Origin of the sequence: Microcoleus sp. SVA1B4, assembly GCF_036700545.1 — a bacterium.
Classification (GTDB): Bacteria; Cyanobacteriota; Cyanobacteriia; order Cyanobacteriales; family Microcoleaceae; genus Microcoleus.
In genome coordinates this window covers 1-57,671 of record NZ_JAUBPB010000025.1, presented here as the reverse complement: position 1 = coordinate 57,671, position 57,671 = coordinate 1, and the positions used below count along the sequence as shown (strand labels likewise).

50 protein-coding genes, 2 tRNA genes and 2 pseudogenes (1 of these 54 running past the window's edge) are annotated in these 57,671 nt (G+C 46.0%); 24 read left to right on the top strand and 30 right to left on the bottom strand.

What is annotated here, in order from left to right:
• From QT987_RS14010 to QT987_RS13995, 4 genes are all read left to right on the top strand, one after another.
• A protein-coding gene (locus QT987_RS14010) for an AAA family ATPase (RefSeq protein WP_333240896.1) crosses the window boundary here: on the top strand, positions 1–760 show its 3' portion. The gene continues 749 nt to the left of window position 1, outside the view; the window shows 760 of its 1,509 coding nt (coding positions 750–1,509); its start codon lies off the left edge, out of view; the stop codon is at positions 758–760.
• Between the two features lie 201 nt (positions 761–961).
• Positions 962–1,423 carry an SH3 domain-containing protein gene (locus QT987_RS14005; RefSeq protein ID WP_333057961.1) on the top strand — a complete coding sequence of 154 codons (462 nt, stop codon included), beginning with the start codon at positions 962–964 and terminating at the stop codon, positions 1,421–1,423.
• A gap of 447 nt (positions 1,424–1,870) precedes the next feature.
• Positions 1,871–2,047 carry a hypothetical protein gene (locus QT987_RS14000; protein ID WP_006632312.1) on the top strand — a complete coding sequence of 59 codons (177 nt, stop codon included), beginning with the start codon at positions 1,871–1,873 and terminating at the stop codon, positions 2,045–2,047.
• Positions 2,048–2,703: 656 nt separating this feature from the next.
• Positions 2,704–4,284, top strand: a complete 1,581-nt coding sequence (locus tag QT987_RS13995) for a peptidoglycan-binding protein (RefSeq protein ID WP_333240892.1) — start codon at positions 2,704–2,706, stop codon at positions 4,282–4,284.
• 174 nt (positions 4,285–4,458) lie between these two features.
• On the opposite strand, the gene QT987_RS13990 is transcribed toward QT987_RS13995, so the two are convergent.
• From QT987_RS13990 to lipA, 3 genes and pseudogenes are all read right to left on the bottom strand, one after another.
• Positions 4,459–4,986 (bottom strand): transcriptional repressor, encoded by a 528-nt coding sequence (locus tag QT987_RS13990; RefSeq protein ID WP_006632310.1) that lies wholly within the window; start codon positions 4,984–4,986, stop codon positions 4,459–4,461.
• A gap of 366 nt (positions 4,987–5,352) precedes the next feature.
• Entirely contained in the window at positions 5,353–6,618 is a 1,266-nt protein-coding gene (gene sigC / locus QT987_RS13985; RefSeq protein WP_333240889.1) for an RNA polymerase sigma factor SigC, read from the bottom strand.
• Between the two features lie 871 nt (positions 6,619–7,489).
• Positions 7,490–8,365, bottom strand: a pseudogene (gene lipA, locus QT987_RS13980) (lipoyl synthase); the annotation flags it as partial.
• Positions 8,366–8,456: 91 nt separating this feature from the next.
• On the opposite strand from lipA, the gene QT987_RS13975 reads away from it, so the two are divergent.
• A tRNA-Pro gene (locus QT987_RS13975) sits at positions 8,457–8,530 on the top strand.
• 496 nt (positions 8,531–9,026) lie between these two features.
• Positions 9,027–10,148 (top strand): EAL domain-containing protein, encoded by a 1,122-nt coding sequence (locus QT987_RS13970; RefSeq protein WP_333240886.1) that lies wholly within the window; start codon positions 9,027–9,029, stop codon positions 10,146–10,148.
• A 75-nt stretch (positions 10,149–10,223) separates the two neighbouring features.
• Here the strand turns inward: QT987_RS13970 and QT987_RS13965 are convergent, their stop codons facing one another.
• From QT987_RS13965 to QT987_RS13950, 4 genes are all read right to left on the bottom strand, one after another.
• Positions 10,224–11,099, bottom strand: a complete 876-nt coding sequence (locus QT987_RS13965; protein WP_333240883.1) for an SDR family oxidoreductase — start codon at positions 11,097–11,099, stop codon at positions 10,224–10,226.
• A 171-nt stretch (positions 11,100–11,270) separates the two neighbouring features.
• Complete coding sequence (xth, locus tag QT987_RS13960) at positions 11,271–12,056, bottom strand: exodeoxyribonuclease III (RefSeq protein WP_333240879.1); 786 nt, start codon at positions 12,054–12,056, stop codon at positions 11,271–11,273.
• A gap of 76 nt (positions 12,057–12,132) precedes the next feature.
• Positions 12,133–12,522, bottom strand: a complete 390-nt coding sequence (locus QT987_RS13955; protein ID WP_333240877.1) for a hypothetical protein — start codon at positions 12,520–12,522, stop codon at positions 12,133–12,135.
• Positions 12,523–12,686: 164 nt separating this feature from the next.
• Positions 12,687–14,165, bottom strand: coding sequence for an ATP-binding protein (locus QT987_RS13950; RefSeq protein WP_333240874.1), 1,479 nt, complete (start codon positions 14,163–14,165; stop codon positions 12,687–12,689).
• A gap of 215 nt (positions 14,166–14,380) precedes the next feature.
• On the opposite strand from QT987_RS13950, the gene QT987_RS13945 reads away from it, so the two are divergent.
• Together QT987_RS13945 and QT987_RS13940 are read left to right on the top strand one after the other, a co-directional pair.
• Positions 14,381–15,121, top strand: a complete 741-nt coding sequence (locus QT987_RS13945; RefSeq protein WP_333211172.1) for a calcium-binding protein — start codon at positions 14,381–14,383, stop codon at positions 15,119–15,121.
• Between the two features lie 479 nt (positions 15,122–15,600).
• A complete protein-coding gene (locus QT987_RS13940) occupies positions 15,601–15,813 on the top strand; it encodes a type II toxin-antitoxin system HicB family antitoxin (protein WP_333148509.1) in 213 nt (70 codons plus the stop codon).
• A gap of 84 nt (positions 15,814–15,897) precedes the next feature.
• Here the strand turns inward: QT987_RS13940 and QT987_RS13935 are convergent, their stop codons facing one another.
• From QT987_RS13935 to QT987_RS13910, 6 genes are all read right to left on the bottom strand, one after another.
• Entirely contained in the window at positions 15,898–16,161 is a 264-nt protein-coding gene (locus QT987_RS13935) for a hypothetical protein (protein WP_333240869.1), read from the bottom strand.
• A 17-nt stretch (positions 16,162–16,178) separates the two neighbouring features.
• On the bottom strand, positions 16,179–17,504 hold the full coding sequence (locus QT987_RS13930; RefSeq protein WP_333240863.1) for a DUF2254 domain-containing protein: 1,326 nt from the start codon (positions 17,502–17,504) through the stop codon (positions 16,179–16,181).
• Positions 17,501–18,505 (bottom strand): mechanosensitive ion channel family protein, encoded by a 1,005-nt coding sequence (locus tag QT987_RS13925; RefSeq protein WP_333240858.1) that lies wholly within the window; start codon positions 18,503–18,505, stop codon positions 17,501–17,503. Before QT987_RS13925 ends, QT987_RS13930 begins: the two co-directional genes overlap by 4 nt.
• Before the next feature lie 170 nt (positions 18,506–18,675).
• Positions 18,676–19,797 carry a hypothetical protein gene (locus QT987_RS13920; protein ID WP_333240856.1) on the bottom strand — a complete coding sequence of 374 codons (1,122 nt, stop codon included), beginning with the start codon at positions 19,795–19,797 and terminating at the stop codon, positions 18,676–18,678.
• Between the two features lie 14 nt (positions 19,798–19,811).
• The gene (locus QT987_RS13915) at positions 19,812–20,363 is read right to left on the bottom strand and encodes an SH3 domain-containing protein (protein ID WP_333240853.1); all 552 of its coding nucleotides are present in this window, start codon (positions 20,361–20,363) and stop codon (positions 19,812–19,814) included.
• A 155-nt stretch (positions 20,364–20,518) separates the two neighbouring features.
• Entirely contained in the window at positions 20,519–21,130 is a 612-nt protein-coding gene (locus QT987_RS13910) for a hypothetical protein (RefSeq protein WP_333240850.1), read from the bottom strand.
• A gap of 494 nt (positions 21,131–21,624) precedes the next feature.
• Here QT987_RS13910 and QT987_RS13905 point away from each other — a divergent pair, with 494 nt between their 5' ends.
• A complete protein-coding gene (locus QT987_RS13905) occupies positions 21,625–22,548 on the top strand; it encodes a DUF2382 domain-containing protein (RefSeq protein ID WP_333240847.1) in 924 nt (307 codons plus the stop codon).
• Positions 22,549–22,598: 50 nt separating this feature from the next.
• Positions 22,599–23,564 carry an S-layer homology domain-containing protein gene (locus QT987_RS13900; protein ID WP_333240843.1) on the top strand — a complete coding sequence of 322 codons (966 nt, stop codon included), beginning with the start codon at positions 22,599–22,601 and terminating at the stop codon, positions 23,562–23,564.
• Between the two features lie 24 nt (positions 23,565–23,588).
• Here QT987_RS13900 and QT987_RS13895 read toward each other — a convergent pair whose 3' ends face one another.
• From QT987_RS13895 to QT987_RS13870, 6 genes are all read right to left on the bottom strand, one after another.
• Positions 23,589–25,220 carry an alpha-amylase family protein gene (locus QT987_RS13895; RefSeq protein WP_333240840.1) on the bottom strand — a complete coding sequence of 544 codons (1,632 nt, stop codon included), beginning with the start codon at positions 25,218–25,220 and terminating at the stop codon, positions 23,589–23,591.
• A 423-nt stretch (positions 25,221–25,643) separates the two neighbouring features.
• Positions 25,644–26,210, bottom strand: coding sequence for a DUF3611 family protein (locus QT987_RS13890; protein WP_333053759.1), 567 nt, complete (start codon positions 26,208–26,210; stop codon positions 25,644–25,646).
• A 185-nt stretch (positions 26,211–26,395) separates the two neighbouring features.
• Positions 26,396–27,235 carry a hypothetical protein gene (locus tag QT987_RS13885; protein ID WP_333240837.1) on the bottom strand — a complete coding sequence of 280 codons (840 nt, stop codon included), beginning with the start codon at positions 27,233–27,235 and terminating at the stop codon, positions 26,396–26,398.
• A 342-nt stretch (positions 27,236–27,577) separates the two neighbouring features.
• Positions 27,578–28,618: a hypothetical protein gene (locus QT987_RS13880; RefSeq protein ID WP_333240834.1), complete on the bottom strand. Its 1,041-nt coding sequence runs from the start codon at positions 28,616–28,618 to the stop codon at positions 27,578–27,580.
• Between the two features lie 250 nt (positions 28,619–28,868).
• Positions 28,869–29,483, bottom strand: a complete 615-nt coding sequence (locus QT987_RS13875) for a hypothetical protein (RefSeq protein ID WP_333240831.1) — start codon at positions 29,481–29,483, stop codon at positions 28,869–28,871.
• 93 nt (positions 29,484–29,576) lie between these two features.
• Positions 29,577–30,437 carry a formate/nitrite transporter family protein gene (locus tag QT987_RS13870; protein ID WP_333240827.1) on the bottom strand — a complete coding sequence of 287 codons (861 nt, stop codon included), beginning with the start codon at positions 30,435–30,437 and terminating at the stop codon, positions 29,577–29,579.
• A 530-nt stretch (positions 30,438–30,967) separates the two neighbouring features.
• Between QT987_RS13870 and QT987_RS13865 the strand changes: the two genes are divergently transcribed.
• The 4 genes from QT987_RS13865 to QT987_RS13850 all read left to right on the top strand — a co-directional run bounded on the left by QT987_RS13865 (position 30,968) and on the right by QT987_RS13850 (position 34,546).
• Entirely contained in the window at positions 30,968–31,219 is a 252-nt protein-coding gene (locus tag QT987_RS13865) for a hypothetical protein (protein WP_333240823.1), read from the top strand.
• A gap of 13 nt (positions 31,220–31,232) precedes the next feature.
• Positions 31,233–32,282, top strand: coding sequence for an AI-2E family transporter (locus tag QT987_RS13860; protein WP_333240819.1), 1,050 nt, complete (start codon positions 31,233–31,235; stop codon positions 32,280–32,282).
• Positions 32,283–32,494: 212 nt separating this feature from the next.
• The gene (locus tag QT987_RS13855) at positions 32,495–33,346 is read left to right on the top strand and encodes a DUF1206 domain-containing protein (RefSeq protein WP_333240817.1); all 852 of its coding nucleotides are present in this window, start codon (positions 32,495–32,497) and stop codon (positions 33,344–33,346) included.
• Positions 33,347–33,577: 231 nt separating this feature from the next.
• Positions 33,578–34,546, top strand: a complete 969-nt coding sequence (locus QT987_RS13850) for a TIGR03885 family FMN-dependent LLM class oxidoreductase (protein ID WP_333240813.1) — start codon at positions 33,578–33,580, stop codon at positions 34,544–34,546.
• Between the two features lie 23 nt (positions 34,547–34,569).
• Here QT987_RS13850 and QT987_RS13845 read toward each other — a convergent pair whose 3' ends face one another.
• The 3 genes from QT987_RS13845 to QT987_RS13835 form a co-directional block, all read right to left on the bottom strand.
• On the bottom strand, positions 34,570–35,796 hold the full coding sequence (locus tag QT987_RS13845) for a mechanosensitive ion channel family protein (protein WP_333240809.1): 1,227 nt from the start codon (positions 35,794–35,796) through the stop codon (positions 34,570–34,572).
• A gap of 401 nt (positions 35,797–36,197) precedes the next feature.
• Positions 36,198–37,109 (bottom strand): DUF2382 domain-containing protein, encoded by a 912-nt coding sequence (locus QT987_RS13840; RefSeq protein WP_333240806.1) that lies wholly within the window; start codon positions 37,107–37,109, stop codon positions 36,198–36,200.
• 852 nt (positions 37,110–37,961) lie between these two features.
• The gene (locus QT987_RS13835; RefSeq protein WP_333240802.1) at positions 37,962–39,197 is read right to left on the bottom strand and encodes a HetZ-related protein; all 1,236 of its coding nucleotides are present in this window, start codon (positions 39,195–39,197) and stop codon (positions 37,962–37,964) included.
• Between the two features lie 43 nt (positions 39,198–39,240).
• On the opposite strand from QT987_RS13835, the gene QT987_RS13830 reads away from it, so the two are divergent.
• The gene (locus QT987_RS13830) at positions 39,241–39,492 is read left to right on the top strand and encodes a hypothetical protein (RefSeq protein ID WP_333240799.1); all 252 of its coding nucleotides are present in this window, start codon (positions 39,241–39,243) and stop codon (positions 39,490–39,492) included.
• A 225-nt stretch (positions 39,493–39,717) separates the two neighbouring features.
• On the opposite strand, the gene dtd is transcribed toward QT987_RS13830, so the two are convergent.
• The 3 genes from dtd to QT987_RS13815 all read right to left on the bottom strand — a co-directional run bounded on the left by dtd (position 39,718) and on the right by QT987_RS13815 (position 42,448).
• Entirely contained in the window at positions 39,718–40,173 is a 456-nt protein-coding gene (gene dtd, locus QT987_RS13825; protein WP_333240947.1) for a D-aminoacyl-tRNA deacylase, read from the bottom strand.
• A gap of 269 nt (positions 40,174–40,442) precedes the next feature.
• Positions 40,443–41,591 carry a GTP-binding protein gene (locus tag QT987_RS13820; protein WP_333240795.1) on the bottom strand — a complete coding sequence of 383 codons (1,149 nt, stop codon included), beginning with the start codon at positions 41,589–41,591 and terminating at the stop codon, positions 40,443–40,445.
• Between the two features lie 455 nt (positions 41,592–42,046).
• Positions 42,047–42,448, bottom strand: coding sequence for a fasciclin domain-containing protein (locus QT987_RS13815; RefSeq protein WP_333053794.1), 402 nt, complete (start codon positions 42,446–42,448; stop codon positions 42,047–42,049).
• A gap of 422 nt (positions 42,449–42,870) precedes the next feature.
• Between QT987_RS13815 and QT987_RS13810 the strand changes: the two genes are divergently transcribed.
• The 6 genes from QT987_RS13810 to QT987_RS13785 all read left to right on the top strand — a co-directional run bounded on the left by QT987_RS13810 (position 42,871) and on the right by QT987_RS13785 (position 51,362).
• Positions 42,871–43,908 (top strand): aldo/keto reductase, encoded by a 1,038-nt coding sequence (locus QT987_RS13810; RefSeq protein ID WP_333240791.1) that lies wholly within the window; start codon positions 42,871–42,873, stop codon positions 43,906–43,908.
• Positions 43,909–44,744: 836 nt separating this feature from the next.
• On the top strand, positions 44,745–46,046 hold the full coding sequence (locus QT987_RS13805; protein ID WP_333240788.1) for a glycosyltransferase family 1 protein: 1,302 nt from the start codon (positions 44,745–44,747) through the stop codon (positions 46,044–46,046).
• Between the two features lie 123 nt (positions 46,047–46,169).
• Positions 46,170–47,411 (top strand): UDP-galactopyranose mutase, encoded by a 1,242-nt coding sequence (gene glf, locus QT987_RS13800; RefSeq protein WP_333240784.1) that lies wholly within the window; start codon positions 46,170–46,172, stop codon positions 47,409–47,411.
• 108 nt (positions 47,412–47,519) lie between these two features.
• Entirely contained in the window at positions 47,520–47,876 is a 357-nt protein-coding gene (locus tag QT987_RS13795) for an STAS domain-containing protein (protein ID WP_333240781.1), read from the top strand.
• A 200-nt stretch (positions 47,877–48,076) separates the two neighbouring features.
• Complete coding sequence (locus QT987_RS13790; RefSeq protein WP_333240778.1) at positions 48,077–49,960, top strand: glycoside hydrolase family 2 TIM barrel-domain containing protein; 1,884 nt, start codon at positions 48,077–48,079, stop codon at positions 49,958–49,960.
• A 253-nt stretch (positions 49,961–50,213) separates the two neighbouring features.
• Positions 50,214–51,362, top strand: a complete 1,149-nt coding sequence (locus QT987_RS13785) for a beta-glucosidase (RefSeq protein WP_333240775.1) — start codon at positions 50,214–50,216, stop codon at positions 51,360–51,362.
• A 93-nt stretch (positions 51,363–51,455) separates the two neighbouring features.
• On the opposite strand, the gene QT987_RS13780 is transcribed toward QT987_RS13785, so the two are convergent.
• On the bottom strand, positions 51,456–52,901 hold the full coding sequence (locus QT987_RS13780) for a hypothetical protein (RefSeq protein ID WP_333240772.1): 1,446 nt from the start codon (positions 52,899–52,901) through the stop codon (positions 51,456–51,458).
• A 64-nt stretch (positions 52,902–52,965) separates the two neighbouring features.
• Entirely contained in the window at positions 52,966–53,817 is an 852-nt protein-coding gene (locus tag QT987_RS13775) for a hypothetical protein (protein WP_333240768.1), read from the bottom strand.
• Between the two features lie 222 nt (positions 53,818–54,039).
• On the opposite strand from QT987_RS13775, the gene QT987_RS13770 reads away from it, so the two are divergent.
• Positions 54,040–54,531: a helix-turn-helix domain-containing protein gene (locus QT987_RS13770; protein ID WP_333240766.1), complete on the top strand. Its 492-nt coding sequence runs from the start codon at positions 54,040–54,042 to the stop codon at positions 54,529–54,531.
• Here the strand turns inward: QT987_RS13770 and QT987_RS13765 are convergent.
• The 3 genes from QT987_RS13765 to QT987_RS13755 all read right to left on the bottom strand — a co-directional run bounded on the left by QT987_RS13765 (position 54,509) and on the right by QT987_RS13755 (position 55,981).
• Positions 54,509–54,637: a hypothetical protein gene (locus QT987_RS13765; RefSeq protein ID WP_333240763.1), complete on the bottom strand. Its 129-nt coding sequence runs from the start codon at positions 54,635–54,637 to the stop codon at positions 54,509–54,511. The genes QT987_RS13770 and QT987_RS13765 overlap by 23 nt on opposite strands.
• A 137-nt stretch (positions 54,638–54,774) precedes the next feature.
• Positions 54,775–54,847: transfer RNA gene (locus QT987_RS13760), tRNA-Glu, on the bottom strand.
• A gap of 87 nt (positions 54,848–54,934) precedes the next feature.
• The gene (locus tag QT987_RS13755) at positions 54,935–55,981 is read right to left on the bottom strand and encodes a M42 family peptidase (RefSeq protein ID WP_333240760.1); all 1,047 of its coding nucleotides are present in this window, start codon (positions 55,979–55,981) and stop codon (positions 54,935–54,937) included.
• A 179-nt stretch (positions 55,982–56,160) separates the two neighbouring features.
• Between QT987_RS13755 and QT987_RS13750 the strand changes: the two genes are divergently transcribed.
• Entirely contained in the window at positions 56,161–56,535 is a 375-nt protein-coding gene (locus QT987_RS13750; protein ID WP_333157049.1) for a hypothetical protein, read from the top strand.
• A gap of 221 nt (positions 56,536–56,756) precedes the next feature.
• Positions 56,757–57,323 (top strand): annotated as a pseudogene (gene iscB, locus QT987_RS13745) (RNA-guided endonuclease IscB); the annotation flags it as partial.
• Positions 57,324–57,671: the final 348 nt, after the last annotated feature.

Below are 57,671 nucleotides of genomic sequence, written 5' to 3'. Positions count from 1 at the left end.
TCGAGCCCGCCAATACGGTTTGCCGCATCCCAGAGGTTTGTTGTTAGTCGGAATTCAAGGAACCGGAAAATCCTTAACAGCAAAGGCGATCGCCCACCACTGGCATTTGCCTTTGCTGCGGTTGGATGTCGGGCGCTTGTTTGCCGGATTAGTCGGAGAATCGGAATCCCGCACCAGGCAAATGATTCAGCTAGCGGAAGCTTTGGCCCCCTGCGTGCTGTGGATTGACGAGATTGACAAAGCTTTTGCGGGATTGGACGGTAAAGGGGATTCCGGGACAACCAGCCGGGTGTTCGGGACATTTATTACTTGGTTGGCAGAAAAAACTTCGCCGGTGTTTGTAGTCGCAACAGCCAACAACATCCAGTCTTTGCCGCCAGAAATGCTGAGAAAAGGCAGGTTTGACGAAATATTTTTTGTGGGTTTGCCCAGCCAGGAGGAACGGCGGGCGATTTTTGAGGTACATTTGTTGCGGTTGCGATCGCACAGCATCAAAAATTACGATGTAGAGCGCTTGGCTTACGAAACTCCCGATTTTTCAGGGGCCGAAATCGAGCAAACTTTGATTGAAGCAATGCACATTGGGTTTAGCCAAAATCGAGACTTTACCACTGATGATATTTTAGAATCAGCTAGTCAGATGGTGCCCTTAGCCAGAACGGCTCAAGAACAAATCCAGTTTCTCCAAGATTGGGCTGCTGCTGGGAAAGCTCGCCTTGCTTCTAGATACGGCAGTCTGAGCCGCCGGATTCAGGGTTAACCTTTTGAAGTCAGTAGTCAGTTGTCAGTAGCCAGTTGTCAAATTTTACTCAACATTCAGCATTCAACACTCAACAGTCAACCTTCTTCCCTCTCCCCTCTGCCTTCTGCCTTCTGCCTTCTGCCTTCTGCCTCCTGCCTTCTGCCTGACATCCGTTACATCCGTTACATCCGTTGCCGAACTTCCTTCATTTGCGGTTTTATGAACACTGTATATAGCGTTTTCAAATTTTTAGTGGGTTTTCTGCTCGCGATCGTCCTGATGGCAGGTGCTAGCGTGGCTGCTGCACTTTACTTTGCCGCTAAGCTAACTACTATCCCCGAAAAACCTGTTTTTTCCAACGACAAAACACCAGCTCAGGTTGCGGGCGCGGCGCCGAAGTCAACAGCCCAGGCTAGCCCTGTTTCTACATCTAGCGATGCCCCGTCTCCCAAACCGCTGGAACCGGGAGCTTACCGCGCGATGGTGACTCAGCCGATCGGCTTAATTCTCCGCGATACTGGTAGCCGAGACTCGAACCGCATTGGCGGTGTTGCTTACAAGGAAAGAGTCGTAGTTTTGGAAGAGTCGCCCGACAAAGAGTGGCAGCGAATTCGCATTGAGGATGGCAATCGCGAAGGTTGGGTCAAAGGTGGCAATACTGAAAGAATTGAGGGCGAATAGGAATTAGATAACAAATATACTCATCTCATTGTGAGGGCAGCGAACCAATCGCAGTGTGAAAATTGTTCACCAACGCCGGGTTTTTTCCTGTGTATTGTTGCCAATAGCGAGATACACATTTATCACAAAAAGTCAAGTTAAATTTATTTTCGATATTTGAGATTGCAGTTTGATGCGCTGAGACTGCGGGTGCGATCGCCCCTGCAACATCCTGAATTTGACATAAAAGCCCAGCAGACAAAAGGTTTCAATAGCTAAAAGTCAACAGAAAAACTCAATAATACATAAACCTAACTTATGTAATTCAGGAGAGTATGTTAAGAAAATTAGCAAAATTTTAAGGTTAGTTGCAAAACCCAGGCTGTTGTCACCGCTGAACAGGTAAGAGTGGTAGCTTGGATTACAAGATGTAAGTTTTCAGCTATTCAGCTACCAACAATAAAAAATATGTACGACAAACGTCCCGATCGAGATTTGGCGACTGCTGCTGTTACTGCGGCTTTGGGAGCTGGGGTCGTTACCTCTTTTGCCGTGAGCAGAGGGCAAAACCCGCTGGTAGCCATCGCAATTACTGTTTTTGCAGCGGGAGTAGCTGTAATTTGCGATCGGTTCGGCTTAATTTAAGCGAGCGTCGATTTTTTAATACACAGTCAACTTACGAGATGTTACACCATTCTCAATAAGCTTTTTATGAACAGGCAAGAAGCCTATTCCACAAGAAAATTCACTCTTTGTGGAACAGGCATCTTGCCTGTTCTTAAGAATGATGCAAGATGTGAGCTTATCAAAAAATCCCCGCCCTATTTGCAACTAGCAAAAGTGGGGATTTTTAGTGGCTAGTTTTTGGGTTAATCAGCGGTACTTTCCTAGACGCACTCGCCACATCAAGAAGCCGCGTTTCTTAACAAAAAACCTGCGGTTTCAAACTCTTTACCCGACAACAAATTAAGGTGATGACAGCCTGCGCGCAACTCTTGTGGTAATTTCTGCAGCAGCCAGATAAAATATTAGCCACCACTACCCCAGAACTTATTGTCTTTCGGGCTTAAAGGCTAAGACTATGCCTGCAAACTTTTTTGTTGAGTCTCGCGTCTCTAGAAGCAGCGATGCTATCTTGGTTGTTACCTGTAATTATTTTTGACTGTAAATTTTTTATAAAAACGGGTGCTTCGCGCTTTCCCAGTAGAACTTAGCGTTGATAGAATCCAAGCCAAGCGTGCTAAAAATAATTTTTGGCAGTTTGCTCACACAATCCACCCACAATTTCACACTAAAAAATTATGGAATCTCTTGCTTACCTCGAACTTGCTCTTGTTTGCGAAGCACCCCCAGAGTCGAAAATTTTTGATCGGCCCAATTGGCAAAATCTATCGAGTCAGAGTTACGTCCGTTTGCTGTCTCTGGCTTTGATGCTGTCGGTTTTGAGTGCAGCAGGTGCGGCTTTTGCTCAAATAGATCCGGGATATCCCAATGTGCGAGCGATTCAAGACAGGTTGCGGGAACTCGGTTATTTTCCCAGATCATCGACAGGTCAACTCGGCCCGGTAACAAAACAGGCGCTGACTAACTTTCAGCGAGACTATCAACTGTCGCTGACTGGTAGGCCCGATCGAGCTACTGTGATCGCACTCAACAGTTTTGCCAGGGATGACGATCGACCTTTTAATACTATTTATACAAATTATCGGGAGCTGCGTTTTGGAGACGCGGGTGCAGGTGTTTCGGCACTCCAGCGCAGGTTGAAGCAGCTAGGCTACTTCAGCGCCCATCCCACAGGGAGTTTTCGCGAAGTTACTCAAAATGCGGTTAGATACTTCCAGCGAATTAATCGACTGCGGGTGACTGGAATTGCCGATAGGCAAACTTTAGCTTTGCTGTTTGGTTCCACCCGGCCGATTCCCCCCGTTACTCTTCCGGGGGATATTTCGGGAAATGGCGGTTGCAAGGGGCTGCGGTTCGGGGACAGAGGGGCGACGGTAGACTTGATCCAGCGGCAATTAAAAGCTTTGGGCTATTTTGAAGGCGGCGTTGACGGCAAGTTTCGGGAACGCACTCTCTACGCTGTGACTCGTTTTCAGCAAGATTACAATCTCGTTTCTGACGGCTGCGCTGACACTGCTACTTTGACTGCTATAGATGCCCAGATGAGGCAAGCTCAAATTACCTCATGGACTGAGGAAGATGATCAACAGAGTAATGCCGGAGATTTTCTGGAGTTGGGCGACAGAGGCCGAGAAGTAGAATTTGTCCAGCGGCGGCTGCAAGAATTGGGTTATTACAGGAGCCAGATTCACGGTTGGTTCGATCGACCAACTCAAGCAGCTTTGATCCGCTTTCAGAGAGATAGCGGGATGTTCGGGACTGGAAGAGTCGATCGCAGCACTCGATCGGCTTTGCGGCAAGGCAACAGGCAGGCCTCCGCGCCTGTGCCGCAAATTGCCGCTGGTTTGCGACGGGGCGATACTGGGCCTGCTGTCCGACAACTTCAGTCTGCGCTCAGAAGTCTGGGCAAAAACCCCGGCCCGGTGAACGGAGTATTTGGAGCCGAAACCGAGTTTGCCGTGCTGTCGTTTCAGCAGGAACGCAATTTGTCACCGGCGACGGGTATTGCCACTCCGGCGACTTGGGCTGCGATCCAAAATGGATTAGCTGGGCGGGTAGCTGTTCCTGCTGTTCCAATTAGCAGCAGTTTCAACTCTCGTCGATCGAGCATTCAGCAATTACAAAGGCGGCTGCAAGACCTCGGCTTTTACACAGGCTCGATCAGCGGAGTTTTTGATACTTCGACGAGAGATGCCCTTGATCGAGCTCAGCGCAGTTACGGGGTCAGCAGCGACGATTTGTTGAGCCAAACTTTTTAGCCCCAGCCTTGCGACTACATCAAAGAAATCGGGTTTCTGCTTTCCGACTCATTCCTGAAATGATGTATTTTTCCTAAGAAACCCGGTTTCCGCGTAACTGCGATCGCACTTGGGCTACCGATTTTTGTTAAAAATTGTAACAAGTCGTACTTGAAATGCGAAAATAGTGTAATCTCACTCGATTGAATCCGGGGCGCTGCTGCCGTTTTGGGCGATCGACCTCGGACAAGACCAATTGCTGGAAACCAAAGACGGCCATCCCATCCGCAAAGCTTCGTGGCACACCGTATGAATGGTTAGCTGGCAGTCTAGCAGGTGCAACCCGGACTTTTCAGCTTGCTTCATGCCAATTTTCAAAATCGAATCGTTGTTAAATTCGATCGTTCTGTTGCACTGAACGCAGACTAGGTGGTGGTGGTGATGCGGGTAAGGCTGGTTTATTTCATAGTGTTTGTGACCTTCTGCTAGTTCGAGTTCGCGGAGGAGGCTCATCCTTGCCATTAACTTTAAAGTTCGGTAAATGGTGGACAAGCTAATGTTTTCGCCGCGATTTTTTAACAAAGTGTACAAATCCTCGGCACTCAGGTGATTGCCTTTGGGGAGGTTCTGAAACACGTGCAAGATGGTTTCCCGTTGGGGAGTCATCCGCCAGCCTTTGTCATTGAGTTCGGATTTGAATGAGGACGCGGTATAAAGTGCCATAGTGACCCTCTCAAGAAAGTCTGCCTATTGACAATAATACACAACGATCGAGATATTTTGCAAATATCGCAGCTTATTGAAAAAAGATTGAGGAAAAAATTTGGTTTTTGATATTGTTTGACTTTTAACCAGCTTTATGACTGAAATCATCCAGGATACAAGCCCCCGAATTTATCCGTGGGGTGAATGCTTCAATTCTAAAATCTAAAATCTAAAATCTAAAATCTAAAATCGATTGACTTGCTGCAGAGGACAGAGAAGTTGTTGAGAAGTAAATATTTTTACTTCTGCCGAATGCCTCATGCCTTCTGCACAAGTGCCGAATGCCTTGCTCCCTGATTAATCGCGCTGACTGACCGCCCAAATTTAAGTTAGAGACTCCAGATAGTCGCGGACGCGGTTGCGACGCTTAGGTTGGCGGAGTTTTTGCAAAGCTTTGGCTTCAATTTGGCGGACGCGCTCGCGGGACAAGTCGAGGGCACGACCGATTTCTGCCAGCGAATAGGGGTGTCCGTCACCCAAACCAAAGCGCATCAGAATTACATCTCGCTCGCGGCTGGTCAAATCTGCCAGCAGTTGCTGCAAGTCGCGGTGCAAAGCTTCTCGCATCAGCATTTCTTCTGGGGAGATGCTGTCGGTTTCGAGCAAGTCGCCCAACTCTGTATCTTTTTCGTTGCCCACTTTAGTTTCCAAAGAAACAGAACGGGGAACGCGCAGCAAAACTTCTCGGACTTGCGATGCCGTCATGTCCAACTCGACAGCGATGTCTTCGATCGTAGCTGTCCGACCTTTTTCTTGAGAAATTTTGCGCTGGGCTTTTTTGATTTTGTTAAGTTTTTCGGTGATGTGGACGGGGAGGCGAATGGTGCGGCTTTGAGTGGCTATAGCCCGCGTAATTCCCTGCCGAATCCACCAGTAGGCATAGGTGCTAAACCGATAGCCCCGCGTCGGGTCAAACTTTTCTACAGCTCGCTCCAGTCCGAGAGTACCTTCTTGTATTAAGTCGAGCAATTCTAAACCGCGATTTTGATATTTTTTCGCCACCGAAACCACCAGGCGCAGGTTCGCCTTAATCATGTGGTCTTTAGCTTCGACGCCTTCAGCTTGAACTCTTTCGATCGTCTCAACCGTCATCTCGGCTAACTCGGCCCACTGGCGCTTGCCTTCGGCCATAATTCGCTTGAGTTCTGGCACGTCACCGACGCCGGCAGTTAATGCCCAGCGTTCCAAGGAAGGTTTGTGTCCCAACTGTGCGGACAAGCGATCGCGCACTTCAATTAAATGCACGAAACGCGCAATTAGCCCTTCTTCCTGGGAGGCGACGGTGTTGCGTAATTCCAGCAATTTGATATAGCGCTGAACTTTTTGAGCTTCCGAGACTTCTTCGTCTCTACCCAAGAGACGAACCCGACCTATTTCTTGGAGGTACAGGCGCACTAAATCTGTAGTGCGACGGTTGGCATTTTTTTGCAATTTGGCTGCTGGGTCTGCATCTTCTGTCTCTGCTGGGTCTTGGTCGAGCAGTTCGTCTCCAGCTTCTTCAACATCTTCATCCAACACATCACCTGGCAAGGGATTGACTCGCAGTTGTTCGTCGAATTCAGCTTCAGCGTAAAAAGAGGTGGCTGGCATAGTGATTTTCTCAGTGGCTCCGGTGAAAAGATGCTACGCTTGGCGGTTATTTATAATTAAGATGCCCACTTGGTTAAGACGAAGCATCACCGCTTTGTGTTTCTTTAGTAACTTTCCTGACTTTTCTGCTGTTGGAGAGATCGAACTTTTGCTGCCCCACTTGTTTTACCAAGATTCTGGAAAACGCTAAGAACTTTCTGATGTAACAGGTTGAAGGCCCGAAAAGTGTGCTTTACTTCTTTGTTTATGTAGCTAGTATAGATAGTGACTCGCTATAAACAAGTGACGTTAGTCAGAAGTTAAGTTAATCTTCATCACCGATAAGCTGGTTCCCGATCACTTCGGAAAATTCGCCATTTTTTTAATAAAACTTTATATAACTCCGCGCTGTTGATTAAATACGCTGCCGTGAGCGCAGAAGTTTAATCCATTATAGAATATGGGTTTCAGAGTTGCTAGAGTCCCCAGTACCGAGTTATTGGCTGACGCAAAAACCGGGTTTCTCGATGTCTTTTGCGTAAGTCATGAGTTTGAGGGGGCGATCGACCGATAATTGTTTTGCTATGGGCTGCGGCTTCGGGCTTAACATCAGGCCGAGAACCCCAGCATCAGAAACGGGGTCTTTTGCACCATGCCGTCACAGAAAGCGCAGGTTTTTCGTTGCTGTTGACTCGATCGGGTCTTAAAGTCCTGGACGCATGGGTGCGTCGAAACCGGGTTTTTTAACCAAAATACTTGATTAAAGCCCTAAATCTCGGTTAAAAAACCCGGTTTCTTTGTGGGCGAGTGGCTCAATCCTATCTTACTGAGAATGGTGCTATCCTCTTCGAGGGCTTCGCTAACGGTCGCGAGTCAACTCAACTTAAAATTGCTAGCGTGGGTAAAGTTTCATCAGTTCCCTCACCTGTTCGGCGTGATAGGAACTGCGAGTTAAGGGAGAAGCGACAACTTGCAAGAATCCCAAAGATTCGCCAAACTTTCTCCAAGCATCAAACTGTTCTGGAGGCACAAAGTTTTCTACGTTCAAGTGCTTTTGAGTCGGTTGCAGATACTGTCCAACTGTTAAAATATCGCAGCCCACAGCCCGTAAGTCCTGCATCGCCTCCCGAATTTCGGCGTCTGTTTCTCCGAGTCCCACCATGATGCCGGATTTGGTGTAAACCCCAGGTGCGAGTTGGCGGCTTCGCTGCAATAGTTCCAAGGTGCGATCGTACTTTCCTTGCGGCCGCACCTTGCGGTAAAGTCGCTTTACGGTTTCGGTATTGTGGTTGAGTACCTCTGGGCGGGCTGCGAGAATAATTTCTAAAGCTTGCCAGTTGCCACACAAGTCGGGAATCAAAACTTCTATAGTTGTATCGGGCATCGCCGATCGCACTGCTTGAATGCACTCGACAAACTGAGACGCGCCCCCATCCGGCAAATCGTCCCGGTTGACAGAGGTAATCACGACGTGGTTGAGTTTGAGCCGCTGCACTGCTTGGGCCAATCTTTGGGGTTCTGTAGGATCTAAAGGTTGGGGCTTTTTCTCAAAATCAATGTCGCAGTAAGGACAGGCGCGGGTACAAGCCGGGCCCATAATCAAAAATGTCGCAGTACCTGCGTTGAAGCATTCGCCGATGTTCGGACACGAAGCCTCCTCGCAAACCGTATTCAGGGATAAATCCCGCAAAATTTCTTTGACGTTGCCGACGCGCTCCCACTGGGGGGCTTTAACTCGCAACCACTGGGGCTTAACTGTCACGTCTGTCTCCGCCTGAGTAGTGTTTTACAAATAATTATATACGAGGTTGCTAAATTTTTACTTGAATGTGATAAGCTTAAAATCTAGTGACTAATTTCGGGATGTAGCGCAGCTTGGTAGCGCACCTCGTTCGGGACGAGGGGGTCGCAGGTTCAAATCCTGTCATCCCGATTATAAAATTAAATTGGATATGCCCCAGCAAGTGAGTGTGTTTTGGGCGATCGTCCGGGTGTGTAGATTTGTGGTACGCATAAATTAGTCGATCGGGCGATTCCCTACGGGATAGCTGCGCTTCACGGGCGTGTTAATTTTCCTTGGCTAAAAAATTAACTGTAGCGACTGTTTTGGCAGAGGGAATTATAGAATAAAACATAAACAATCAGAGCAGCAGTAGAGAGTAGAGAACAAGTCTTTGCCTTCTCCCTCTGTGATGATTTGGGACAGTGTTTTATCACAGGTACTTGCTTAATACTGAGAACTTTGACCAAGGTTTGAAACCGGAGGCAAGTATAAATACTGCAATAATCTATAAATATTGCAATAATTCTTAAATACCAGTTCATCAAGATTTACATCTTGAGATATATGAATTAATAGCTGAATGAGCTTATAATAAAGTTAATTGTTAGCTTGTCTAAAACTAACCCAAAAACCGGAGGATATTCCAATGCAAATAAGTGGCAAAGCCTTCGGCTCCTGCTCTCGCTGCGAAACAGTACCCGAAAAAATAGAGGGTAGGGGAGGTCTATACCTATGGTTTCCAGTATCGCACACGCTGACCAAGGTTATTTCTGCCCTAACCAAGGCTGAATTTGAATTCTGCCTGTTAGAAGAGAGCAAGTGTTTGTACATTATGCTTGAGGGAATAGCCAAAGAAAATTTTAACGCCCTAGCATCATCGGTGCTGACAACTCAAGAGTTGAAAGAGACAAAAGTTTTGTGGATGCGCGAAGTTGAACAGCCAAAACTTAGCGATTTTTATCGCAGCACTTCCTTAGACTCTTTTATTAATTTGACTAACTCTGATTGGCTGTTAGATTTATTGTCCGAAGAACGCATTACTACACATTTTCAGCCCATTGTTTATACCTCAGATACGTCTAAAATTTTTGCCCACGAAGCGCTGCTCCGAGGAATTGACGAGCAAGGAAACTTAATTTATCCAGGTCGGATTTTTGCCCAAGCAGAATCAGCAGGCCTAATTTTTCAACTAGATGTTTTAGCCCGGACTCGCGCTATCCGCGAAGCCCATGTTTACGATATCAAAGAACTACTTTTTATTAATTTTTCTCCAACTTCAGTTTACGATCCCGCTACGTGTCTGCGAAGGACAGTACAGGCTATTGATGAAGCGGGAATTCCTCACAGCAAGATTGTTTTTGAAGTAGCGGAATCTCAGCACCCTCCTGATATGGATCACTTGATTAATATTCTGAGGTTTTACCGAGAAGCGGGATTTTTAATTGCCCTGGACGATTTTGGCAGCGGTTCTTCTAATTTAAATTTGATGCACCAACTGCGTCCAGATTTTATTAAGTTGGATATGGAATTGATTCGGAATGTCCATCAAGATTATTATAAGGCACTAATTACTGAAAAGATGTTAGAAATTGCCGCTCAATTAGAAATTAAAACTATTGCTGAAGGTGTGGAAACTTTGGAGGAGTTTGAGTGGGTGCGACAACGGGGAGCAACTTTTGTTCAAGGTTATTTGATTGCTAAGCCGACTTCTCCGCCGATCGCACTTACAAGCTATATTGGTGCTCAACCACTACCTATTTCTGCTTAAATGGTTTTCAGGTGCGATTTTGCGTTACATTTGCTCATTACCAGGCAGAGCCTGGTAACGAGAATTACTAGCACTTTAAACGCTCAAATTGCGCCGCAGAAAGCTTTCTAAGGATTCCATTTTCATGCTGTAGATTGATTCCAAGTTTTGCACTTCTTCGGGAGTACAGAAATACTCGTTACCCAGCAATACCCGCAAAGTTCCTAAGTCTTTTTGAGCTTGAGGATTCAATAAACCCAAGGCATTTCTCAAACCGTCAAACACCATCAGTGGCGGGTTGATTACCATCGGTTCGCGCTTGAATAAGCGTGCAAAAATGCGGGGAATGTCGTCTCTTGTCAGCACATCCGGGCCACCGACTCGCAGAATTTGGTTGCGGGCGCCCTCGACTGTTGCCGAATCTACTGCAATCTTTGCTAAGTCGTCGGTACTGACAACAGAGGTGCGGTTTTTGCCGTCGCCAATCAGCAGGTAAAGTCCGGTTTCTCGAAATCTTTCTGCTAGGGGTAACAAGCTGGAAGCAAAACCGGCAGGCCGCAAGATTGTATAATTCAATCCGCTGTTTTGCAGGTATTTTTCTACTTCTCGCTTGGCTTTGAATACTGCGGAATCTTCGTATCCCCGATCGACTCCGAGTACCGAAAGAAAGACAAAGTGCTGCACTCCGGCTTCTTTGGCGCAGTCGATCAGTTCTATGTTAGCGCGGTAGTGTACTGCTTGAACGTCGCCCCCGGTGCCGTGGGTGCTGATGATGTACTGCACTCCTTGGCAGGCTTTTTTAATATCTTTGTCTTGTTTTAAGTCGCCGATAAAAATCTCAGCGCCTCGGTTTTCTAGTTCTGAGTAGCGAGATGCGAGGCGAACGAATGCGCGGACAGGCTTTTCTTGCTGTCTGATTTCTCGTACAATTCGGCGGCCTAGTGCGCCTGTTGCTCCGGTTACTAAGAACATGATTTTTAGTTGTTGGTTGTTACTTACATCTTGCACTTTTCTCAATAACAGGCAAGATGCCTGTTCCACAAATAGTTAATTTTCTTGTGGTGTGGGCATCCTGCCCGCCCCTCCAAGATTTATTGAGAATGGGGCAAGATGTCAATTGTTATTAACCTTATAACTTATAAATCAAATTTCGACAATTACGGGGGCGTGGTCGCTGGGTTTGATTAATTTTCTGGGAGCAATGTCTATTGTACAGTTTTTTGCTTGTTCGTACAGGGGAGGGCTGAGATAATGGTGGTCGATTCTCCAGCCGTTGTTGCGGGGAAATGCGGCGGCGCGGTAGTCCCACCAGCTATAATGGCCGCCTTCTGAGGTGAATTTGCGAAAGGGGTCGTTTAATCCTAATTCTATGATTTCTGTGAGTGCGAGGCGTTCGGCTACTGATAGGCCGACGGAGTTAGCATTAGCTTTAGGATTGTGGATATCTCGATCGTCCGGGACGATGTTGAAGTCGCCGCAAATACACAAGTTGGGGGATTTATCTAGTGCTATTTTGAGGTATTCTTGCAGCAGTTTGAGCCACTTTAGCTTGTACTCATATTTCTCGCTGCCAACTTCGGAACCGTTGGGAACGTATACGCAAATAATGCAAATATCGTCTATAACCCCGGCTATTAGGCGTTTTTGTTCGTCAAACATACCTGTGGCTTCGTCGCCGAGAATGGGGGCAAATCCGGTGCTGATTTGCGTTAGGGGCGATCGACTAAAAATGGCGACGCCGTTGTAGGATTTTTGACCGGAAATGTAGCAGTTGTAGCCAAGGTTGGTGAAGGGTTCTAGGGGGAAGTCTTTATCGGGAACTTTGGTTTCTTGGAGGCAGAGAACGTCTGGGGAGTTTGTTTGCAACCAGCTAGTAACGTGTTCTATGCGGGTGCGGATTGAGTTGACGTTCCAGGTGGCGATTTTCATTAATACAGTAATCCTAAAGGTGAGGTTATAGGGAGAGCGATCGCACCTATTTTAACCTATTTGATTCCCGTTCAACTCACTTGATTTGATAAATGTAAGCATCTTCGATCCACGTCTGATTAATCCGATTATTTGTCAATCTTCTGCCAGATAAGTCTAAATTCCACTTTTGCTGTTCCTGACGTAAGCCCTCAATTAAGTCATGTTTTGGGCTGACTGCTACAAGTGCTGTCCAATCGATTTTCAATTCAGGTTTAACTTCGCGAAAGACTGACAGAATTTCCCCATAAGTTTTAAGAGGCCCTTCGCTATCGTACAGAGGTGAGGTGAGCATCAGCCGCCATGTTTCTGGTTCTGGTGCGTAGTTCCAGAGAGCAGAGTCAACTGATAGATTTGCTGCATTTAGAGCGTCTATTAGTCTTTGACCTTCTGCTATTTCGTGACTTAATAATGTTGCTGTAGCCATTGTAAAACTCCGTGAGTGGGGTCAGTGATTGCTGAATAAATGCAGATTCAGGACTTACGCATCAATATCAAAGAAACCGGGTTTTTTACCAAATTCTAGGCAGGGATGCAGTATTTTCGTAAAAAACCCGGTTTCTGCCTCCACGACTAAAATTGATAAGTTTATCAGTTTTTGCTTCTGGTTTTGTTGATTATATATTCTCTGATTACTGGCTCGATCGTAAAGTGCGATCGCCCGTTTTGTTTTACAGTTTCAACTAATGACCGTCGTCCTAAAGATTGCATGACTTTCAAGAGTTCGGGCGGTGATAATTGCAGGTTTTCTGGTATTTTTGAGATGTCGGCAGGTTCGGGGGTATTGGCTAGCCATGCGATCGCCTGTTGTTCGGATGCGGTTAGGCGATCGAAATGCTGGTGCAGGAGTGATTCTAAGTCACCTAAGAATAGGGTATCATAGGAAAGGAATTCGGAAACGCTACCGCCGAATAAGTCTTGAATTAATGTGGCAACTATATTTAACCATAAGGGATTGCCTCGGTAAAGGTCGATCATTTCTGACCATTTATCCGGTTCTGCTAATCCTTTTTCTGTGAATATTTCTTGTGCTTCGGGGCCTAAACCGTTGAGTTGCAGAGATTTGCAGGGGCGGTTTTCGCCTTCTAAGGCGGCTATTTCTCTGGGTTTTTCCCAACTCAGGAGGATTAAGCAACTGTTGTGGGATGATTCTGTTATTTGTTTGAAGAATGCGCCGTAATTTTCATATCCAGGTTCGTAATTTCCTGCGAGTTGTCCGCTGCGGAAAATGGTTTGGATATCATCGAGGATGATGAGACAGCGGTGCGATCGTAAATAGTTGATTACCCCCCCCAACCCCCCCTTGCTAAGGGGGGGAGAAAGAGGTTGAATCTCTTCGCCGCGCCTGAGAGAAAGAGGTTGAATCTCTTCGCCCCCCCTTGATAAGGGGGGGTTGGGGGGGTTAGTTTCTTGCTGCTGGGAGAGGAATTTAATTAAGTCGGTTTGGAGTGATGCCAGGGGTGGAGAGTTGCGGAGACTTCGCCAGATGATGTAGTCGAATTCGTGTTGAATTTGTGGGATTAGTTGGAGTGTAAGGGCGGTTTTGCCAATACCGGATAAGCCTAAGATGGTGATGAGGCGGTTGCGGCCTAAAATCCAGTTTTCGAGGGTGGTGAGTTCCGATGTGCGGTTATAGAATAGGTTGGGTTCTGGTGCATCGGATAAGTCTAATCGCTGTTTGGGCTGAGTTTTGCTAGAGGTGTCCTGATTTTTATTTTCTAAGTTTGGGGTTTCTAAGGATTCAGGATGGTTTGCACAAACCTTAAACTTACCAACTTGTGCATTGTCGCCAAAATGTGATGAAACTATCGAAAATAGCCATCTTTCCACTGTATATGCAAAGTTAGATTGATTGATGTCTTCACCTAATGTTTCTGATAGAAGTTTCCATAATTTTGCTGCAACTTTCTTGACATGAGCTTCGCTACGGTGGCAGTTGGTGGCAATTTCTGGGTATTTCTGGCGTTGCCAAGTGCCTCGCAATATACCTTCTTGTAGATGGTTGAGGTGTTTTTCTGTCTTAGCGAATACGAGATCGTCAGCCACTTTTAAGACTTCTTCAACGTCCATAGGTCGAGTCAGGGTTTGGGTTTGGCCTATTGCGATCCTACTTTATCCTACGGTTTGATACTTTAGCAACTAAATCCTACTTTATCCAACTGAAAGAAATCAGGACAGGTAAAAAAATGCCTACTAAATCCTATTGATTTGATTTGATTTGAGTATATTTTTCACATATGCTAAAAAATCAGGACGCAATAAATTTAAGCAATTTTTAAGAAGCAATGGCTAACATCAATATTGCAAATACTCCCGATGCACAAGGCACAGAGGATGATGATTTCATTCGTGATACTGATGGCAGCCGCAGAACGTTCGGCTTGGGGGGTAATGACTGGATCCGTGGCTTGGGTGGCAATGATGAACTGTTCGGGAATCAGGGTCGTGACACACTAGATGGTGAGGGCGGGTTCGATACCCTCTACGGTGGTAAAGATGCAGATACTCTTGACGGTGGACTTGACGATGACGTTTTGTTTGGGAATGCGGGCACTGATACCCTTATTGGTGGACGCGGCAACGATCAAATGTTTGGGGGGCGTGATAACGACAAGCTATCGGGTGGCGACGGTGCGGACATTTTATCTGGAGATTTAGGTTTTGATGTTCTGAATGGAGGAGCTGGACGAGACACGTTTATCCTTCAAGATGAAGTCGCTACTAATACAGTAGATTTTCTGCAAGACTTCTTCCCTGGGGAAGACAAAATTGCACTTCCACAAGGTCTGACATTTGCTGACATCGAAGTCCTGACATTTGAAACTGCTGGGTTGAATCCACGTTTCGTGGAAAGGCAGTTTGAACCCTGGAATGCATTTTGTGGCGTCTGCGCTGGTGCCGATCAAAATCTAGCTCTACGAGTTAAATCCACTGGTCGAATTATTGGACTTGTGGATAAATCGCCAACTTCTCAGGTTCCTCTAACACCAGCGAGCTTGACAGCAGCGGACTTTATCAGCAGTTGAGGATTCTGCTATGCTGGGTGGTAGCCTGTCGCTATCGGAAATAACGTGGGAGGGTGAAAACCCCTGCGATTTATGGAGGGGATGAAACCCGACTCAACAGGTTTTAACCTGTTGTCTCTCTTATTTCCCGCGTTGATTTTCAGTGTACTTTTTAACTACTAATGAAGAATCTACTGAAAATAAGTAGATAACCAATTGGCAGCAAGGTAAGTAAATGCAACTCAGTAAAAGTGATCTAGCTCATAAATATTAAGGAAAGCGGCGATTCGGCGAAGGCAAATAGGCTGCGACGAATCGCATTTTTTGATGATAGAGCGATCGCTTTTCAATTTAGAAATAACCAAAAGGCGATCGCCCTTACATCCCAATTTGTCAAAAAGCGCATCGCGCCTCTTCCCCTGTACTTGCAAAAAAAATACATCCAAGATAAACTAGGAAATAGAAACTAAGCAACCTCTGATGCTGAAAGCAAAAATATAATGAAAACTAAAAGCTTCACAGTCATCATTTACAAAGAAGAAGATATGTACATTGCCGAATGTCCAGAAGTCGGCACAATTGACCAAGGCGAAACCATAGAACAAGCGATCGCCAATCTCAAAGAAGCTACAAGGCTCTATCTCGAAGAGTGTCCTTTACCCGACGAAATCACTCCCAGGTTTGTAACTAGCATAGAGGTTAGCTATGCCTAGGTTGCCCAGAATATCAAGTAAGCGAAGTAATTCGCGTACTAGAGCGTTTAGACTTTAAAATACAGTCAATCCTAACAAAGCTATTTAATAAACGTGGTGTTCTAAATAGGAAATAACTCCTGATTCTACTTGCTTTAATACCGCTTGGTGCTGATTTAATTCCGGTAAAATATGCACAAAAACATAAGCTACCGAAACCCCACTTGCTGCTGAAAGCCAGCGGTTGCGAGGAATAGGGGCAAACCGCAACTTGCCGCAAAATAAATGTGTCAGCGCTAAACCAATGGCACTCAGCGCGGTTAAAGCTAAACTATTAGGAGCCGATCGCAAAGCTGCTGTTATTACCATAATTCGGCTCTACCAAATTAATCCTCTCTTAAAGCTTTAATGACTTGGTGATACCGCTCTTGCACATCTTTCTGGTCTTGCTCCTGAGAGATTTGTTCGCGGCTACTATTTAAAATCATCTCCGCGTGACGGCGTAAAGCTTCTCGTTGTTGGGAATTGCGGGTGTAAGTGGCGATGCAAGCTATAGCTTCCAATAAGCGAATTGTTACCGCCACATCTGATTTGCTGTATTGGCGAATTTGGTTAAATGCAGTATCGACTAAGCCTTCAAACGTCACTCCTTCAACAATGACGCGCAAATTATGTTCATCGTCGTAGCGATAGGGGGAGGGAAAATCCCTTTGAGCGAGGCGGGATAATCCAGCGCTGAGTCGATCGATACACCGAATCGCAGTAAACGGATCGTTGATACCAGGAGAAATCGCACGCAAGGCAATTTCAACTAACTGATCGATGGGAAATTCTACATCTTGATATTCAGTCCGTTCTTTGCCCAGAATAAAAGCATCGTTAATCTGTTGTTTCAGGCTTTGATTCACCTGTTTGTGCGGGGAAACCATCGCTACATCGCTGCCCTTGACGATAAACTTTCCCGGTCGAGTTGTAAGACTTACAAGCAGATTGTACTGACGGGCAATTTTCATTAATTCCTTGTCATCGATTCCTTGCAAATAACCCTCGCCAGTGGCTTTGATTGGACTTGCTTCCGAGTCAAAATTTGCCGGAATTTCTCCCACTTGTCGCGAGTTGTTCGCTTTACCTTCTCCGATTTTTTCGGGAAACAGACGATCTAGAGCTTTGTCTAAATCGCCACTAACCTGAGTAATTACATGGGAGGCTTGAATAATGGTTGATGCGTGATGGATAAAGTAAATCAGTACGCCGATACTGGCAATTGCCAATCCGGTACCAACTGTAACCGAGAGTTGGGGTACAAAGAGACTGTATCCTTCTCCTTCTGCATGAATGGTTCGCAGTACGAGTAAACAGTAAATAAACGTGGCAATGAAGGTGCCAAGCACGATTTGATTGCCCGTATCCTGCATAAAACTACGCAGCAATCGGGGCCCAAAATTGGAGCTCGCCAACTGAAGGGCCACAATAGTAATAGAAAAAGCTGTAGCAACAACGCTGATCATTGAACCGGCAACCGATGAAAGAACCGCTCGCGCACCATCGGCTCCACCCGTGTAAATCCACCTCCAGTTTGGTATATTACCCGTGCGGTCAATTGTCAGCATTGCGATCGCCAAAATCATCGACCCCAGCGCCATCAAGGTTGGGATAAACCAGTAGCTAGAGTGGAGCGAGTCCCAAATTTTGCTTAACTTGACATTTTTCATGAGTTGTGGTGGGGTGGCGATTGTCCGTTGCCGTCAGATTGCGATCGCTGTTCAATTAGTTGTCGCAGAGAACCGCTGATGCTGCGGGGTTTGGGAACTTCGCGATTACCAGCGGGCCATCCTTCGCGTTGACGTTTGCGATCGCCATCCGTCTCTTCGGTTTGGTCGTGAAACAAAATTTGCTGCGTAGGAAAGGGCAAGTCGATGCCATTAGCAGTCAGCTTTTCCTTAATCGCAGAAAGTACCTTGTCCCGCGATCGCAAATCGTCAATTCGTCGCGGCGGAGCAATCCACCATCGAGCGCGGATATTGACGGTACTTCCTGCAAGTTCCATCAGCAGCACGTCAGGAGCAGGATCATCCAAAACCTCATCCACACTCTGCAGAGCTTCCATCATTAACTGCTTGGCTCGGTGAATATCATCGCCGTAGCCGATACCAACGTCGTATTCCATCCGGCGTTTATCAAAAGCGGTATTCACCATAACAGAATTGGTGAACAATTCGGCATTGGGAATTACAATCCGGCGACCATCATAGGTTCGGATTGTTGTAGCGCGAGTTTCAATATTTTCTACCGTTCCCTCAAAGTTTTTAAACACAATCTGGTCATCTATTTGGAACGGTTCCGTCAACAGAATTAGGATACCAGCTAGGAAGTTTTGTAAGATATCGCGAAAGGCAAAACCAATCGCTACCCCGCTAATTCCCAGCAGTTGCACCAAATCGCCTGCTCTAAATGTGGGAATTACAATCGACAAGGCAATAAACAGACCAACCAAAACAGTAATACCCTGCGCTAACCTTCCCAAAACCAGTCCCAAATTCCGGGATTGGCGGTGGTTGCGAGTAAGCCGCCTGACCGCTCTCTTAATTGACCTCCCAACAAAGAAAAAGATTGCGAAAACAATGAACGCTAGTATCATATTAGGCAGCAGGACAATGAAGTCATTGATCATGCTCTCAATCTTGTCCCAGACTCCAGATATTTCTGCTGTCATAAAAGTTCCTCTTGCATCAGTCGTTATTGATAGTAGTGAAATTAGCCATGTCAAACTCTATCTTAAGGCTGTAGATTACTTTAACGTGAGGCTAATTTAGGACTTACACAGCCACAGTAAATATTGGGGATGGTTCGTTACGCAGAAAGCTAACGCACCAACAATTTTTTTCAAGTGGATATCGATGCCATATCTTGACCGTTGAGTTTTTGTGCGATCGCATCCAGCACCCTCTGTTCTGCTTCAGAAACCTCTCCGCTATTGTCGGCAATGCGACGGCATTGAGCTAATAGCGGTACTGCAAAGTCGGGGTTAAGTTGCTCTAACAATGCACCCAATGGTTTGGGGGACTTGATGTTAGCAGCAATCGTATTGAGAGAATCGGCATTTAATTGCAATGCCTTCAATTCTGGCAGAATATCTTCCCAGTTTTTGTTAGGATAACTTGCCAAAATCATGTGAACCATAATTTGATCCATGCCTGCTTGCTGGGCGATCGCCACATCAAGATATTTCTCGCTTTGTTGCTGAATTGCTTGCAGCGTTTCGGTTCCAGGTTCTTCAGTATCTTCCCTCACTTTGGCTTCGTAAAACTGGCGCGCCGCATATCCCAGCGCGTACAGCATCGTAGCATTCGTACTCGCACCAATCATCGCGCCAGCCAGCGGTACGTTGCGTAAAAAGCCCAAACCAGCTCTCATTGCGTTGCTACCGCCTAGCGCTAACCCAAAAATTGCCAAAACCTCGCCTTTTCGGGCTGGCTGTTGCAAATCCATCCCATAGGCGGCGGCAATTTCATAAACCATTTCGGTTTGAATCGCAGTAGTTGCGGCTAAATCGATCGCCAGCAGTGCAGCCGCGACACCGGGTAAAATGCTGCTAGCAAATCCGACACCACCGGCTTGAATCGCTTTTTCCACCATAATGCGATGGGCAATTTCGCTGGGATATTCATTGGGATACTTTTGTTGGAGTTCATTGACTTGAGCTTCGGCTTTGGCTAAGTCGATGCGATCGCTGACCCCAACTAACCAATCAAGCCTGAGTACCCCCGCCACTTGTTTAACAAAGGGAAGATTGCCAACATAAGTTACCGCATCTCCGGTTCCTTGCGTCGCTTGTCCAATCAATCGATAAGTTTGTTTAGCAGCAGCTTCCCCCCAATCAACTGCTGTATCAACAACCGCTTTGCCTGTATTCAGTGCAGATTCTGTTGTCTCGGCAATGAAATTTAACAAACCAGGTTTTTGCTGTGAATTAGTTTCTTTTTTTAGGTTTGATTGGTCATCCATCACTGTTTTTTCAATTAACTACAATACGCCAGGTTTTCAGCTTGGACGTAGCCTCTCAGAGGCACTGTAATCGGCACCCAACCATCCGTTCCTATACTTTCAATCGTCACTCTTCGTCCATCCGCGACGACTCCAACCCTTTCCCCATCAGTGGAAGGTGCTTGATGTACGTTAATTCCTCTGACGGCTGCAACTTGGCGGCAGTTAGTAGGAGGCGGGGGAGTTGCGACTTCACACGCTCCCAGAAAACCACCATATACGTAACCTTTTAGGGGTGCTGTAATTGGTATCCAGCCATTCTCACCAAGACTTTGAATCGTCACATTTCGCGCGGAATCGATGATGCCAATCGCTTCGCTGTTAGCCGTCGGTTGTCGCCGAACATTAAGACCATTCTTCGCAATAACCTGGCGACAGCTATCCGGTACTTGCGCTAGTAAAGATTCACCTTGAATCTGTGTTTTATTTGTATTAGCGGCGAAGGAGGGAGCAACTAAAACCGTTGCCGTTAACAACATCGAAGTTGTTAACCTTGTATATTTTTGCCATATCCTCTGCTCTTGCATCGCTTTATCTCCTTTTAAATCTCTATGCCAAAACCTTAAAAAAGGTTTTTAGCTTGTTCATCTTCTCCAAGAAAGCATGAATCATCATCCCAATGGTATAAAATAATTCGACTCCCTCCTGTGCTTGTTAAATTTTCAGGTTTTATCATCGCTAATCAAGCATAAACGCGAGGTTTGCGAGCGCCAACAGCACCACCCATCATTGCCGCTGCCAAACTCAGCAAAGAGCCAAGTAGAAATGACCAAGTAGCTTTAGCTGTATTACCAGCTAGATCGCGAACTTGATTTGGGCCTACATTCTGGGCTTGATTGGGTATATTAACGCCGCCCTGTTGTTGTACTTGATTGGCAATTTCTCCAGCATTAGCAGCGGCAGCGCCAACAGCACCCGATATCCCGCTTCCTAATAACCAAGCACTAAGTGCTAATGTAGCTCCCCAAAGAATTGCTGCATTCAAAAATGCTGTTTTCTTGGTCATCGGGCCGCAGCTTTGAGCCATCACCCAACCGCCCAAAAATAGGGAAATCAGCAAACTGATAATCGACCAAATTACGACCCCAAAACCAACGGAACCTGCATCCGCGCCTGTTGCACCTGCGGTTAATCCGATCGCCATTGCCAAAGCGCTTAAAATTAGTTGAGTACCCAGAGCGATCGCAATTCCTGCCAAAATTGGCCCCCACCTCACTTGATCGTGGTAATCCACCAGCGGATTGACGATTGTAGGCTCAGTGAGTTCACTGCCCGATCGATCTGGATAAGTCATAAAAGATTAACCCCTGCGTTACGTTGTTACTTGTTTTCGTTGCTTGTAATTTAATTTTACTTAATAAGTATTACTAGAATATCTACCGAGGGGCATAATATTTTCTTATTTGATGATTTTAACGATCGAAAGTAGTAATTTCGATTTATGAGCGAAATCTCATCCAGAAAAAACCCCAGCAGCTAGTTAGAAATGTCCTTAATTTTGTAGGCTCTCGCGTAGTTGAAGTGATAATAAAACCTGAGAAATCCTTGTGAGAGCTTTTGGCATAAAGGTTGTAAGTTGGATCAACCCAACCTACGAATAATTAGATAAATTTATCACAATCAGTAGGGGAGAGATAAATTCATCTACCTAAAGATAGAAAAATATAAAAAAAAATCGCTCTTTTGATGATTCTCAATTTGCTGAATCATTCATAAGAAGGAAGTATTAGAACTGATATCTATCTAAAGTAGGTACACAAGTTGATCTAGATAGTACAGGAAATAACAATGTTACTTTACAAAATTGAGGATTTTAATCCCAACTACCGCCAAGCCGCTTTTGATGACGACGATATCAAAGGGCTGGAGGTGTATGGCGGAAGTACCGATGATAAAATTGGCACGATCGATACTGTGCTGGTAGATGAGACAGGACGTTGCCGCTATTTTGTGGTAGAGACTGGTTCTTGGATTTTTGACAAAAAAGTTTTACTTCCCATCGCTCTTTGTCACATTGATTTTAATGGGCGGCGTGTTTACGCTACAGGTTTGCGGAGTAAAGACCAAGTGGAAAAACTACCCAGGTATGAGCATGGGATGGCAGTTGATTACGATTATGAAGAACAAGTGCGGGGTATTTATCGAACTTCAACAGTAGAAGCGTCTGTACCAGTAGAAGCATCATTACCTTTAGAAGCACCCGTTCCAGTTTCTACAACGCATTCTGTCTTGCCTCAAGCTAGTAATCCTGCTTATGACCGGGATACCTATACTTACGAGCGAGAGCCCCAATTGTATCAGATGAACGAACAGGATCATCAAAAACTCAAACTGTACGAAGAACGATTAGTTGCAGATAAAACCCGTCGCAAAACAGGCGAGGTAATAATTGGCAAACAAGTTGAGACAAAAACGGTACAACTGGAAGTTCCTGTAGAAAAAGAGCGAGTTGTGATTGAGCACACAACTCCCGAATATGTAGGGAGTCGCGTAACTCCAGATACCGCCTTCAATCAAGAAGAAATGGCACATTTGGAAATCTACGAAGAAACCGTCAATATCAAAAAGCAAGCGTTCGTGCGCGAGGAAGTGCAAATCAGAAAAGAAGTTGAGCAAGATACGGTTGAGGCAACAGACACAGTACGTCGCGAAGAGTTAGATGTTGTAAAAACAGAATGGGAATCGGATAGAAAAAAACGTAATCCGCTTTAACTCAGCCAAATAGTATCGTTAAAAATGCAAAAATCAGGAGGAAATTTATCATGACTAATCGCAGGCATTTACCGTCAATCAGCGTAGCCTTTTTAGCTTTAGCAATTAGTGTCAGTGGCACTGGCTTTGTGCTAACTTCCCAGCAAGTTGCTGCTCAACAAGCTAAATCGAAATTTCCTGATGTACCGCCGAATTACTGGGCGCGTCCGTTTATTGATTCCTTAGCTGAAAAAGAGATTGTTACCGGATATCTAGACGGAACTTTTAGACCCAAACAGGCTGTGGATCGGGATGAATTTTCGGCGATGATCCGCCAAGCTTTTAATCGAGCCAGCGTTAGAAAGATACCGAGTGGAAGTTACTTTAAGGATGTGCCTAAAAACTACTGGGCAGAAACTCCGATTCAAGAAGCTTATGAAACGGGATTTATGAATGATTTTCCCGGAAAGGAGTTTCGTCCGAAGCAGTCCTTGACTAAGGCACAAGCATTAGTTGTGTTAATGAGGGGTTTAAATATGGATTACAATCCCCCTGTTGTCAAAACCGATCGAGCTGCTGCAACTCCAGCAAGCCCAACTCCAGTAAATAAACGTCGAATTGCTAGGAACCGTTTGGCATTTCCCCTCGCAGCGACTGTTTTGATGCAGCCGTTATTACCTGTAGTCGCAAGGCTGCAGCCTGCGGCTGCCCCCACACCTAAATCGGCTAAGACTGTTCCACCAACAACGACAAAAGCTGCAACTGCGCCTGCTAAAAATTCGGCATTAGATTTTCTCAATTCGTACTATAAAGATGCCGAGAAACTTCCTAAATATGCGGTTGAGCCCGTGGCAGCAGCGACAAAGGCAAAGATAGTGGTCAACTATCCAGATCCCACAGTTCTTAATCCCAACGAGTTGCTGAGTCGGGGTAGTGCTACTGCCCTAATTCATCAAGCTTTGGTCAATCAAGGTCAGATAGAACCGCTTCCCGACAAGGATAGTGCTAAATACATTCCTACGAGCCCACGTCGCTAGTTTCTCCCATCAACATTAACTTTTTTACCCCTGGATTCGATTGACTCGAAACCAGCGATAGCCGTAGGCTTCTAAGGGAATAGATGGCGAGTCGGCATCGAGAGATTCATACAGCCGATCGCCAAATAAATCGCACAGATTGCTGTATTCGTTAGATTTGAGCGTAGCGGTACAAGGCTTGTCGGCGAGATTGTGGACAGCAATCACCGTCCTGCCTTCCCAGTCGCAGCAGTGGGCTAACACCGAGGGAGAGTCGGTTTCGAGAATGTGCCACTTGCCCCTACCCAACTCAGGACATTGCTTGCGGATGCTGATTGCACGTTCCATCCAGTTAATTAATGAGCCAGGATCGCGCTGCGCTGCGACGACATTGACTTGTTTGTAACCGTATTCTCCGTTGGCGATCGCAGGTCTGGCAAGGGCATCACTTGCAGCCGTCGAGAAGCCACCATTCGGTGCATCTGACCATTGCATCACCGTGCGAACGCTGTCTCGACCTTCCAGCGAAAGGTCATCCCCCATGCCAATTTCTTCGCCATAGCGCAGCATGGGTGTACCAGGCAGAGTGAACAGCAAGCTGTAGACAAGTTCAATCCGGCGACGAGATCCTCCCATCATCGGTGGTAAGCGACGACGAATCCCGCGCCCGAAAATTTGCATAGTTTTTTCAGGCGCAAATGCTGCAAAAATTTCCTCTCGTTCCGATGAAGTAATGCGGTCTAGCGTCAGTTCATCATGGTGGCGCACAAAATTAAGCCACTGACAAATATCAGGAATATCCGGTAAGGTTTTTAGTCCCTCGCGCAATGCGGTGGATTCTTGACGCGCCAGGGCCAAAAACAGATGCTGGTTCAGCAAAAAGTTGAACAGAATGTGCATTCTGTCGCCCTTAGCAAAGTAGATAGAAATTTGCTCGCGATCGACATTTGCTTCTGCCAGCAACACAGCATCACCCTGACGCGATGACACAAAATCTCTCATTTCTTCCAAGAAACCTCGCAGCTTTTCGGGGTCTGCACCTTCGATGCCAATTCCTTCAATTAAAAACGGAACAGCATCAATGCGAAATCCAGACACGCCCAGTTCTAGCCAGAAACCCATAATTTTGCATATTTCTTCTCGTACAGCCGGATTGCCAATATTCAAATCTGGCTGTTCTTTATAGAAGTGATGCAAATAGTAAGCTTTTGCTTGTTCATCGTACTCCCAAATACTGTCCTCGACATCGGGAAATATCAGTTGTTCTGGATCAGTTTTGGGTGGATTTTCTGACCACACGTAGTAATCGCGATACTTGGAATTTTTATCGCTTTTAGCCGCCACAAACCAAGGATGCTGATTGGACGTATGATTTACTACCATATCGATCAGCACGCGAATTCCTCGTTCCCTTGCTTGGTGCATGAACTCGACAAAATCTCCCAGGGTTCCCAGTCGCGGATCAATGTTGTAGTAATCCATCACGTCGTAACCATTGTCCCGGTTAGGGGAAGGATAAAACGGCAGCAACCACAAACAAGTAATTCCTAGCGCGGATAAATAGTCTAGACGGTTGATCAGTCCATGAAAGTCGCCGACACCATCCCCGTCCGAGTCCATGAAGGTTTCAACATCGAGGGAGTAGACAATTGCGTTTTTATACCAGAGGTCTTTCATTGCAGTAAATTTCTTAATAGAGAAACTGTTGGAAATGGCTTTGTTCAGAAACCCGGTCACAGGGCCATTTAGGAAGCTGAATGCCACGGGTATAGCTCATCTTTCGGAAGATGAGCCTAAGTTATGTTTGTCCAGATTCAAAATCTATCCATCTCAAGCTCGATGAAATATCTGTCACTATAATAAATCAATTACGAAAAAAAAACGGTTGCTCAGACTGACTACCATTAGCAGGAGCGATCGCTATTTCCGATTAGATGTTCATGCAAATAGCCAACTTGTTTAGCTTGTAGCTGCACTGTCTTCGCTCTCTGGGAGCCAAGGCAGTGCTTTCGCCACCAACCTTAGTTAAATCGGCCAGGCCTTGTCAATCATAAGGACATAGAAGTTGTGTTTGCCTTTAGCGATCGCCCATGCTGCCAACTACTCTTCTACCCAATTGAGTAACCCAAGAGAAGTAACAGCTCCAAAAAAGTGAGCGCCAATCAGATTGACGTTGGCCATCGTCACAAAAATATCTAGAGAACGAATCACATTTTCTGGCGTATAAGCTGCGAGCGCTTGCGGTTGACTCAGAGTTTTTGCTAGGACTACAGCCACTGTTTCTTCAGATGCGACAAACGCGATTAATACCCCCACCAAACTAGAAACTAATCCAATCCGTAAGGTGTGAGTAATATGTTCTTTGCTGGGATATACCTGGGAATTTTCGGCGTGCAAAAGTCGGCCTAAAAGCCGATAGCGAAAATCCCAAAATATTCTAAACGCCAGCAATAACAGGCCCACTATTGCTAAAACTACCCCGAAACCAATACCTGCATTATTGGTTTGTTCGCCCATGTTGCGACCCAACATAGCAAATAATAAAACAATGCCGGAAACAGCACCCAAGAATAACTGTATCCAGAAGCTAAATCTACTAAACAAGCGAAAAGTTGCGACGAATTCGCTTTGGGTCAGCGGTTGCGGCACGGATTCTGGTTGATTCATTATATCCACCTTATTGCTGAATTGAGCATCAAAATAAACGAGGTAAGAAAGAGGTTCTGCTTGTCTTCCTGTCGCAAGCGATCGCCTGGTGGTTAGCTATTAGACTTCTGCAGAAAACTCGGTTAAGGGCAGGACAGGATGCCTAACCCCTACTCCCCGCAGTAGTTAGGAGAGAGGTGTATTGGTTACTGAGGAATGGCTGACGGATATACTCCTGTAGCAACTAAGACAGGTTTGTTGGTATACTCGGCTTCTAGCTTCTGCTTCAAGGTCAAATCCCATTGCAGATCGTAGTCCCGCTCAAGTTCAGCGACGACAAACGAACGCAGCACGCCGGTTACAGCCACCTTCTCACCTTCTCGCACGCTTGGTTGTGGAACTGTGTGTATCACTAACAAGTCTTCTCCGCCAATTAATTTCTCTTCATCCAAAGTGAACGAGTTTGGACTTCTGAGGCTTTCGACTTCACCGCTCACCGCCAGTGTCTTGCCGTAGTATTTTTGGGGGTCTGAGGTGAGTTCCCCCGGTGTGGGGGCTAGCGCCATCGATTGTGCAACGATCGTAGGTTTACTTTCGTACTCGGCGTACAAGTTTGGCTCTAAGCCTAATTTGTACTCGCGCTCAATATCTGCAAGGACAAAATTGCGAACTGTTCCTGTTACTTGAACTTCTTGATCTGATTCAGTCGGCAGCACAAAAGGCTTGCCGGTGGCATTGACAACCAAAATCGATTCGGTGCTAAAAAACTCCTTATCGCTAACTGTAAAGGTCGATGGCCCCAATTTTTTGACTGGTTCGCTTCTGATGGTCACAGTTTTGCCAAGCAGTTGTGCTGTTTTATCAACCACATTCTCGGTTGTCGTGGGAACCGTACCGGGTGTTGCAGGTGCAGGTGCAGGTGCCGTTGCTTGTCGCTGTGGGGTAGTACAAGCCGGAAGCAGGATAGCTGCTAGTGCGAGGGCGATCGCTCCTCCCTTAGCATTCGAGAGCTTTTGAGTGTAATTGTTCAAACGATTATTAACCATTGAAAAACCTCCTTGATTTTTTCTGTTTATTTTGTTGATGAAGCTACAGAATTTGTGTTTAAAACCGGGTTTTTTTATAGCCTAATTCAAAAACACTTGACCGTCAGGGTGAACTCTTAAAACTCCTTAATTGCCATCCTATTTAGTCGTTTCATCTGAGGAGTTGCTGATGCAACAAGAGGCATGGTTGGCATACCGATTAATAAACTGCCAGAGATGATTTGTAATATCCCTGGCGTTTTTTTTCAGCGATTTTTTAGTTGATACATAGATATCTTCTGATGGAATCTTTCAAATTTAGTCAGGTGTGCCAGATTTTTGGCAATAGTCGCGAGTCACCGCTCAATTTTGAAACAGTACCAAAGTTTCTTCGCTGGTGCGATCGCCTCTACTAGAACTGAGATTCACCTCGTATCGGGTTCCTGGTAGAGAAATGGTCGGCTTAAAAGCAAAGCTGAATTTACCTTGTTCATCCGCCCGAATTGTGCGTTCGAGGATATTTCGTTCAACTCCAAATAAACCTGCCACAGAAGAGGTAGCCTGAACGTTGACATTAACTGTCGCATTTGGGGCGCTGCGTCCTTCCACTTCAACCGTCCCGCTGACGCGAGCATTTTCTTCGGGAGTGATAATTTCTAGCGGGATTTCGGCAGTGTTGGAACTGCCATCATCGCCAGCAATTAGTTCTCGATCTAAACGGGAACGAATAACTTGATTTCCCGACTGCAAACTAGCAGTAACCGCCGCACCAGCAGGGGGGAAATAATCTTGGCTGCGGATCGTATATTCCCCTGTGTAAACGCCGTTGGATTCTTCCCGCATGGGAATGTTATAAGCAACTCCTTCAATGGAGAAATTAGCTGTAGCGTTGGGAGTGCCGAGCAATTTGAAATTGAGCGTGGTTCCCGGATCTAACTGCTGTACTGGTTGAGCACTGAAGCGGTTAATAGACAAAGATTGAAAGCGCCGATCGCTATAACCCGCAACTAGAGGTTGTTGCAAGCGGGTGCTACTGATGCGATCGCCTTGTTGCAAATTTGCCCGCACAACAGTATTTTCGGAAATACGATCGCCCTCGCGAATCATGTAGTTTGCCTCGTAAACTCCGGGTTGAACCTCCCGCATCGGCAGATTTTGCACTGCATTTGGGATAGTCAAGGTAGCTCTAGAATACGGGGTTCCTCGCAGCACGAAAAAGAGTTGAGTTCCCGGATCTAATCGCTGTACTGGATACGCGGTAAAACTGTCTATATCCGAGCCGACTACTCTTCGTTGAGCTACTTGGATAGAGGGTTTGGCGCTAGCTAGGGCAATTTCCGGTAAATAAATGGTTGAACCCAACAGAACCAGTCCAATTGCCGTTGAAAATGATTTTATTTTCATAAAATCCTCCTAAATCGCAACAACCAACCTCTTGCAGTAATGTGAAAAGAAAATTTAAAAAATTATTAAAAATTTACTTTGGCTCAAGGTCGATTGTCTGTGTTCTACGTTCTACATTCTTTCAAAATGTTGCTTATATATCCATTTAACCTCAAGTCTCCAAAGCTTGCCATCTGTCGGAGGCAATAATAAAATATCTATCTGATGAAAGATGATTGAAGAAAAAATGATAATATTCCTTTCAGTTCAGTTAAGTGCGATCGCTCGGACTATTGGCGATAGATGCTTGATTTCCAACTGTCGCACTGGGGCGCATCCATTCTTGCAACGTCCATAAGCTAGTTAAGGCAGCTATTGCAGCTCCCAAACTATCCATAATCAAATCAATAATCGTATCATTCAGGCTCCCAATTACTTGGGTTGAGAGAACAATACCAGCCGTCCACTCGGTAATTTCCCACAAAGCACCAATCGCAATCCCAAAACTGGTTATTGTTAGCAAGTACAGCACTTTATGGTTGCGAAAAATAGTCAGCATTGAGCTGTATGCTAAAAAACTCAATGCTAAAGTCACGGCAAAAGTCGTGAAAGCATGAACAATTTCATCATAAGGTCCCGGTTGGTAAAACAGTCCGAAAACCCAGCCTCCGGCGTTGAGTAAGGCAGCAAGCACAAACAGGAAATCAAACAGCGTTGGCAAGCGATCGACCATCACCACAAACGCCAGGGATGCTACTAAGAATAAGGCTAACCCCAAGGCATTTTGCCATTTTCCCTGACTCAGAGCACCTATTACTGCTATTGTTAATAACGCCTGTCCTACCCAAGCTGCAACTCGATAGCCACGCCAGTTTGTAGTCATCATCAATCTCCTTCTATCTTAAGCTCGCACATCCCCGACTTCTTAGAGAAATCGGGGTTCTCCATGCCCTTTATGTGGTTTATGTGAGATCAATTTCTAGAGGTCATCTTGAGCAACTTGGGCATGGTTTAAGGCAGCGACTAAGGTAACTCCGCCTAAAATATTACCAATTAGAGTAGGTATCATGAATTTGCCAAAATATTCGGGCCACGAAACAGCTTTAATTGCCACTGCATAGAAAACTTCCACCGATCCGGCAATAATATGAGGAAATTCACCTAGCCCAACCAGGGAAGTGATGATAACAATTACCCACAGTTGGGAAGACTCAGCGGCGGGGAGAAGCCACACCATTAAAGCAATTAACCAACCCGCAAAAATTGCCCGCAATAAAGTTATCCAAAATCCTCCATCGATAACTCTTAAACCTATTTCGCCAAACGCTGTTTGAATTTCAGGCGGGAAGACTCCAACCTGTGCAACTATTGAGGCAAATATGAATGCACCTAACAAATTGCTGGCTAACACAATTCCCCATAATCGCAGCACTCGCATAAAAACTTTGCGTCTGCGATCGTTTAACAAAGGCAGAATGACAGTCAGGGTATTTTCAGTGAACAACTGCTGACGCCCCATCACCACAATGACAAAGCCGATACTGTACCCAAGGCTGACAATGATGGAACTCCAAGATTGCTGCGGTAAATTTGCTTGGAGTACACCTTGAGCCACCAGGGAAAATCCCATAGATAGTCCTGCGGCTAATCCAGACCAAGCTAGGGCTGAAACTGGACGCAACAACTCACTTTCACCCTCAATCCTAATCGTTTCGTGAATGATTAAGGCAGTGGGACGGATGCGCTCAATGATCTCTTCACGATCGCGATCGCTTAGTTCCAACTTTTGTTGACCCAGCAATTCTATTGCTTCGCTGGCTCGATCGCTATTTTGTGTCATCTCGCTCTTGTTAAATTATATGAACTTCGTAGTTCTCAGGATACAAACTAAACAATAGCGACGCGCCTAACCTGAGAATGAACTTTGGGTTTTTCTAAAAAGTGTCTGTAGAGAAAAAATAGTTGTGCAACATCTATCTTAAGTTGGGTGATTTTAAAATTGAATGTAAAAGCAATATATCTTAAGTAAGATATTCCGCTATTTGCTTTAATTTTGCACAATCTTTCCAATACATAGGTGTAGGGTGAAAATGTAAGAGTGGCAGTGTTAGGAGGTATCTTTGTACAAAATTAATTCCTTGAGTACAAGAAAACCTGACCAATTCAAAAATTCAACCACGAATGCGATTGTGGAGGCTTCTAGCTGGTTCGATCGCTGTAATTGGGAAGGAAAACTCCTCTCTCAAATTTGAGAACCTAGTCAAGCCTGAGTGCGATCGCATTCGTGATAGACATTGCCGTTTTTTTGAGAATAGCAGCAATTTTTTTGGCTTGGCGCGTACCCTCATTTGCAATTAGCCAATACCTGCTGTGAGTTTTACGTTCGCAGAATATCATGCAAGTGGCTCCGGCATTCAGTTCAATCTGCGGGATTTTGGGGTTTATAAAGATACTACCGCACAAGATTGGAGTCAGGAAATAGAAATTAGCCAAAGTCAGCGGCTGATGAATTTGGCTTCTGCAGAATACAGTGAGGATTCGGAATTGATGCGATCGCTCACTCTCGCTGTAGAAAGTTTAGCCAAAAAAATATCCCTGCTAGAGTTAAGTGTGGGTGAATAGAGAGGCTTTTGTTATGGGTTTAGGAAAGTGGATCGGTTTTTTGGCTTTGGTAGCCTCGCTCTATATTTTGTGGACAATTAGAACGATTGTTTTACTGTTTTTTACCGCCGTAATTTTAGCGATCGCTCTCAACCGTTTAGTGCGAAGATTGCAGAAGTCGGGTGCGAAGCGGGGAGTGGCGATCGCCTTAGCAGTTGCGATTCTAGTCACAGCGAGCGCTGTCTTGGTAACTCTCATCGTAACGCGCCTGAGCAATCAATTTCAAGAGTTGTCCCAACTCGTCCCGCTAGGGATAGAACAACTGCGAGTTGGGTTCTATTGGTTGCAAGCAAGATTACCCGGACAAATTTTTGATAACCTTCCCAGTATTGACGATTTAACCCAAGAAATTCAAACGCTTTTTCGGTGGACAAGTTCGCATATTTATCAGTTGTTTTCCAACTATCTAAGCTTGATTCTCAATACCTTATTAATTACCGTTTTGACAAGTATGCTTCTGGTAAATCCGATGCCATACCGCCACGCAGTTATCAGCCTTTTTCCGGCTTTTTACCGTCAGCGAGCCGATGAAATTCTCTCAAAATGCGAAGAGGGTTTAATGGGTTGGTTGGCAGGCGTTGCATTAAGCATGAGTTTTATTGGTATTACGAGCATTATTGGTTTGTTTTTTTTGCAAGTTCCACTGCCTTTTGTGAACGGGATTCTGGCATTCATATTAGCCTTAGTTCCCTACATGGGCGCAATGTTAAGCGTAATTCCACCGCTGCTGCTGGCTTTATTAGATTCGCCTGCAAAAGCAGGCGCGGTGTTGTTGCTTTATTTCCTAATTCAACAAATTGAAGGCAACTTGGTCACACCTATCATTATGGAAAAGCAGGTATCTCTGCTTCCCGCTTACACCTTAGCTCTCGTGACAGCATTCGGATTTTTCTTTGGTTTTTTGGGATTATTTTTAGCGCTACCAATTCTAATTGTTATTCAAATTTGGGTTAAAGAAGTTTTAATCAAAGATATACTAGACCGCTGGCAGACTGCTCCATCAGAGCCAGTCGATAACCCATAAAGTTATATTTGTCAAGCCCAATTTATGTGAAATTTCTTACTCAATCAACCGATGACACTCCCGCTCAAGACAGATTAAAAAAAAATCTAAACAAGCTAATCTTTAAATTAATAAATAATCACATAAATTATCTGTTTAAGAACTCAGTTAGCTGGACAGGAATGCACTATTGGGTATGGCAGCAGTCGTTAACAACTAAATTGTCAAAAAATATGAAACGGGACAACTCACCCACCGACAGCATTAAAGACTCAATTGGACAGGCAGCTTCTCATCCCTGGTTTGAGCGACTGGCAAGATTGGGATATGCTTCCAAAGGCTTAGTTTACTTTATTGTCGGTTTTTTAGCAGCACAAGCCGTCTTCAGTATGGGCGGCAGGACAACAGATACTAGCGGTGCATTATCAGAAATTGTTAACCAACCCTTCGGTAAATTTCTGCTATTTCTTGTAACGATTGGCATTATTGGTTATGCCCTTTTGCGTATCGTTCAGACAATTCTCGACCCAGAACACCAAGGACAGAAAATGGATGCCAAGCGAATTGCTCAACGCATTGGCTACGCCTTAAGTGCTTTAGCTTACGCAGGTTTGGCTTTAACGGCTGTAAAACTGATAATGGGTTCGGGCGGTGGTAATAGCGATACAACCGAAGATTTGACCGCCCAAGTTTTAGCGCAACCGTTTGGAGAATGGCTGGTAGGATTGGCAGGCTCAATTGTTATTGGTGTAGGTTTTTCTTATTTCTACCAAGCATATAAAGCCAAATTTCGCCGCCATTTCAAGCTAAATGAAATGAGCCAAACCGAGCAAACTTGGGCGACACGGTTGGGTCGATTCGGAATTGCTGCCCGTGGAGTTGTTTTCGTTATAATCGGTTTTTTCTTAATTCAAGCAGCAAGGCTATCGGATGCCAGTCAAACGAAAGGATTGGGCGAGGTGTTGGGAATTGTGGCACAACAGCCTTTTAGTCCAGTGATTTTGGCTCTAGTACCTTTGGGTTTAATTGCCTATGGCATCTACTCGGTAATTGAAGCTCGCTATCGGCGAATTTTTAGTTCATAAGCTTGCCCGTTATGCAGAAAGTTATAAGTTTTGAGTACAATATTTTTTTTACTTATCTAACTCAAAACTCATAACTTTTACACGGCGTTTTGATTAAATCACCTGCTTTTAAGTCTGGATATTTTAACTCAAAACTCAGGGCGGGCACGGGGGCACCGCCCCTACTGTACTCAAAACTCAGGGCGGGCACGGGGGCACCGCCCCTACTGTACTCAAAACTCCTAAAAACTTATGGCAAAAATTGGTTATCATGCTTCCCACGAACAGTTTAAGCCCAGTGAACTGCTGAAATATGTCCAAATGGCAGAACAAGCTGGCTTTACCCATGCCCTTTCTTCCGATCACTTTCATCCTTGGAGTGAAGCGCAAGGACAAAGTGGTTTTGCTTGGTCTTGGTTGGGTGCAGCAATGCAAGCAACGCCGAGGCTTTCCTATCGGGTTGTTTGCGCTCCCGGACAGCGGTATCATCCGGCTATTATTGCCCAAGCTGCGGCAACGTTGGCAGAAATGTTTCCCAATCGTTTTTGGCTAACGGTTGGCAGCGGTCAAGCGTTGAACGAACATATTACTGGGGATAAGTGGCCTACTAAGAGCGATCGCAACGCGCGCCTCAAAGAATGTGTCGATATTATCCGCGCCCTTTGGGCAGGAGAAACCGTCACCCATCGCGGTTTAGTGTGCGTAGAAGATGCAAAACTCTATACCCGCCCGGAAATTCTCCCATTAATTATCGGCGCCGCAGTTACCCCAGAAACCGCAGAATGGTTGGGCAGTTGGGCAGATGGATTAATTACTACTTCTCGCCCACCTGAAAAGTTAAAAAAAGTCGTCGATGCGTTTCGTCGCGGTGGCGGAGAAGGGAAACCAATGATTTTGAAAGTGCAGCTTTCCTATAACAGTAATGCAGAGAAAGCACTACAAGGCGCTCATGATCAATGGCGTAGTAACATCTTCAAAAGCAAAATGTTGACAGAACTGATAACACCCGATCAATTTGATGCCGCCGGGGAGTTTGTGCAACCAGAGGAGTTATATCAACACGTCCGCGTTTCGGCAGACCAAGAGCAGCATATTGAGTGGTTGCAAAAAGATATTGAATTGGGGTTTGATGAACTAATTTTGCACAACGTTAACCGAGAACAAGAGCAGTTTATTGAGGCGTTTGGCGAAAAAGTAGTGCCAGGGCTGACAAAAAGTTGATTGGTAATTATGATGCTACTGACTTACCGACTAGCATTGTCAGAATCCTGAGTCCGATCGCTATCTCCCAAACCCAATGCGGTTCGCCACTTATCGGGATGGCGCGGCATCAGTATTCGCACATCAGGATCGGGCAAGCCGATGCCAGCATCTTTGAAGGCAAGAACGATTGCCCCTCTCACGGCGGAGGTTGTCGCCACAAAGTCAGTACGCCGCGAGTCCGTCCAAAAGCGCACCTCAACCAAGATGTCATCCTGTCCCAAATCTCGAATTCGCACGGAAACTGGCGGATCTTGGAGCACGGCTTCCGTAGCTTGCGCTGCCTCTGTCATCACAGTTACCGCTGTTTGCAAATCGCTATCGTAGCCGATAAACAGAGTCACGCTGCTGCGACGAATCGGGGCGGCGGTGTTGTTGGTAATGCGCGAGGTGAACAATTCCGCATTGGGAACCAATACCACTCGACCATCATAAGTACGGAGTTGGGTTGCCCGCAATTCGATCCGCTCGACATTGCCTTCAGTTTCCCCGACAACAATTTGATCCCCAAGTTCAAAAGGACGCAATACCAGAATTAAAATGCCGCTGATAAAGTTAGAAAGGATATCTTTTAAAGCAAAGCCGAGAGCAAGACCCGTTAAACCCAATCCGGTGGCAACTGCCTGCGGATCGAACCCAAAGGCATCGAGGGCCACAATAAAACCGAGACTCCAGACAACATAGTAGGCGACTTGTTTGATTAGGTTTTCTATTGTTAAGTCTTCTACAATGTGACGGAAAATCACGCGCATCAACCAGCGCACCAAAGCCGCGATCGCCCAAAATACTCCAATCACCAGTAATGCAGCTAGCGCGCGGGGAATAATCGCGATCGCAGATTCACCCAGTCGTCCAAATCCGGTTTGCACCGAGGATTGCACCTCTGCCACAAAGCGTTCCGAAGGGGAAAGACGGCGCTGACTGGCTCGCGTTAGAGCGGTAGCAATCGCCCCTGACCACTGAGTTGCCAGGGTATCAACCGTTGTCAAATTATCCTGAGCGTCTGCTTTAGTTACGGTGACAACAGGGACTCCCGCAATCGTAATCACCCGCTGATCGCTACCTTGAGTCGGTTCAATGCGGGGAGGTGCGATCGCCGTAGGATTCTCCAACAGTCGGCTCATGCGCCGCTCAATCTGCCGCGCACGTGCGGTTGCATCTACGTTTTCTACCGCACTCACCCGAAACACTGCTCGACCATCTAAACGCACTGTTACCCGTTCGTCTTGCGCGCCTGCGGAATTCGGGGTAATACACGTTATCGTTATGGCAATTAAGAGCGCGAGCAACAGAACCGACCGCACGCTCGATCGTGCTAACCGCCTCCAATGAATTTTTATGCTTTGCTTGATTGGATGCACTACCGCTGTTGTTGTTTAAGTTGGGCTAAAAGAAATAGCGATCGAGGATATCCTAAAAAACTGGTCACACCGATGCTAAACGATAAAGCTAGGAATGCTGCACTTATTAGGGGTCAACGCCAGAAATTAAACATGAGAAACCATGTCCTTTTTTGGCAGTGGTAGTGATTTTTTAGGTTCGTATTTGCGCTTCAACGCTCATGTGGGCGAAGACAGCGCAACTACAAACCCTTTTTCAATTCATTCCCACTCTAACGCCCTTCCCTCTTCACCTCCAACTCTTCACGACGCAGTGTTTCCGTTGCCTCAACGGTCTCGGTTTCAACCTCTTTCCTGATGTTAACTTCTTCGCGCACGAAAGCTTCTTTTTTGATATCAGCAGTTTCTTCGTAAACGTCCATACGCATCACCTTTTCCTGCTGGAAGGGAGTATCCCGATTTACTGGGGCACCTGCCTTTGCTGGAGTTACACTCTCAATTACAACTCGCTCTTTTTCTGTTGGAACTGAAACTCGTGCCGTTTCAGTTTCAACTCGCTTGCCAATTGCTACCTCGCCAGCTTTGTGACGGCTTTTTTCTGCAACCAGTCGTTCTTCGTAGAGTCGGAATTTGTGATGCTCGCGATCGTTCATCTGATACAATTGAGGCTCTTGTTCGTAAGTGTAGGTGTTGCGGTCATAACCAGCAGCGCTAGCTTGGTTAGAGACAGGACGCGGCCTAGAAACTGGTGCAGATGCTTGTACAGGCAATGAGGTTTCCAAAGGCAATGATGCTTCTACAGGTGCAGACCCTTCTACAGTTCGAGTACGATAAACACCCCGCACTTGTTCTTCATAATCGTAATCAACCACCATCCCATCCTCATACCTGGGTAGTCTTTCTGCTTGGTCTTTACTCCTCAAACCCGTCGCGTAGATGCGTTCTGCATCAACCTCAACTCGACAAAGTGCAACTGGAACTAATACCTTCTTGCCAAATATCCAGAAACCCGTGTCAACCACAAAATATCGGAAACGTCCTGTCTCATCAACTAGCGCTGTATCAATTGAGCCAATCTTCTCATCTGTATTTCCAGCATAGATATCCAGACCTTTGATATCTTCGCCATTAAAAGCAGCTTCGCGGTAGTTGGGATTAAAATCTTCAATTTTGTAAAGTAACATACCAGTCCTTCCTTTTCTATCTATATCAACTTATGACCCCATTTTAGATAGATCTCAAATTTGATGCTTCCTTCTTATGAAGGATTAAGTGAAACAAAATAGTAGGATGAGTATATTTATTTTAATTTTTTTCTGTCTTTGGATAGATGACTTGTCATTTTTTATCCACCTTCTGCACTCTCAAGTGTCACAATCGGTTTTTAACTATTTTTATAAAAAAATACACTTATAAATTAGACTTTGATCCTCTACATTAACGCATAAAAAATATATAGCAACCCTAAATTATTCGCGTAATTATTGTAGGGGCAATCCGACCCCTACTCCCCGTGGTTGCCCCGATAGATAGGGGGTAGGCACGGGGAGTAGGGGTAGCACTACCCCTACAAATTTACATGAATGATTTAGGATTGCTATATACATAATTTATTACTTTAAAAATAGACTTTTATGTGAGATATTTTGGGCAAACACATTTGAAAAACTTTGCCTTGATTATGCTACACCCTATGTTTAAATATCATTATGAATATATGCCCGGTCGCCTCTTCAGCAAGCAATTTGTCCTAACTGATGACTAATGACTAATGACTAATGACTAATGACTAATGGCTAATGACTGATGACTAATGACTAATAAAAACAAATTCCCCGGCCTAACCAGGGAAGGAAAGATATTAAAAAAAGTAATGTTGTTTTAATAAATTGAATTTGCCAATAAGCGGCGATAAATTAGTAGCAGCCCTTGTTGAGTTGAGAGCGGACGCCGGGGCGGGCAGTCCTGTGTAGATGCCGCACCCGATCGCATTTTCCAGTCTCAAGAAAACAGTTGCATTCATATTTGAGTACCACTTAAGCTTGGTTGCTGTTGCGAGTCTGGCTAGCCAGCTCCAACAGTTGCGCCCAGCGTTTTTGGACTTGTTTGGGAGTGCATTTGATCGCGGTGGCGATCGCCTTGTCGCTTTCTTGATTCCGCTTCATTTCTAACAATTGCTGCATTTCCGGCGACAGTTGAGCGCGAAAAGCTTCCCATTTGTCCGAAGTCATTCCCAGCTTTTGATCGACATCAGCACCCAGCCATTCGTGGACGAGTTTCCAATTTTGAGTGCGGGCAAATTTTTCGACGTGGTACTTGAAACGTTGTTGCAAGTAGTCGCGCTGGCGGGAAGACAAACCGAGCACGCGGTCAATTTCCGAAGCCGAAAGGTCTTGCAATTTTAAAGTTAAGTAATTCACGCATTCTGGCTGATTTTGCGATTCCAGATAGGCGATCAATTCCGAGACTACTCGATCGCGCAGCACAGCATCAGCCGGATCGACAGTTTCCGATACCATTTGCTCGCGCACTTGTTGCAGCGCCGGAGAGCGGCTGTAAATTTCCGCATCTTCTCCCTTGCCCGATTCTACAGCCATTTCAATGTCGATCGCAGTTTCGGGAGGCTGGCCCTTGGCAAATCCTTGAGCGCGCAACACGATCAGGCGTTGGCGGTTGCGGCCGGGCAAACCGATTTGGCGCTTGGCGTAGTGTTCGGTGAAAGCCATGTACTCAGCCAATTCTAGCTGCGTGCGGGGCTGGTAGGTGACATCGAGTTGATGTTCGCGGCGGAAAGCTCGCAGAGATTCGATGTAAAAGCCTTGCAAAAAGTCTTCAATCATGTTGTAGCGAGCTTGAAAGTTCAAGTTCGATCGGAAAGAAGCAACATGGCGGTAAATCATAGCCGCGAGGTGAGAATGCAGTTCGACGCGGCCTTGCTTGGAACCGAGGCGGTAATATTGCAGGGTTTTTTGCAACCGGTGCTCGGCCAAGGTGATTTGCCAAGCTTCAACTTCGCCGGAAATTTGGATGCGATCGCTCTTTTGGCAAATCCGTTCGACTTCCTTAGCAATCCGCATCGCCACTGCTTGAGCGCTGCGGCTGGCAGTTTTCATTTCCCCTTGCAATTCTTTGAGGGCGAAGTCAGCCAAAGCGAGGATATCGATGCTGGGAACAGTATTGATTTCGGCGTTTGGTTCGCTGGAGGTAGCCGGAATGCAGTTGAAGCCAGAAGCGGTGTTGCAGTTGACGGTGGTGGCAGTTTTGACAGTCATGGCATTTATCGGGTGGTAGGGCACAGCGGGTGTGCGAGGACATTTGTCAGAGTGTGAGGCGGCAGTTGCTGGCGGTTTCGCTTGCTGTGCTGATTCAACTCTCTATACATTGAATGTTACGGAAGTAGAGATAACCGTAGTTATGCCAGTGTTCCACTCTCTCATGCAACAGTTTTTGGCTGCTGAATCTGATTCTAATCGCTGGCTGTGGAAGATTGATTTTATTGCCATTAAAGCCTTACTGTACAAGCATTCTGAGCAGTTATGTGGGTGGGGCGATCGCCAGGAAAACTGAGGGTGCTGCCAGGCCGCTGAGTGGACAATCTAATAACTGGCTATTTGAGGGGGTTTTGGCCGTTAGAGATTGTGGAATCGAGACTTGGCAGAGTGTAGCTATCTGCAATGTCTTCAGAACCTACGCAACAGCAGTTAGGAAACCCGGTTAATCTGAAAATTTGATCTTATCCAAGAAGGAAGAAGGAATCAGAAAGAAGCACACAGAGCTTTGTTTGCAAACAATTCACCCTGATTCTTTCTCTAATACCAAAGTCACCGGCCCGTCATTCTCGATCGAGACTTGCATCATCGCTCCAAACAAGCCTGTTTCGACTTTTAAGCCGCTCTGGCGCAACTTTTCGACAAATTTTTCATAAAAAATTTCGGATCTTTCAGGAGCCGCTGCTCGGTCAAAGGAAGGTCGCCGACCTTTGCGGCAGTCCCCGTAGAGCGTAAACTGACTGACAACCAGCAACTCGCCGCCAATGTCTTGTACTGACTTGTCCCAGCGCCCGGTATCCGTGGCAGAGTCGGGAAACAAACGCAATTCCAGGCATTTGCGAGCCATCCAATCGAGTTCTGTTTCGGTGTCGGTGTCTGCAATACCTACAAGCAAGTTAAGTCCGCGGCCAATTTTGCCAATAATTCGATCGTCAATCTCGACTTGAGATGATTTGACTCGCTGGAGGATGACTCGCATGGGAAATCGGTAATTAGGAATGAGAATTAAATAACTTCCACTCTTGAAAGTGGGATGGGCGTCCCGCCCGTCCTTTTTGGACGGGCGGGACGCCCATCCCACAATAACAATTAAAATTGTAAGTTATTTAATTCGCGATCCTTACTCGTTACCAGGCTCTGGCCTGGTAACGCAGATCCAGAGGCTCTGCCTCCTATCTTCCTAAGTACCAGAGAGGCAGAGCCTCGCTTACATCGGTTCCCAGGCTCTAGCCTGGGAACCAGTAACCTTTAGTTTTTCCCAAAACCTTTGCCGCGATTGATTGAAGGCATACAAAGACAGTTTTCGAGTTGCGATCGCAAAGTCTCGGTATCCAAACCCTGACCGATGAGAACAAGCTGGTTTTTGCGATCGCCTTTCCACTCGTCGTCGTCCATCGTAAATCGCTTGCCGCTCAAGTGAAAAATATGCCGTTTGGGACTTTCTTCAAACCACATAATTCCTTTCGCGCGAAACACATTTGTTGGCATTTGTTTGTCTAAGAAATATTGAAATTTTCTCAGAGAAAACGGCTTGTCACTCAGGAAAGAAATTGAGGTAAATCCGTCATTTTCTAAATGGTCGGAGTGGTCGTGATGGCTGTGGTCGTGATGGCTGTGGTCGTGATGGTCGTGATGGCTGTGGTCGTGATGGTCGTGATGGCTGTGGTCGTGATGTTCGTGATGTTCGTGATGTTCGTGATGTTCGTGGTCGTGACTGCTAGGAGTTTCTTCAGATTGGAAATATTTGTCCGATTCAAACAATCCGACGCTGAGGACAAGCGGTAGGGGAACTTGCGATTTTACTGTTCGCAGAATTCGAGCACCTTCTTTGACATCCCGAATCTTAACTTCCAACAAATCTAAATCTGCTTCTTCAACCAAATCAGTTTTGTTGAGGATAATTATATCGCCGTAAGCTATTTGACTGTAAGCTGCTTGAGAGTTGAATAAATCTAAGCTGTAGTTGGCTGCGTCTACTACTGTAACTATCGAATCGAGACGAGTCAGGTCGCGCAGTTCTGTTCCTAAAAAAGTCATTGCTACTGGCAGCGGGTCGGCGAGTCCGGTTGTTTCGACTACCAGATAATCGAGATTTTCTTGACGTTCCAGAACTTTGTAAACTGCATTAACTAAATCTTCATTAATAGTGCAGCAAATGCAGCCGTTGTTCAGCTCAACCATGTTGTCGTCGGTGGTGACAATCAGTTCGTTGTCGATGCCGATTTCGCCAAATTCATTTACCAAAACTGCTGTTTTCAAACCCTGCTGGTTGGTCAGGATGTGGTTGAGCAGGGTTGTTTTGCCGCTGCCGAGAAATCCTGTAATGATGGTAACGGGTAAGCCGTGTTTGGGAGCGTCCATCGCCGGTTCTGTCTCGGACTGAGTTGTAGATTGCATAGCTTGAATGTCAAATAATGTCGATCGCACTTTCTTTGTGGCTCTTATTGTATCTTAATTAGGACAAGGCCTGGTAAACCCAGTTTCTCGGAGAAATGTTGGGTTTGGTGGCATGGTATCTACGCATCAACCGGGAATCAGCCCGAAAGTGCAAAATAAGTGGGCCGCTAATTATCGGCAATTGTTAACGCGATCGCACTTTTTTATTTTTTTGATAATTTTTTTTCCAGAGTACCTGTGGGAGTTAGCCTGCAACCAGTTTTCCCGGTAAACTCAGCAGCGACAAATTTGGGACAGACTCAAGCCCAGTGCGATCGGCCAATTCCCGCTAATCTATAATAGTTTTAATTATCGAGCTGCGTAAAATATTTAAATCTCAACTATCAACGAAAACAGGGCGGTGGCTAACAACAGCCACCGCCCTCAAGATAGTATTGGGCTATCTAAATCTGTGCTTACGCAGGAAGCAAGACTGAATCAATAATATGGATGACACCATTATCAGCAGCAACATCGGCTGTTGTAACGGTAGAATCATTGATTTTGACGCCATTGGAAGCATCAATTTTAACTTCTGAACCTTCAACTGTCTTGGCAGATTTCAGCTTGACCACATCAGCGGCCATAACTTTGCCAGAAACGACATGATAAGTCAAGATTTTTGTCAGCTTAGGAATGTCCTTAAGCAGTGCTTCTACAGTACCTGCGGGAAGCTTAGCAAAAGCTTCGTCTGTAGGGGCGAAAACTGTGAAGGGGCCAGCGCCTTTAAGAGTATCTACTAAACCAGCGGCTTGGACGGCAGCAACTAGGGTAGTAAAAGAGCCTGCCGAAACGGCGGTATCAACGATGTCAGCCAAGTGAGTCACCTAGTTTTTGTAATCTGTAAATCACTATAACGCTAAAAAGTTAATTTAGCTACAGATATTTTTTCTCGTTCAGTTTGGTTTTCTTATATAAAATAGAACATTTTTTTATATATAACTCATGTCAGTAAATACCTACCTAAAGGTAGATTATAATTTACCGATTTTACTGTATTTTAATTTAGAAATGTAATCCTAAATACATTGGTAAGCCGATCGCCCCTGCGCGCTGTTTAAACTAAACGCAGGGGCGAGACAGCATCGCCCCTGCTACGAAATTTTGATTGACTTGGCAAAACACTCAACATTCAGCGCAGCGCTAACAGATTACAAAAGCCCGCCACCCCGACTGATGGCAACAGTTTGGGAAATCCCGATCTAAACTGTTAACAACCATTAACTAGCGGAAGGGTGACATGAGATACAAACTATTAGGTCACAGCGGACTTCGCGTTTCCGAAATCTGCCTCGGAACCATGACTTTTGGGGAAGAGTGGGGCTGGGGGAGCTCATACGACGAAAGCCGGAAAATGTTCGACGCCTTTGCAGAAGCGGGCGGCAATTTCATTGATACCGCGAATCTCTACACCAACGGTACTAGCGAAAAATATGTCGGTGAGTTCATCGCAGCCGATCGCGAAAAATGGGTAGTTGCCACTAAGTATAGCCTCAACATGAAGAATGGCGAAATCAATGGTTTCGGCAACCACCGCAAAAATATGGTGCAAGCAGTAGAGGCAAGTTTGAAGCGATTGCAAGTTGAATACATAGATTTGCTGTGGCTGCACGCTTGGGATTTTACCACACCCGTCGAAGAAGTAATGCGCGCTTTTGACGATTTAGTACGCGCCGGCAAAGTTCTTTACATCGGCATTTCCGATACGCCGGCTTGGATTATTTCTCAAGCAAATACGATCGCCCACCTGCGCGGTTGGACACCATTTATCGGCTTGCAAATCGAGTATTCTTTAAAAGAACGAACTCCTGAACGGGACTTGATCCCTATGGCAAAAGCCTTTGATATTGGCGTCACAGCTTGGAGTCCCTTAGCAGCCGGTTTACTGACAGGAAAATACAACACTTCAGAAACAGCCAGCGAAGCTAAACGGCTGAATTCATCTGAATCGGGAAAAATTAACGAACGAGACCTCAAAATTGCTGACGAACTTAGCAAAATAGCAGCCGAAATTGGGAAACCTGCTTCTCAAGTAGCGCTAAATTGGCTGATCCAACAGCCAGTCGAAGTTATTCCGATTGTGGGTTCGCGCAAACTCTCGCAACTTCAGGAAAATCTGGCTTGTTTGGAGTTCAAATTAACCCCCGAACAAATGCAGCAGTTAGACAAAGTAAGTGCAATTGAATTGGGTTTTCCTCACGATTTCTTAAAGAGTTCGACGGTGCAAGATTTTGCCTTTGGAGGGGGAATCGCCAAAATTGACAGCCGCCGACTGTAAAGTTGGTGCTATTTTCTAGTCGCGGGTTTACGTGGATATTTGGCTTTTGATTGCAGATATCGGCGAACCCGCCCTTAGAGGGATGATTGACATTTGTGCTGTGGACACAAGGTTAAACTGACGCCCACAGCCCAAATGTCATCATCTTGGTTTCTTGCTACATACTCGCACAAAATCTTAGGTTTGTCGTTGCCATTACCTGTTTTCTTTGATATTGTTGAGATAGGTGATATTATGTGAGTTTAACCCCACTGCATAAACTGTCAATTGTTAATCTATCGGAAGTCATAAATCTCTGGCGCAACTTGGTATATAAGGATACAAATTTCCCAAATTAGCGATCGGATGAGTTAAAAAAAAGCAAGGTTTGTCAAATCAAAAAGCAACATAAACTTGATGGCAAATTTTCTCTCATCTTCAAATAAAGCAATCAAACTCGCTCTTTTTTCACCCCGTACCTGCCAGTTAAGAGTCATTTTACAAGGTCGATCGGCATTTTAAAGGCTTTTGAACCCAGCGTGCAAGCTAGGTGTCTCCTGAGATAAAAGTCATCCTTCAGATAGAAGTTAGGGCAGAAAAACTGGGTTACATTTAACAACAATAGCAAGTCTAACAATATTAACTTATCTCAAACTTTCAATTCTGAAAAAAGCAGATAAGCCGGTTTTTACCGCAGCTAAACAGTTTCTTTGTTTGGCTCACTGAATGCGGCGCTTGCTCGTCAATAAAAGTTCTCAGATTTATGCTTGCGACTTTCAGTAAGACCCTGCTGAGAAATATATCCTCTTGACCAATTTTAACTGACAAATTTTCATTGACAAATTCCAGAGGCTAATATGTCGCCCCCAGAAAACTCAGTAAACAATAATTATAGCAATAAAGATCGAGCATGGGAGATCCGATTTACCTCTATAGATCCAGCAAAATCCCCCTCTCAATTCGCTGCATCGCCCGCAGTGCGAGCCAACTTATCAAACACTGAGGCTTTAGATGCACCAGATTTAGTTTGCCTGTCTCATTTGCGGTGGAATTTTGTCTATCAGCGTCCGCAACATCTATTGAGCCGCTGTGCCAAAAAACGTCGCGTATTCTTTGTAGAAGAACCTGTGTTTAGCGCGGCTACAGATTGGTGGCTTGATGTCAGCATCCACGAAAGCGGAGTCTGGGTAATAGTACCGCACCTGAGCGAAGGAACCAGCGAAGCAACAGCACAAACTGCTCAGCAAGCCATGCTAGATGATTTGTTTCGAGCGGCAGAAATTAGCCAGTACATTCTGTGGTATTACACACCAATGGCTGTCAGTTTCACAAGCCACTTAAAGCCGCTAGCTGTAGTCTACGACTGCATGGATGAACTGTCAGCATTCCAAGGCGCGCACCCGGATTTAAAAGCCAATGAAAACCAATTATTAAAGCGGGCCAGCGTAGTATTTACCGGGGGACACAACCTTTACGAAGCCAAACAGCACCAGCACCCAAACATTCACCCCTTCCCCAGCAGCATCGAAAAAGAACACTTTGCGACAGCCAGGAACCTTTCAGAAGAACCGGCGGATCAAAAAGACATTCCTCACCCGCGTTTGGGATTTTATGGCGTCATCGACGAACGCATGGATATCGAACTGCTGGCGGGCATGGCCCAAGCAAGGCCGGACTGGCATTTAGTCATCATTGGCCCGGTGGTGAAAATCGATCCGGCAACTCTGCCAACTCACCCAAATATCCACTATCTTGGTGGCAAATCTTATCAAGAATTGCCAGCCTATCTTGGCGGATGGGATATCGCCATGTTGCCTTTTGCGATTAACGAATCGACTAAATTTATTAGTCCCACGAAAACTCCAGAATACCTCGCTGCCGGCAAACCGGTGATTTCTACTCCTATCCGCGACGTGGTGCGGCCATACGGAGAAAACGGCTTGGTTCGGATTGCTAGCAATTCTGAAGAATTCGTTGCTTGTGCCGAAGAAATCTTCAGCGAAACTTCGGACGTTCGCACCAAGTGGCTGAGCGAAGTAGACGCCTTTTTAGCAGACAATTCTTGGGACAATACCTGGGGCGAAATGCTGGGGTTGATCGAAAGTGCGATCGACGATAAAAAACAGAAAGCCGAAGGCAGGATGAAAGTTTTAAGTTAGGAATGTTGAGGTTGAAGTTAAAGAGTTACACTTTACGGATTCAAAAACTAACACTCCACCCTCCCCGCTGTATGTCCAATTACCAATTATTCCTTACCCTTACCCACAATCAGAGGTGTTTCAATGTTTGACTATTTAATCGTCGGAGCCGGATTTGCAGGTAGCGTCATTGCCGAAAGACTAGCAAATGAGGCCGGAAAAACAGTCCTGATAATTGATACCCGCAACCACATCGGCGGCAACGCATACGATCACTACGACAACCACGGCATCCTGGTACACAAATACGGCCCCCACATTTTTCACACCAATTCGCGCCCTGTTTTCGAGTATCTTTCGCGTTTCACCGAGTGGCGCCCCTACGAACACCGCGTCCTCGCCAGCGTTGACGGTCAACTGCTGCCAATTCCCATCAATCTCAACACCGTCAACCAGCTTTACGGACTGAATCTCACCTCATTTGAAGTAGAAGATTTCTTCGCGAAAGTAGCAGAACCAAAAGATTACATTCGCACTTCCGAAGATGTCGTTGTCAGCAAAGTCGGCCGCGAACTTTACGAGAAATTCTTCCGCAACTACACCCGCAAACAGTGGGGCATGGACCCCTCGGAACTTGACAAGTCAGTGATCGCCCGCGTTCCCACTCGCATTAACCGGGACGATCGCTATTTTACCGATACCTATCAAGCAATGCCCCTGCACGGCTACACTCGGATGTTTGAAAAGATGCTTTCTCACCCAAACATCAAGGTGATGCTGAATACCGACTACCGGGAGATTGAGGGTTTTATCCCTTACGGAGAAATGATTTACACCGGGCCTGTCGATTCCTATTTCAATTATTGCTACGGCAAACTGCCTTACCGTTCCTTGGAATTTAAGCACGAAACGCTGAACGTACCTGTACACCAAGAAGCACCGGTGGTAAATTACCCCAACGAGCATTTATATACTCGCTGCACCGAGTTTAAATACCTCACCGGACAAGAGCATCTAAAAACTAGCATTGTCTACGAATATCCCCAAGCTGAGGGAGACCCTTACTACCCGGTTCCGCGTCCGGAAAATGCCGAAATTTACAAGAAATATAAGGCTTTGGCTGATGCAACTCCGGGAGTTTCTTTCGTGGGAAGGCTGGCGACTTACAGGTATTACAACATGGATCAAGTGGTCGCTCAAGCTCTGACAACTTACACACAAATTACTACCAAGCCCATGATTGAATTGGTAGAAAATGTTAACGGTTCTGCCTCTAATGTCAGCTCATCCCATGGAGTCGCCCATCGCCCAACCACAACTTCTCTAGAAGTCGCTGCTGTCAACAACGGCAACGGCAACGGCAACGGCAAATCTGCTAGCAAGTAGCTGGAAGCTGCGAGTTACGGGTAAAAAGGTAAGGTGCCCACACAGCACCTTACTTACTCGGTTTTCCTCAAAAGTTATTTAATAATTCAAACAAGCATTGAGGTAAAAATGAACGTTCTAGTGAAAATTGTTTTGTCTCATGAGGTTTTGGAAATTTCTCAATTTGCTCAGTTTCAGAAAGAAATACAGCGCCTCATTGAAAGCGGTGGCAAAATTCTGATGCTGGATTTCTCTAAAATCAATTTTCTGAAAAATTCCGAGTTAATGGCTGTAGTGGCGATCGTAAAATTAGTGAGAGACAGCCAATGTATACTTTTGATCTCTGCCATGAGCGAACAAGTTAGAATTCTATTTGAACTCACGGGACTACAGCAAATATTTCAGTGTTTGCCGTTTGCCGAAGAATTTTCTCTCAAAAGTGAGCTAACTGAACCGTTAGGAGGTTTGCCAAGTCTTGCTAGCTAGAGGGAGAGGGGGAGAGTGGGGGATAGGAAAAATCTTCCTGGTTTATTCTTTTTTCTTCTGACTAATGACTTCAGCACAAGAGAGCCTTCAGATGAGGCTGTTTTAATAGGCAGAACTTTTGCAAATTAATCAGCAAAAAACTTGTCAAAGTGGGGGTAATTGTAGCTAACCTATAAATATAACTTTGGGTAGATGTGCCGATGAGTTGGTTAGGTAGAGAACTAGAAAATTGCGAGATAGAAGAGTCTGCAACTCTTGATAGTAAGGTGACAGTTCAAGGACGCAAAACAGGTTATCCGCGCCCCCAACTGCGCCGGAGCAACTGGATTTGTCTCAATGGTAAGTGGAGATTTGCTTACGATGACGCGGGTCACTGCGTGCAGCCGATCGATATTTCGGAGTGGACTCACACTATAGAAGTGCCGTTTGCTCCAGAATCCGCAAAAAGCGGGATCGGCGACACGAATTTTCACGCCAACTGCTGGTATGAACGCGAATTTGACGTACCCCACACAGAAGGCAGAGTTCTCCTCCACTTTGGGGCCGTAGACTACCGCGCCCGCGTCTGGGTGAACGGTCAGTTTGTCATCGAACACGAAGGCGGACACACTCCTTTCACCGCAGACATTACAGCAATTGTGAACCTCAACGGGCCGCAGCGGGTGACAGTCTGGGCCCACGACGACCCCCAAGATTTGGAGCAACCGCGCGGCAAGCAAGACTGGCAAATAGAGCCCCACAGTATTTGGTATCCGCGCACGACCGGCATTTGGCAGACAGTCTGGGTAGAATTGGTGCCTCACACTTATATCGAGCGCATCCGCTGGACTCCCCAGTTTGAACGCTGGGAAATCGGTTTTGAAGCTTTTGTCGCGGGCGATCGCCAGTCGGGAATCCAGATTAAAGTTAAACTGTCGATCGGCTGTTTGCTGCTAGTCAACGACACCTACGAAGTCATCAACGGCGAAATCCACCGCCGCATCGCCCTCTCCGACCCTGGTATCGACGACTACCGCAACGAATTGCTGTGGAGTCCCGAAAAGCCTACGCTAATTAACGCTCAAGTGCAGTTGTGGGCCGACGGCAAACTCCTCGACGAGGTTAAATCTTATACCGCCATGCGGACGGTCAGCATCCAGCGCGATCGCTTCATGCTAAACGGCCGCCCCTACTATTTGCGACTGGTGCTCGACCAAGGTTACTGGCCCGACACCATGATGAGTGCCCCTTCCGACGAAGCTTTGCGCCACGATGTCGAATTAGTCAAAGCAATGGGTTTCAACGGCGTCCGCAAGCACCAAAAAATCGAAGACCCGCGATTTTTGTACTGGGCTGACGTGCTGGGGCTCTTAGTTTGGGAAGAAATGCCCAGCGCCTACCGCTTCACTCCCAAAGCCGTGCAACGGCTGACGCGGGAGTGGACGGAAGTCATCGAGCGCGACGGCAGCCACCCCTGTATCGTAGTCTGGGTGCCGTTCAACGAATCTTGGGGAGTTCCGAATTTAGTCGAAGCAGCAGCCCACCGCAACTACGTGCAAGCGCTGTATTTCTTGACAAAAACCCTCGATCCGACTCGCCCCGTCATCGGTAACGACGGCTGGGAAAGCATCGATACCGATATCCTGGCGATTCACGACTACGACAACAATCCGCAAACCCTAGCCAAGCGCTACGGGCCCGAAGTCCAGCTAGCGGATTTGTTCGATCGCGGGCGTCCCGGCGGGCGTATCCTCACCCTCGACGGCCACCCGCACCAAGGACAGCCGATGATGCTGACAGAATTCGGTGGCATAGCCTGCGCCGGTCGCGAAAATCCTGATTTTTACAGGGTTTGGGGCTACGTGCGCGCGTCCGACACGCAGGAACTGCAAAGGCGCTACAGCGCGCTGTTGAAGGTGGTAAACCGAGTGGAAATGTTCAGCGGATTTTGTTACACGCAGTTAACCGATACTTTCCAAGAAGCTAACGGTTTGTTGTATGCCGATCGCACTCCCAAGTTTCCTGTAGAGGTGATCGCGGCGGCAACTCTCGGCTGGGATATTCCCGAAGAAAGTTCACAGCCGCAAGCTATTAGTCAATGCTAATTGGCAAGAGGGCATGGGGCATTGGGCATTGGGAATTGGTGATGGGTAATTGGTAATTGGTAATTAGTAATTGCCCGCAGTTCCAAGTTATTGGATATAACAAGTCTCAAGGGCGCATCTGATTTTTGTAAATATATTCGTAGGGGCGAAGCATTCCAAAGTTAAGATGCACCCAGTCTCAATCATTTAATGAACCTCTTCTCATTACTCCATGCCCAATGCCCGATGCCCGATGCCCGATGCCCGATGCCCCATGCCCCATTACCCATTACCCATTCGATTGATGTTTCAAAGTTTTTTCATGGGCGGATTTGAATGTTCCACCCACAGAGTGCAATCTGGAAAACGCCTCGATGTCACAGCCGCCACCGGTCACGATAAATTTGCAGCAGCCGACTACCAACGCTTGCAGGAACAAGGGATTTACACAGTCCGCGAAGGCCTCCGCTGGCACTTAATTGAACAGTCGCCCGGAAAATACGATTTTTCCAGTTCCCTGCCAATTATCCGCGCCGCCCGCGACATGAAAATGCAGGTAATTTGGGATTTGTTTCACTACGGCTGGCCAGACGATATTGATATTTTCAGTCCCGAATTTGTGTCCAGGTTTGCAAGCATGGTGCGCGCTTTTATGGAGGTGCTAACTGAGGAAACAGACCAAACACCTTTCGTGACACCTGTCAATGAAATTTCATTTATTGCTTGGGCAGGCGGCGATGTCGCGTACATCAATCCGTTTGCAAAAGGGCGGGGAGACGAGCTCAAAATCCAGTTAATCAAAGCTGCGATCGCAGCGATAGAATCAGTTTGGGAGGTCAATTCCGGCACCCGGATCGTTCAAATCGACCCCACAATTAACATTATTGCCGATCCTGACAAACCGGAGGATCGGGACGCAGCGGAAGGTTATCGCTTATCTCAATATCAAGCTTGGGATATGTTGGCTGGACGTTTTCGCCCAGAACTCGGCGGTAAGGAAAAATATCTCGATATTATTGGGGTGAATTATTACGATCGCAATCAGTGGATTCACAATGAAGACCCGATGAAATACACCGATCCGCTGTACCGCCCGTTTCGTGAAATGCTGCAAGAAGTGTATGAGCGCTACCGCCGCCCCTTATTCGTAGCAGAAACGGGTACTGAAGACGAGTTTAGACCTGTCTGGTTTAATTATGTGTGCACTGAGGTAATGGCGGCGATGAAAGCAGGAGTTCCGATAGAGGGAATCTGCTTGTATCCGATTGTTAACCATCCGGGTTGGGATGACGACAGGCACTGTTACAATGGTTTGTGGGATTATTGCAATGAATCGGGCGATCGGGAAATTTACCAGCCTTTGGCGGATGAATTGCAGTTTCAAAGGCAGCAGATTGAACCGTTGCTGAAGTCGCAGAAGTGATAGCTGCGATCTAATTCTGTAGGGTGCGCTGCGGCGCACCTTATACTAAATCTGCATTAAAAATTCCCGATGATTTCCTAATATTTTATTCGATCAACTCAGCATAAAAGCGTCAAGCTCATCTAAATTGTGAATAATCTTGGAATCAGAAACGCCATAAGCTTCAGCTAATTCGATACTAGCTTGCAATCTCACTTCGAGGTTTAAGTTAGGATCAAAAGCTGCTTCTGCTAAATTACCTAGTCGTTCATAGGTAGCAAGAAGATTAGCAACGGCTGCCTTGTAAGCTCGGTCAATTTTAGCCAGGGACTGTTGATAATATTGTTCCACTTGTCGAGCAAGATGAGTATCTTGTCCCAATAACTGCTTGCAAAAACCAGTCACGATTCGACCCGCGATCGCACCAATGACAGCGCCAACAACAGGAATCGGAATCAAAGCTTGTCCGATTGTAGCTCCAGCAGCAACAATGGCTGAATCAGCACAAGCAAATAAACTTAATTCAACGAATTGATCGGCCGTAATTTCCCCTCGGTTCAAACTACCCACTAAACTAGCAACTTCCAAGCCTGCACTAACAAAAGCACCAGCTAAAGGTGCAGACATTTGGGTAAAATTCGTTAACCCATAAATAACTGTTGCCGATATACCACTAAGTGCAGCTCCTTTTGCGGTATCAATTCCAATTTCTTGCCAGTCTTCGGGGGTTAATTCACCCTTAAAAACGTTTTTACCTTGCTTATACTTAGCGTAAAGCTTAGTAGCAAATCGAATACTACCACCAATAACCGCGCCTTTAACAACAACGTTACCAAAATCAGCCAGAGTAGGTTGAGCGTCGTAGCGTATCCCATCCTTAATTTCTTTGTGTTCTTGCTTTAATTCATGCTCTTTGCGGTCTAGGGTATCGTCAACTTTGCCTATTTGCACATCTTCATAGTTAGACGATCCAGCTTGAACAGTCTGACTGAAAGGACGACCCGACATCAGCTCTATTTCTTGAGCTTTTTCTTGTATTTTTTGAGCAGTACGACTTGTTATTCCCTCGACTTGTTGCCCTTTCAATATTTTATCAATAACTTCATATTGGTTTTTAGGGATGTGGTAATATGACCCATCTCTGCCAAAGTTTTCGTATTTCTTCATGTGGTCGAGAACGTGGTCTAAATTATTGCCAACCCCATTCACAAATTTAGACTGTACTTTAATACCATCAATTAAATAATCTTCCGGTGCTGTTCTACCCACTCCCTCAAAAGTAGCGCGAGTTTCAGAGGAGTTCAAAAGAGATTTTGCATTGCGAATACCAACTTCCACTTGCTCAGCTATTTCACCGTGTTTTGTGCTTGTGTTTCCCAGAATTTTTTCGGGACTACCTACAAAATCACGAACTTTATCAATCTCTCCGACCGCTGCAAAAAACGCTCGGTCTTGTTTACTGAGTTCCGTTGCAAGCTGTTCTGCATGGCGCAGATTTTCCTGGGCTACTATTGCAGCAACGAATTGAGTTGTCAGATGTCTATCTTCTCTGTTTTCCATGTTTAAAAAAATAGCAGCATTACTCCCTAATTGCTAGAGGATAATGCTGCACTCCAAATTATAATTACATTTTCAGGTCTACGGTCTTTTTAATAGACTCGCTCAGGGAAGTAATGGAATTGATTAAAGTCCCCAGCCTTTGTTTGAGAGCTTGGCTAAAATTCAGGTAATTCAAAGGTGCATTCTGCTTGAAGTATTGCAGTTCACTTTGAATCAAGTTAGCTAGTTTGACAGTTTCCCCCTCCAGAAGATTGACTTCTTTCTTGGTTATGTTGACTTTAGCTGTGTCACCTTCAATTTCAAGAGCGCGGTTGTTGGCTTCGTTCCCAATTTTCTCATTCTCGCTACTTGTCCAAAAAGCACTACCAGCCAAAGCTACACCACCAATCCCCCAGCCAATCGGCCCTGCTAGTGCCAGCAGTGCATTTCCAGCCACCATACCGCCACCACCCACAGTAAGAGCGCCACCTCCTAACCAGGCTAAAGCAGCATTAACGGCGGCTGCACCGGAAAGAGAAGCAATCGCAGTACCTGTTGAGGCTGTTCCAAAAGTTGTGGCAATTGCCATTGCTGCTGCTGGCCCAAAACAGGCAACTCCTGCTCCAGCCATGACTCCTGCACCACCTGCTGCTGCTACATTGCTGTTATGAGCCGCATAAATTAGATCCCAATCTTTGCCAGTAATTTCCTTGAGCTGAAACTTCAGTTTTGTAACGACTTTGCTAAACTCTTTTGGCGAATTGGCCAACGTGTTAATGTAATTTTCGCATAGTTGGATAATCTCAACCCCACGATTAACTCGCGTTTGATAAAGACTTCCAGCGGCATTTTGTAAATACTCACAATCTCTTTGGTACTTTTCTACTGCACGGCGCAGTTTCTCTTGTGCCTCTTTTTTGTATTCGTGGTTAAACATTTACGGGTAAATACCTAATTATGAGGAGTTTGTGTTGATAACTCTGTCCAGCAGATAACTCTACCGCGCAAGCAGTGAGCCTTCCCCCGATTCCAGGTGTAAAATTAATCACGATCCTGCTTTCCCTGATACTAATCTAACTAGCTTTAACAAAGAAACTAATAAGCATTAGGAATCGTGTTAGACTTTGATTATAAAAAATCCAGAAACCTATCCCCTGCAATGGCATCCTCTAACGATCGCTTCCCCGAAGCTGCCCGCGACTGGGACTTAGAAACTCTTTACACAGACCTAGCATCCGCCAAGGGAAAGCGGCTCACGCCCACAGAGAAACAACATCTACGGGGTCTACTCTGCGGCTACAGTCCCGCCGAGATTGCCGAAACGCTCAGTAAAAACCCCAAGGGCATTGCCGTAGACTTCTGTAATACTTTATACCAATATGTAAAAAATCTTGTAGGTAAAGCTGATGAAAAGGTAGAAAACTGGAGGAAGATTTGTGAATGGCTGGAGGACGCAGGATATAAAACTCAGCCATCTGCCGAACCTGAATCAGGTGATTGTTTACCAATAAAATTCTTAATAAAAAAAGCAAATGTAGTTGTTGATAAAAATCAAATCATAGTTGATATAAACCTGCGAATAGTCGCCTCCTCACCTTCAGAAATTCCCATTATAGAAAACTTCGATATCAATGGCAATGGTGCAAACTAACGAAAGTGCGATCGAACTGAGATGTTGCACCATTCTCAATTACTTGTTTATGAACAGGCTTTTCGGCCTGTTCCACAAAAAAATTCACTCTTTGTGGAACAGGCATCTTGCCTGTTCTTGAGAATGGTGCAAGATGTGCGATCGCACGCATCAGCTTAATGTTAAACCGAATAGCAATAAGGGCGGGCAAAATGCCCACCCCATATACTAGATATCACTTGGATATCAGACTTAAATTTTCAATACCCCCAGGGGAATTCGAATCCCCGTCGCATCCGTGAAAGGGATGTGTCCTAGGCCTCTAGACGATGGGGGCGCGTCGTTGCGTTTGCTTGTGTTCCGCACCTTTATTACCTTAACTAATCTTTCCCAATCTGTCAACTACTTTGCGAAACTTTTTTTTCTACTCGTCCCAAAGCACGTCACAGTAGGCTTTGAGGATGGCGGCGCAATTGCCGATCGCCCCGAGATGAGCAATTTCAAAGCCGTGGGTGTTCTGGGTGGGGAAAGCCAAACAAGCGGCGCGGGCTACGTGGCCGAACTTCATGGCGATCGAAGCATCGCTCCCAAAACCGCTAATTACCGCCAACTGCACCTCTACATCGGCTGCTGTGGCTGCTGCGCGCAATTGGGCGTTCAATCCCTCATCGTAGACTCCGTAGCCATCCTGAACCAGCAAAACCGGGTTTTCGCCGTCAAGAATCGGGTATTCCGGCGCCAGAGGGCAAATTTCCAAAGCGATCAGCGCGTCCAACGGCTGGCGCTGGGTGAAATACAAAGCTCCGATCGCCCCAACCTCCTCCTTCGCCGACGCTACCAAATAAACATTCACCGCCGGCTCTTTCAAACATTCCGCCAGAGCCAGCAAAATCGCCACTGAAGCCTTGTTGTCCAGAGTGTAGCTCCCGATCCAATCCTTCAACCGTAGCGGGCGCTTGCGGTGCTTTCCCACCACCATCCGCGTGCCCGGTCGAATTCCGGCCTCGGCTAATTCCTCGGCGGTACACTTAGTTTCGATCCAGGCATTTTCCCACTTTAAAGAAACATCTTCCTGCTGAGCTTTCTGAGGAGATTCGTGAGAAACATGGCGAGAACCGAAGCTGAGAATGCCGCTAATTGTTTGCTTGTCTCCGAGCAAATCCACCACGCCTTCGCCGTAAACCCAAGGAAATGCGCCGCCCAATCTGCGGACTTCCACGCGGCCACTCTCGCCTATTGTTTTAACTAAGGCGCCAATTTCGTCTTTGTGGGCGGTAATGGCGATCGACTTTTCGGGATTGCGACCCTTAATTAGGGCGATCGCATTGTCCGCGCGATCGAGCCAAGCATTCACTCCCAGGGCGGCGAATTTTTCCATCAACCACTGGTTAATTTCCGATTCCGCACCGCTGGGTGAGTGCAGCATTACTAATTCTTCGATTGTTTGGAACAGGCGATCGAACTCTAACATTTTTTATTTTCGTTTTTAGGAGCGAATTTTGACGACATATATTAAAGCACATTTACCTACTATTTCCCCGGCGGTACACTTAGTTTTAATTCAGGCATTTTCCCACTTGAAAGAAACATCTTCCTGCTGAGCTTTTTGAGGAGCGTAGGAATGAAGCAATTGGACGCAGCAAAGGGCGATTGAGTAACAAGATTCATGCGATCGCGTGGATGCGTTGGGCAATCCGTTGGAGTTTCACCTCACCCCCCGACAAACTGGTGACGCGAGCAGGAGGCGACCAACTGCAGCCATTACTGGTGGCGGATACACTGCTGGCTAACAAGGGCTATGATCCAGATCAGCGTGTGATTGACCGCCTCAATGCCGAGGGGAAGATCACCGTCATTTCACCTCGTCGCAATTGCAAGACCCTGGAAACTTACGATGCTCAATTGTACAAAGCCGGTCATTTGATTGAGAACTTTTTCCCCAAGCTCAAGCAGTATCAGGCAATCGCGACGCGCTGTCACCCTAGGGCGGTAAGGAACCCCACGCTTAAAAGCGGGGGCTTTTAGGAAGTCCGGCTCGTTCCGAGCGGTGCAAGAAAAAAGCCCGAACCTTACCAGAGACAGGATTAGACCTACGTTTCTTGAGTCACGACACCGGAAAATGCGACGCTAGTTTTCCGCTCTGTCGTCAAAAGTTAAACAGGATTACGGGGTTAAACCAGTGCTTTTGACATAACAAGCTCAGGAAACATTCTCGAAGCGAACATTACCCAGCAATGGAGGACTTGGTGTCTAATTTCGTTTTTGTAATTGATACCCATAAACGACCGCTCGATCCAATTCGCCCAGGACTGGCTCGTAAATTGCTAACCACTGGCAAAGCTGCTGTTTTTAAAAGGTATCCGTTCACAATAATTCTCAAAGCAGACGTTATAGGACCTCAAAAACCAATCATTCTTAAATTAGACCCTGGTTCCCAAACTACTGGAATCGCATTAGTGCAAGGAGAAAACATAATCTTTGGTGCAGAACTAGCTCACCGAGGACAAGCAATCAAAGCCAGTTTGGAGTCTCGCCGTTCACTGCGTAGAGGTAGAAGAAATCGCCATACCCGCTATCGTCCAGCGAGATTCCTAAATAGGGTTCGCCCTAAAGGGTGGCTAGCGCCAAGCTTACAACATCGTGTCGAAACAACCCTAACCTGGGTAAATAAATTGATGAAACTCGCTCCTATTGTCTCTATTGTTCAAGAACTTGTGCGGTTCGATTTACAGCAACTAGAAAACCCCGAAATTTCTGGAATTGAATACCAGCAAGGCGTTTTGTGTGGCTACGAGATCCGCGAATATTTGTTGAATGTGCGACCCGTTTCCGCGAAAACGGAAAGCCTAATGGCTTAAAGTGTAGGCGGAGTAAGGAGTCAGCCTTTCGTATGGGTTGAAACGAACCTTGACAACTTAACGACCTTGAGGGTGTAAGTCCCTCCCCACAGGTGCAGTGGTGAAAGCATTACCCCTATTTCTAGGCGTAGCAACCCTAGAGGTAAAGCGGGGCAAGAAGGAGGTAACTCGGCAACCTAACTGAGAATCCCTTCGAGCAGGAATCCATGAGCAGCGCAAGCGAAGATGTGTCTAAATCATCGTTAAGTATAACCAGTGAAATAGGTTGATCACACTGGGAGTCCCAAAAGGGCAAGGATAGGG

Bases quoted from the DNA above. Each gene is read 5' to 3' on its own strand.
- QT987_RS13935 (WP_333240869.1), bottom strand. From the start codon at position 16,161: ATGGTAATAACAGCAGCTTTGCGATCGGCTCCTAATAGTTTAGCTTTA.
- QT987_RS13875 (WP_333240831.1), bottom strand. From the start codon at position 29,483: ATGATGACTACAAACTGGCGTGGCTATCGAGTTGCAGCTTGGGTAGGA.
- QT987_RS13940 (WP_333148509.1), top strand. From the start codon at position 15,601: ATGAAAACTAAAAGCTTCACAGTCATCATTTACAAAGAAGAAGATATG.
- QT987_RS13930 (WP_333240863.1), bottom strand. From the start codon at position 17,504: ATGAAAAATGTCAAGTTAAGCAAAATTTGGGACTCGCTCCACTCTAGC.
- glf (WP_333240784.1), top strand. From the start codon at position 46,170: ATGTTTGACTATTTAATCGTCGGAGCCGGATTTGCAGGTAGCGTCATT.
- QT987_RS13970 (WP_333240886.1), top strand. From the start codon at position 9,027: ATGCAAATAAGTGGCAAAGCCTTCGGCTCCTGCTCTCGCTGCGAAACA.
- QT987_RS13810 (WP_333240791.1), top strand. From the start codon at position 42,871: ATGAGATACAAACTATTAGGTCACAGCGGACTTCGCGTTTCCGAAATC.
- QT987_RS13820 (WP_333240795.1), bottom strand. From the start codon at position 41,591: ATGCAATCTACAACTCAGTCCGAGACAGAACCGGCGATGGACGCTCCC.
- QT987_RS13950 (WP_333240874.1), bottom strand. From the start codon at position 14,165: ATGGACGTTGAAGAAGTCTTAAAAGTGGCTGACGATCTCGTATTCGCT.
- QT987_RS13770 (WP_333240766.1), top strand. From the start codon at position 54,040: ATGGCATCCTCTAACGATCGCTTCCCCGAAGCTGCCCGCGACTGGGAC.
- QT987_RS13885 (WP_333240837.1), bottom strand. From the start codon at position 27,235: ATGGTTAATAATCGTTTGAACAATTACACTCAAAAGCTCTCGAATGCT.
- QT987_RS13920 (WP_333240856.1), bottom strand. From the start codon at position 19,797: ATGGATGACCAATCAAACCTAAAAAAAGAAACTAATTCACAGCAAAAA.
- QT987_RS13990 (WP_006632310.1), bottom strand. From the start codon at position 4,986: ATGGCACTTTATACCGCGTCCTCATTCAAATCCGAACTCAATGACAAA.
- QT987_RS13805 (WP_333240788.1), top strand. From the start codon at position 44,745: ATGTCGCCCCCAGAAAACTCAGTAAACAATAATTATAGCAATAAAGAT.
- dtd (WP_333240947.1), bottom strand. From the start codon at position 40,173: ATGCGAGTCATCCTCCAGCGAGTCAAATCATCTCAAGTCGAGATTGAC.
- QT987_RS13995 (WP_333240892.1), top strand. From the start codon at position 2,704: ATGGAATCTCTTGCTTACCTCGAACTTGCTCTTGTTTGCGAAGCACCC.
- QT987_RS13835 (WP_333240802.1), bottom strand. From the start codon at position 39,197: ATGACTGTCAAAACTGCCACCACCGTCAACTGCAACACCGCTTCTGGC.
- QT987_RS13850 (WP_333240813.1), top strand. From the start codon at position 33,578: ATGGCAAAAATTGGTTATCATGCTTCCCACGAACAGTTTAAGCCCAGT.
- QT987_RS13785 (WP_333240775.1), top strand. From the start codon at position 50,214: ATGCCCCATTACCCATTACCCATTCGATTGATGTTTCAAAGTTTTTTC.
- QT987_RS13895 (WP_333240840.1), bottom strand. From the start codon at position 25,220: ATGAAAGACCTCTGGTATAAAAACGCAATTGTCTACTCCCTCGATGTT.
- QT987_RS13765 (WP_333240763.1), bottom strand. From the start codon at position 54,637: ATGCCTGTTCCACAAAGAGTGAATTTTTTTGTGGAACAGGCCGAAAAG.
- QT987_RS13910 (WP_333240850.1), bottom strand. From the start codon at position 21,130: ATGACTTATCCAGATCGATCGGGCAGTGAACTCACTGAGCCTACAATC.
- QT987_RS13955 (WP_333240877.1), bottom strand. From the start codon at position 12,522: ATGGCTACAGCAACATTATTAAGTCACGAAATAGCAGAAGGTCAAAGA.
- sigC (WP_333240889.1), bottom strand. From the start codon at position 6,618: ATGCCAGCCACCTCTTTTTACGCTGAAGCTGAATTCGACGAACAACTG.
- QT987_RS13905 (WP_333240847.1), top strand. From the start codon at position 21,625: ATGTTACTTTACAAAATTGAGGATTTTAATCCCAACTACCGCCAAGCC.
- QT987_RS13890 (WP_333053759.1), bottom strand. From the start codon at position 26,210: ATGAATCAACCAGAATCCGTGCCGCAACCGCTGACCCAAAGCGAATTC.
- QT987_RS13915 (WP_333240853.1), bottom strand. From the start codon at position 20,363: ATGCAAGAGCAGAGGATATGGCAAAAATATACAAGGTTAACAACTTCG.
- QT987_RS13755 (WP_333240760.1), bottom strand. From the start codon at position 55,981: ATGTTAGAGTTCGATCGCCTGTTCCAAACAATCGAAGAATTAGTAATG.
- QT987_RS13880 (WP_333240834.1), bottom strand. From the start codon at position 28,618: ATGAAAATAAAATCATTTTCAACGGCAATTGGACTGGTTCTGTTGGGT.
- QT987_RS13775 (WP_333240768.1), bottom strand. From the start codon at position 53,817: ATGTTTAACCACGAATACAAAAAAGAGGCACAAGAGAAACTGCGCCGT.
- QT987_RS13925 (WP_333240858.1), bottom strand. From the start codon at position 18,505: ATGACAGCAGAAATATCTGGAGTCTGGGACAAGATTGAGAGCATGATC.
- QT987_RS13860 (WP_333240819.1), top strand. From the start codon at position 31,233: ATGGGTTTAGGAAAGTGGATCGGTTTTTTGGCTTTGGTAGCCTCGCTC.
- QT987_RS13795 (WP_333240781.1), top strand. From the start codon at position 47,520: ATGAACGTTCTAGTGAAAATTGTTTTGTCTCATGAGGTTTTGGAAATT.
- QT987_RS13790 (WP_333240778.1), top strand. From the start codon at position 48,077: ATGAGTTGGTTAGGTAGAGAACTAGAAAATTGCGAGATAGAAGAGTCT.
- QT987_RS13900 (WP_333240843.1), top strand. From the start codon at position 22,599: ATGACTAATCGCAGGCATTTACCGTCAATCAGCGTAGCCTTTTTAGCT.
- QT987_RS14005 (WP_333057961.1), top strand. From the start codon at position 962: ATGAACACTGTATATAGCGTTTTCAAATTTTTAGTGGGTTTTCTGCTC.
- QT987_RS13870 (WP_333240827.1), bottom strand. From the start codon at position 30,437: ATGACACAAAATAGCGATCGAGCCAGCGAAGCAATAGAATTGCTGGGT.
- QT987_RS13780 (WP_333240772.1), bottom strand. From the start codon at position 52,901: ATGGAAAACAGAGAAGATAGACATCTGACAACTCAATTCGTTGCTGCA.
- xth (WP_333240879.1), bottom strand. From the start codon at position 12,056: ATGAAAATCGCCACCTGGAACGTCAACTCAATCCGCACCCGCATAGAA.
- QT987_RS13965 (WP_333240883.1), bottom strand. From the start codon at position 11,099: ATGTTCTTAGTAACCGGAGCAACAGGCGCACTAGGCCGCCGAATTGTA.
- QT987_RS13945 (WP_333211172.1), top strand. From the start codon at position 14,381: ATGGCTAACATCAATATTGCAAATACTCCCGATGCACAAGGCACAGAG.
- QT987_RS14000 (WP_006632312.1), top strand. From the start codon at position 1,871: ATGTACGACAAACGTCCCGATCGAGATTTGGCGACTGCTGCTGTTACT.
- QT987_RS13840 (WP_333240806.1), bottom strand. From the start codon at position 37,109: ATGTTACTTTACAAAATTGAAGATTTTAATCCCAACTACCGCGAAGCT.
- QT987_RS13855 (WP_333240817.1), top strand. From the start codon at position 32,495: ATGAAACGGGACAACTCACCCACCGACAGCATTAAAGACTCAATTGGA.